This is a genomic window from Rhodanobacter sp. ANJX3 (assembly GCF_014200755.1).
Classification (GTDB): Bacteria; Pseudomonadota; Gammaproteobacteria; order Xanthomonadales; family Rhodanobacteraceae; genus Rhodanobacter.
Genome location: NZ_JACHCM010000002.1, coordinates 400,696 through 456,953, shown reverse-complemented (window position 1 = coordinate 456,953; position 56,258 = coordinate 400,696). Strand labels below are relative to the sequence as shown.

The following is a 56,258-nucleotide window of genomic DNA, read 5'->3' as shown; positions in this document are numbered from 1 at the left end:
TAAATACTGTACGCGGCGGATAAGACCGGAGCGTGCGCTGAATTTTTCGGTGATCGAGATCTATTCTGGAGTGCAGGGTTCACATGCATTCCTTCACCTGCTTGAAAAACCAAGTGTCGTCGTCCGGCATCCGCGAGTAGTACTTGGCCGTCGTGTGATCTCCCACGGGCGTGATGTCTACAAGCGCAAGAACCGGACTGCTGTCGGTCTGTCGAAGTTGCAGGCTGGTTCCGCTGACTAGCGGGACATTGGCTATTTTGAAGGGTTTCGTCGCCCACGCGCTCGATACACACGAGGCCACGTCACCAACGCTACTGGTTCCTGTGTAGGCAGCGGTAGGTGTGTCGTTGCGTAAATTGCCTGCACTGGAGCATGCGGCTAGCGAGATCGCTGCAGCAATGCTTGCGACGTACTTTTTAACGGCTATTGCCTGTCGATGATTCCGCATTGGTTGAATCCTGAGCACCGAATAGAGATGACTTTTGCGGTCTATCCTACAGCCGGAGGATGTGGCGTTCGAGGATCCCAATACTTATGGAACTGGCGCTCCCCTCTCTGCTAGTGAGCCCGCCGGGCCGTTACCGCGTAGCGGCCATTGTTGACTGCGATGAACTTCATGGTGTCCCCAAGCAATGCATACGGTTCGTGGTCCAAATGGAGGTTCTTGTCGCAAGAAATTACTTGGGGACTTCCTAAAAGTCCTATTGCCAACCCCCATGAGTGCTATCTAGATTCAAACGGCTGCAGCATGAATCAGAGGACGCAGTGAAAGACCGCGCGGTGCCTAAGGCATCGCATCCGACACTAAACCATGGAGAGATGGATTGTGAAATTACTGCCTGACAGTTCGGTTAATCGTAAAAACATAGTGCTCAAAAAATCGGTCGCAGCGCTGCTGTTCGCCAGCGCGCTGACGCTTGGTTTTGCGGCGCAGGCCACTGACACGCTGGTCGGCGCCAATCATCTGCTGAATGCGAACCTGCCAGCGGCCGTATCGTCGGGTCTGGCTGCGCATGCCGGCGTCATGGATCAGACAAAGAGCATGAAGCTCGGCCTGATTCTGCCATTGCGCAACGAAGCCGAGCTCGACAGCCTGTTGCTGCAGCTGCGCGATCCGCAAAGCCCCAATTATCACCACTATCTCTCGTCCGCCGAATTCACCGAGCGCTTCGGTGCGACCCAGAAAGATTACGATGCTGTCGTCGCATGGGCGACATCGAACGGGCTCACGGTTACCCAGACCACGCCGAATCGTCGCATAGTGGATGTGCAGGGGTCGGTGGATACCATCAATCGCGCGTTGCACGTGCAGCTGGGCAACTATCGGCACCCGACCGAAAATCGCATCTTCTTTGCACCCGATCGCGAGCCGACGCTGGATCTCGCGGTGCCGCTGCTGGACATCACCGGCCTGACTAACGTCAATCCGCCGAAGAACCATCTCGTGCATGGAAGCGACTTGCAGCACATGCAGGCGATCAAGGCCACGCATGGTTCCGGTCCGTCGGGCGAGTACCTGCCCAGCGATATGCGCGCGGCGTATTACGGTTCGGGCTCGCTTACCGGCGCCGGTCAGACCGTGGCCATTTTTTCCTATGACGGCTACAAGTCCTCCGACGTGACGCTTTATTACAGCAAGACGGGCATGAAATCCTCGGTGCCGGTCAAGAACGTGTTGGTCAACGGATACAGCGGCGTCTGTGATGCAGGCGATGGCAGCGGCACGTCCACCTGCGACGACGGCGAGCAGGTGCTGGACATCGTCAATGTCATCGGCATGGCGCCTGGTTTGCAGCAGGTGCTTTTCTATGAGGGCACCAGCGCTGGCGATATCCTCAACCAGATGGCGACGGACAATATCGCCAAGGTGATTTCCAGTTCCTGGGGCGGTGGCGATTTCGGCTCCTCGGACGACGCGATCTACAAGCAGTTCGCTGCGCAGGGGCAGACCTTCCTCAACGCCACGGGCGACGATGGCGCCTACAACTCCAGCACCTGGCTTCCACCGTCGCTCGATCCGAACATTCTGGATGTCGGCGGTACCGATCTCACCACGACCGGTCCCGGTGGTGCCTGGAGTTCGGAAACCGGCTGGAGTGGCAGCAGCGGTGGCTACTACAGCAAAGCGGGTTATTCGACGCCGACCTACCAGAAGTTGAGCGGTGTCATCACCAGCACCAACAAGGCGTCGAGCACCTACCGCAACGATCCTGACGTGGCGGCCGAAGCGAACTACGACAATCCGACGGTCAGCAACGGTTCGTTCGAAACCGGTTTCGGCGGCACCAGTTTCGCCGCCCCGCGCTGGGCCGGACTGCTGGCGCTGGCCAACCAGCAGTCCGTGGCGGCTGGCAAAGGGACGCTGGGCTTCGTCAACACCAAGATCTACAACCTTGGCGTTGGCTCCAGCTACAAGAGCCAGTTCCACGACATCACCAGCGGCAACAACAAGCCAGACGAAGGCAGCGGTTCCGGTTTCAATGCGGTGGCGGGTTTCGACTTGGTCACCGGTTGGGGCAGCCCGCAGGGCGCGGCCTTGATCAATGCGCTGACGCAGTGAGGCGATGGCAAGCGAGGTGTCACGTGAAGTGACGCAGAAAGAGGGTCGCCTTGGGCGGCCCTCTTTTTATATGGCCGTTGCAGGTGGTCATGGCAATACCGCGGTGCGGAAAAATGGAAGCCACGGCGATGATTAGGCTACTGCATACTGTCAGATCGACGAGTAGGCTTCGCAGGGACATTCTGGAGACTATTGATGCGCAAGGTATCCATCAGCACCGCAGTTGCAATCGCCGGCTTCGCCTGCGTCGCACATGCTTATAGCTCGGCGGCTACGCCGTCCGCCATTGAGGCGTTTGGCAAGGGCGTGCAGATCTATACCTGCAAATCGGCAAGCGACAGTTACGCATGGACGTTGAAAGCCCCCGATGCCAACCTGAGTGATGCTCGTGGCCAACCGATCGGAAAGCACTTCGCCGGTCCCACGTGGCAGGCTATCGACGGTAGTACGGTTGTCGGCAATCCGCTGAATGTTTCGCCGTCACCGAACGCTGGTGCGATTGCGTGGATCGTACTGCAGGCGAAGTCGCATACCGGCCATGGCCTGATGTCCAACGTCGACTACGTGGTGCGTACGCGTACCGAAGGCGGCGTGGCGCCGGCAGGTGGCTGCGATGCTGTCCATGCCGGTGCCGAAGTCCGTGTGCCGTACAGCGCCATCTATCTGTTCTTCCGCCACTGAACCACGGGCTCCGTCGCAGCGCTTGCGACAGATGGTCGCGACACTGCGGCTTCTACACACTCATGCCGCATCGGCTGCGCCATTATGGTGCCCTGATGAAACTCTCCGAAAAGCTCGCCATTCTCGCGGACGCTGCCAAGTACGACGCTTCGTGCTCGTCCAGCGGCGGGCAGAAGCGCGATTCTCTGAAAACCGGCGGCATCGGCTCGAACGAGGGCATGGGGATTTGCCATGCGTATGCGCCGGACGGCCGCTGCATCTCGCTGCTGAAGATTCTGCTGACCAACTTCTGCGTCTACGACTGCGCCTACTGCATCAATCGACGTACCAGCAACGTGCAGCGCGCACGCTTTACCGTGGCAGAAGTCGTGCAATTGACGATGGACTTCTATCGGCGCAATTACATCGAAGGTTTGTTTCTTTCCTCGGGCATCATCCAGTCGCCCGATTACACCATGGAGATGCTGGTGCAGGTGGCGCGTAGCCTGCGCGTGGATCACCGGTTTGGCGGCTACATTCATCTAAAGACCATTCCCGACGCGTCGCCCGAACTGCTCTCCGACGCCGCGCGCTGGGCCGATCGCCTCAGCATCAATGTCGAAATGCCGACCGAAGGTGGGCTGAAGGCGCTGGCGCCGGAAAAGGATCTGCGCGATATCCGCCGCGCGATGGGGCGTCTGCGCATGGGTATCGATGAGGCAAAAGCAGAAAAGAAGGCGCCACGCTTCGCGCCAGCCGGACAGAGCACACAGATGATCGTCGGCGCCGATGCTTCCAGCGATCGTGATGTGCTCACCAGCAGCACGAATCTTTATGCCAACTACAAGCTCAAGCGCGTGTATTACTCGGCCTTCAGTCCCATTCCCGACGCCTCCAAGGCCTTGCCGCTGCGTCCGCCGCCGCTGGTGCGCGAGCATCGGCTGTATCAGGCCGATTGGCTGATGCGCTTCTACGGCTTCCAAGTCGACGAGATCGCGCCAGCCAACGATAGCGGCATGCTCGATCTGGACGTCGATCCGAAGATGGCCTGGGCGCTGCGCCATCGCGAACAGTTTCCGGTCGACCTGAACCGCGCGCCGAAAGAAATGCTGCTGCGCGTGCCGGGTCTGGGCGTGCGCACGGTGCAGCGGCTGCTCGGCATGCGCGTGCATCGCAAGCTGCGTTACGACGATCTGGTGAAGCTGCGCGTGCCGGTGCGCAAGGTCGCGCCGTTCGTTGCCACGATCGATCACCGCCCGCGCGTGGACGGCGAAAGCGGCGCGCTGCGTCATCTCGACACCACGCCGCGCCAGGCTGATTTGTTCGGTCACTGATGCGCCTGGTCGTTCTGCACGATGGCAGCGATTTGGCCGAATGGCGTGGTCAGGCGCGCGCTCTGCTGGCCGAAGACGTGCTGCCGTCGGATGTGCAATGGCAGGTTGGCGAGAGGGCGGGTCTGCTGCCGGCGGAATCATCGCCAGCTCATCAGCCATTGCGTGAGGCCAAGCCAGCTGGGACGGTACCGCGTGAGTTTCTGAGCCTTGCCAGTACAGTGCTGGCGCATGCCGACGCGCGTCGCCACGCCGTTCTGTATCGCTTGCTCTGGCGCCTCACCCATGGCGAACGCCAGCTGTTGCATATCGCCAGCGATGACGACGTGGCCTGGTGCGAGCAGGCGGCCAAGGCCGTGCGGCGTGACATGCATAAGATGAAAGCCTTCGTGCGCTTTCGCGAAGTAGCGCAGCCGCAAGGCTCCGTCTTCATTGCGTGGTTCGAGCCATCACATGACATCCTTCCACGGGTGGCGCCGTTCTTTGTGCGGCGTTTTGCCGGCATGCACTGGTCGATACTCACACCGACGCGCAGCGCCCACTGGAATGGTGAAACCATCAGCTTCGGTGCCGGCGCGCAGAAAGCCGACGCGCCGAACGAGGATGCGCTGGAAGCTCTATGGCTGACGTACTTCGCGAATATCTTCAATCCGGCGCGGCTGAAAGTGCAGGCGATGAAGAACGAGATGCCGGTACGCTACTGGAAAAACATGCCCGAGGCCGCGCTGATCCCCGGTCTCATCCGCGACGCTTCTGCGCGCATGGATGCGATGGTGCAGAGGGCGCCGACCCAACCGAAAAAGCACATTCCCGCACCGTTGCCACGACAGCCGTCCGCGCTGCCGCAAGGCAGCCTCGCCGAGTTGCGCCTGCAGGCCGGGCAATGCCGGGCGTGTCCCTTGTGGGAACCGGCGACGCAGACGGTATTCGGTGAAGGCCCCGACAATGCGCATATCATGGTGATCGGCGAGCAGCCGGGCGATCAGGAGGATTTGGCCGGCCGCCCCTTTGTCGGCCCGGCCGGTCAGTTGTTCGATCAGGCGCTGGCGCAGGCCGGCGTCGAGCGCAGCCAGCTTTACGTCACCAATACCGTCAAGCACTTCAAGTTCGAGCCGCGCGGCAAACGCCGCATCCACTCGCGCGCCCACGCCTCCGAGCAGTCGGCGTGTCGACCTTGGTTGCTTGCCGAAATTCAGCGCGTTGCGCCAAAGACCATCGTCTGCCTCGGTGCGATGGCGGCGCAGGCCATCTTCGGCAAGAACTTTCGCCTGCTTGAGCAGCGCGGCCAGTGGATTACCCTCGATAACGGTATCGGGGCCTTCGCCACCGTGCATCCGTCCTATCTCCTGCGGTTGCCGGACGAACGAGAACGCGGGGAGGCTATTGCGCATTTCGTACGCGACTTGGGCATGCTGCGTTCGTTGATCTAAAACCAGCACGTTATCCCTTAAGCTGCGCCCTGGATTTCCACCAAGTTGCCTCCGTGAACAGCCAAGCCCCACCGCATCCTGCTTCGAAGGTTCAGTCGATCTCTGCAGCGCTTGTCACGAGCGCACTGGGCGTGGTGTTCGGCGATATCGCCACGAGCCCGCTGTATGCGCTGCAGGCGGCGTTTGATTCCCATGGTGTGCAGGCTAGTCACGACAATGTGTTGGGTCTGCTGTCGCTGGTGTTCTGGGCGCTGATCATCGTGGTGTCGTGCAAGTACGTGGCGTTCATCATGCGGGCGAACAATAACGGCGAAGGCGGCATCATGTCGCTGATGGCACTGACGCGCGAAGTCTGCCGCGACAAGATTCCGCGTGCTCTGCTGGCGGTCGCGCTTTCGCTGGGATTGATCGGCGCCGCGCTGTTCTTTGGCGACAGCGTGATTACGCCGGCGGTGTCGGTGCTTTCGGCCGTGGAGGGCCTGCAGCTGGCGGCGCCCGCGCTAAAAGCCTGGGTCTTGCTAATCAGCATCGTGATTCTGTTCGGGCTTTTTTTATTGCAGCGCATGGGCTCCGCACACGTGGGCAAGATCTTCGGGCCGGTGATGGCGCTGTGGCTGGTGGTCATTGCGATACTGGGCGTTTATCGCCTGATCGATCGGCCCGAGGTGCTGTGGGCCATCGATCCGATGTATGCACTGCATTATTTCGGCACCAACGGTTTCCGCGGATTTGAAACGCTGGGCGCGGTGATCCTTGTACTGACCGGTGCCGAAGCGCTGTACGCCGATATGGGCCACTTCGGCGCCGGCTCCATTCGCGTGGCGTGGTTTGCGCTGGTGCTCCCGTGCCTGCTGCTGAGCTATTTCGGCCAGGGCGCTTACCTGCTGGGTAACGCTGCCGCTGGGGAGATGCCGTTTTATCGCATGGTGCCACATGCGCTGTTGTACCCGATGATCGTGCTGGCGGCGCTGGCGACGGTGATCGCGTCGCAGGCGGTGATCGCCGGTGCGTTTTCGATGGCGCGCCAGGCGATGCTGCTGGGTTACCTGCCGCGCATGCGTGTGCAGCACACGTCGCACCATGTGGAAGGACAGGTGTATTTGCCGGGCATCAACCTGCTGCTGCTGATACTGGTCATGGCTGCGGTGCTGATCTTTCGCTCGTCCGATGCGCTGGCCTCGGCTTACGGCATTGCGGTGAGCGGCACGATGCTGGTCACGACCATTCTCGCGGTGCTGTACGCGCGCTTCGGGTGGCAGTGGCGTTATGTGGCACTGGTGCCGCTGGGTATCGTGCTTATCACCATCGACGTGGCATTTTTCGGCGCCAACATTTTGAAGATCGCATCGGGTGGCTGGTTCCCGCTGCTGCTCGGCGTGATGATGTATGTGCTGATGTCGAGCTGGCACCGCGGTCGGCAGATTCTGATCAGTCACCTGAGCCGCGACGGACTGGAGCTTAAAAGCTTCGTCACCGGCATCGCCGCGCATCCGCCGCATCGTGTCGAGGGCAGCGCGGTGTTTCTCACTGCACGCAGCAGCGGTGTGCCGGTAGCTTTGCTGCACAACCTCAAGCACAACCGCGTGCTTCATCACACCAACATCGTACTGACGCTGGAGTTCGTCAACGCGCCTTTCGTCTCGACGACGAATCGCCTGCATCATATCGAGCTCGGCGATGGCTTCCATCAGGTCAATCTGCGCTTCGGTTTTGCCGAAGATACCGATGTGCCGCAAGCGCTGAGCGCCATGGAAATCGACGGTGAGCCGGTCGATCCGAACAGGCTGACCTATTTTGCCAGCCGCGAAAACATCGTGCCTTCACGGCTGCATGGCATGTCGCTGTGGCGCGCGCATCTGTTTGCCTTGATGGCGCGCAATGCGCTGGCCGCGACCACGCATTTTCACTTGCCCGACAACCGCATGGTGGAGATCGGTACGCGCGTCGATGTGTGAGGCATCGGTTATCGGTAGGGCATTTGTTTGCGCAGGTTGGGCTGAGCGCAGCGAAGCCCGACGTAGACACCGTGAAACATGTTGGGCATCGCTGCGCTCGGCCCAACCTACGAAATCCATAACGCGGCGAGCTTATGCGCTGCGGCGTTTCGATGCGGCTGCCGAGCGCGGCTTGGTCGCCGTCGCCGGCTTGCACCCGGCCTTGCCTGTGGCGCAGCCACGGGCGGACTGACTGCAGCAGTGGTCGGTGAGGTAGCCGATCAGATCGTTCATCGCCGCGATCACGGGGGAGTAATAGATAAATCGACCTTCCTGCCGGCTCGCCACCAGGCCTGCGTGGGAAAGCTCCTTCAGATGGAAGGACAGCGTGGCATTGGCCAAACCCAGCTTCTGCGCGATGGCACTGGCCGCCAGGCCATCGGGTGCGTGTTCGATCAGCAGGCGATAGACCGCCAGACGCGACGATTGCGCCAATGCGGAAAGAATGGTGACCGCCTGTTTGCTCTGCATGACGATGGCTGTGTATCTCTTGTTCGATATTTCCATAATGATAGAATTGTTTGATCGAGGCAACCGTGGCGATGTCGCCGGTGACCACGCTGGCTTACGAACGATGGAAACACCGATGAACGATCTGCCCAATATTTCAGCCGATACGCTGGATACTCCAGATAGCGCCAAACTCGGCTTATCCCACGCTGCCGACCATCCACCGCGGATCCTGATTCTTTACGGGTCGCTGCGGTCGCAGTCGTTCAGTCGCAAGCTTGCGCTGGAGGCGGAGCGCATCCTGCGCCAGTTCGGTGCGGAAACGCGCGTGTTCGATCCGCTCGATCTTCCGATGCTGGACAGTGTGCCGGCCAGTCATCCGAAAGTGCGCGAACTGCGTGAACTGTCGCTGTGGTCGGAAGGACAAGTGTGGGTGAGTCCGGAGCGGCACGGTGCGGTGACCGGCGTGTTCAAAAACCAGATCGACTGGCTGCCTCTGGAAGAGGGCAGCGTCCGCCCGACGCAGGGACGCACGCTGGCGGTGATGCAGGTGTGCGGCGGCTCGCAGTCGTTCAACGTCGTCAATGCGCTGCGCTTGCTTGGGCGCTGGATGCGCATGGTGACCATTCCGAATCAGTCGTCGGTGCCCAAGGCTTGGGAGGAGTTCGATGACGCGGGCCGCATGAGGCCCTCGCCGTATTACGATCGCATGGTGGACGTGATGGAAGAGCTGTTCAAGTTCACCCTGATGATTCGCGATCGCAGCGATTACCTGGTCGACCGTTACAGCGAGCGCAAAGGTTCAGTCGAAGCACGCGCGCTGTCGCTGGCCGCAGGCGTTGTTTCTTCCGCTCAAATTCCAGCCAACGCAGACGAATAGATGTCCGAGATGACCGCCACTATCTATCACAACCCTGCATGCGGCACCTCGCGCAACGTGCTGGCCTTGATCCGGCATGTCGGCATCGAGCCGACCATCGTGGACTATTTGGAAAACCCGCCGGGCCGGACGCGGTTGAAGCAGTTGATCGACGATGCCGGGCTGACGCCGCGCGCGGCCTTGCGCGAAAAAGAAAAGCTCTGCGCCGAACTGGGCCTGGATGCGGCAGGCACAAGCGATGATGCGTTGCTGGATGCGATGATCGCGCATCCCATCCTGATCAATCGGCCCTTCGTGGTGACGTCGCTGGGCACGCGGCTGTGCCGGCCGTCCGAACGCGTGATGGATGTCCTGCCCCCCTTCGCCGAGCCTTTCGTCAAGGAAGACGGCGAGGTGGTGAAACCGCGCAGATAGATTCTGGAGACTCACATGCAGTGCTGTGGCGGGGCGGCAGTCATTCCGGATTCACCGTGCGATGGTGAGCATCGGTGCTCACCCTATCCTCGAGGAGGCCGACTTGATCGTTTCATTGGCTATTGCAGCATTGGCTGCCTCGTCGTCACTGCCGCCGTTGTCAACCCGCGTGTTGCCGGCTTGCGGCACATCGCAGGTATCCATCACGTTCGATGGCGAGAACGGCCATTTTTCCGGCATGTCGCACGCCGGTACGCTGATGGTCGTGCGAAACATCGGAGTGGATGCCTGTCGCGTGCCGGCGCTGCCAGAACTGCGCTTCGAAGATGCTGCGCATCGAGCGTTGTCGATCGTGCGACAGGTGCCTAAGGGCATGCATCCGGGGCCTGTCATCCTTCCGCTAGGCATCGCGCCAGGCGCCGAAGCGACAGCCGAACTTCGCTGGGTATCGGGCGATGTCTACGACGGCCACCATTGCGTCATCACGGCGACAGCGATCGTACAGATCGGAACCGATACCTACAAGCAAGCGTTTTCCGGCCAGTTTTGTTCCGCCGCGAATACGCCGGCGACGTTTACTCAAACGTGGCTAAAAACCGATGCACATCTCTAGCAGGCATCGGTGGCGATAAAAAAGTATCCAGCGCCGTCGTGCCTGCTCTGGCAGAATCGAACAGCCTGCACTGTCGGAACATCCTGGAATGAGCCAAGCACCTACCGCGCCCGCCAATTCGCCCAGTCGCATCCTGTTTGCCAGCCTGATCGGTACGACGATTGAGTTTTTCGATTTCTATATCTACGCCACGGCCGCGGTGCTGGTTTTTCCCAAGCTGTTTTTTCCATCCGCCGATCCGGCCTCGGCGGCGCTGCAGTCGTTTGCCACGTTTGCGCTGGCATTTTTTGCACGGCCGATCGGTTCGGCCGTATTCGGGCATTTCGGCGATCGGGTCGGGCGCAAGGCGACGCTGGTGGCTGCGCTCCTGACGATGGGTATTTCCACGGTAGCCATTGGCCTCTTGCCGACGTACGCGAGTATCGGCGTGGTGGCGCCGCTGCTGCTGGCGCTGTGCCGTTTCGGCCAGGGGCTGGGTCTGGGCGGCGAGTGGGGCGGTGCGGTGCTGCTGGCGATCGAAAACGCGCCACCGGGCAAGCGCGCGTGGTACGGCATGTTTCCGCAGCTGGGTGCGCCGATCGGCTTTTTCTTTTCCAGCGGGCTGTTTCTATGGCTGACGCAGGGCATCGGCGACCAGGCCTTTTTCGCATGGGGCTGGCGCGTGCCGTTTCTGGCCAGCGCGGTGCTGGTGCTGATCGGCCTGTGGATGCGGCTGAAGCTGCAAGAGACACCCGCCTTTGCCAAGGCCATGGCGCACCACGAGCGCGTCAAGCTGCCGATGCTCACGGTGATCACCAAATACCCGAGGCCTCTGCTGGCGGGCACCTTCGCCGCGCTGGCGACGTTTGTGCTGTTCTATCTGATGACAGTGTTTGCGCTGAGCTGGGCGACCACCAAGCTGGGCTATTCGCGCGAGCAGTTCCTGATACTGCAGATGGTCGGCGTGCTTTTCTTCGGCGCGACCATTCCGTTGTCGGCGATGCTGGCCGATCGCCGCGGCAGCCGCTTCACCATGATTCTTTCCACGCTGCTGATCATCGTGTTCGGCATCGGCTTTGCACCACTGTTCGCCGCGGGAAGCAGCGGCAGCGTGCTGTTGTTTCTGGCGCTGGGGCTGGGTGTGATGGGTCTGACCTACGGACCGCTGGGCACGATCCTGGCGCAAATGTTTCCCACTGCCGTGCGCTACACGGGCGCATCGCTGGCGTTCAATATGGCAGGGATCTTCGGCGCATCGTTGGCGCCGTATATCGCTACCTCGCTGGCCAGGAGCTACGGTCTTGCCTATGTGGGTTATTACCTTGCGGCAGCGGCAGTGCTGACGCTGCTGGCTCTGCTGGCGACACCCGAGTCAGCGGATTGATGCGGTGCATGCGGTGGGTCTGCGACGCTCATAGGTCTGAATGGGAGTGTGGCGGCCGGTGGAAATGGTCGGGATAGTCCCCATGTTTCCAGACGTAGACTTCATGCCGGAGCGATCAGGCTCTCCAGGCATCGGCTGGACAGGAGACTCTTATGGCAACCGGTTGGGCCGGCGACGGCGCCGTACAGGATCAGATCGATGCCACCGTCAACGATGCGGTGACGCGGGCGCGCCGCCAGCTGCGGCAGGGTCCGGGCTTGACTCATTGCGAGGAATGCGACGCGGCCATTCCCGAGGCACGCCGCAAGGCCGTGCCCGGTGTGCGCCTATGCGTGACCTGCCAGGAAACGCATGATGAGGAGCAGGCGGCCGGCATCTACAACCGGCGCGGCAGCAAGGACAGCCAGCTGCGCTGAACTGCAAATAGTCTGTCGTCAGAATTACCAGGACTGCGATTGGGATTGCGACTGCCCGGATTCGGCGATGGATACTTCTACTTCAAGCGACTCGGCGATGCCGCCCAGACGCACGCCGCGCACCGGCGCGGCATCGCGATAGTCGCGCCCGCAGGCGATGCGCACGTAGCGCTCGTCCGGCGACTGGCGATTGGCCGCATCGAAGCCCAGCCAACCCAGATCGGCAACGAAGATCTCCGCCCAGGCGTGACTGGCCGCTGCGGTGCCCTCGACAGGACAGAGGTAGCCGCTGACGTATCGGGCGGGAAAGCCCAGCGAACGGGCCGCGGCGATCAGCACATGGGCGTGGTCCTGGCACACGCCGGCCTGCGCGGCGAACGCCTCCACCGCCGTGGTTTCCGCGTCGGTCTGGTAGGGCAGGTAGTCGATGCGATCGCGCACGCCGTTGGTCAACCGATGCAGCCGCTCCAGATCCTTGCCGTCGCCGGCGGATGATTTCGCCAGCTCATCGATTTCCGCGTTGCTTTCCGTCAGTGGCGTCGACGACAGATAGAACATCGGCGGCAGCAGCTCTTTCCGATCGCCATGCACGCCATGCATATCGCGCGTGTTGACCGAGCCGCGCACCGACAGGCGCAGGGTTTCCACGCTGCGGTCGACGGTGTGGGTGGCGACGGGGTTGCCGAAACCGTCGCTACAAGTGGGATGCAGCCGCCGGCCGTCGACGTCCACCTGCCAGCTGCCGATCGTCTGGCCGGCGCTCGGCGCAGGCCACATGCGCAGCGCCTGGATGATCATGCTGGCAGCCTGACCGTAGCGGTAAACGGTGTCGTGAACGATGGTCAGCTGCATGGTTAAAAAAGATGTCCTTCGGAGATCTGTGCGCCCAGTGTTTCGGTGCGAACGATCAGGTCGGTGAGATATTCGTGCAGGCCGTTGTTGATGATGTAGTCGATGCGGCCGTAACGAAGATTGGTGTAGATCGCGTGCGCCTGCCGCTTGGCTTCGGCGGCGCGCTGCGGATCCTGATCCTCGATCAGGTCCAGGTGCTGGGTGATCTGGTTGTAGCAAAACGCCAGCGAGCGCGGAAATTCGCCGCGCATGATCAGCAGCTCGGCCACGTGGGCCGGCTCGACCTGCCCCTTGAACATGACGCGGTAGGCGCGGCGTGCACCGACCACCCGAAGAATCGCCAGCCACTGGTAATAATCGACCACGCCGCCGACGTCGTTTACCGAGGGAAGCTTCACGTGATACTTCACGTCGAGCAGGCGCGCGGTGTTGTCGGCGCGTTCGAGATACTGGCCGACGCGCACGAAATGAAAGCCGTCGCGGCGCAGCATCGCGTTGGAGCACACGCCGTGAAACAGTCCGACGCGCGACTTCACCCATTCGAGGAATTCGGACAGCAGGTCCTCGGTCATCGGCGTGTTGCGGTAGGTGGAAAGCTCCTGCCAGGTGGTGTTGACCGCCTCCCACATATCGGCCGTCAGCGCGGTACGCACGGCGCGCGCATTGCGGCGCGCGACCTCGATGCAGTTGACGATGGAGGAGGGGTTGTCGGCGTCGAAGGCGAGAAACTGGATGACCGACGGTTCGTCGGCGGTCTCGTGGCGTGCGTAGTAGCTCTCGCTGCCGCCGGCGGCGACGATCGCGGACTCCCACTCGCTATTGCGTTCGCTGTCCACGCGAACGGCGTTCATCTGGCCGGCCACCTGCAGCAGGCGAGCGACATAGTCGGCGCGTTCCATGTAACGCGAGAGCCAGAACAGGTTTTCTGCGGTGCGTGCCAGCATCAGCTTTCCAGTACCCAGGTGTCTTTGGTGCCACCGCCCTGTGAGGAGTTCACCACGAGCGAGCCCTCTTTCAATGCCACGCGGGTGAGGCCGCCGGGCACCACACGAATGCGATCGGCGCCACACAGCACGAACGGCCGCAGATCGACATGGCGCGGCGCGATGCCGGCGTCGACGAAGGTCGGCACCGTCGACAGCGCCAGCGTGGGCTGTGCGATGTAGTCGTTCGGACGCGTTTTCAGCAAGGCGCGGAAATCGTCCAGCTCGGTGCGGCTGGCGTGCGGTCCGACCAGCATGCCGTAGCCGCCGGAGCCGTGGACCGCCTTGACCACCAGTTCGTCGAGATGCTCCAGCACGTAGCGCAATTCGTCCGGCTTGCTGCAGTCGTGGGTGGGCACGTTGCGCAACAGCGGCTCTTCGCCGAGATAGAAGCGGATCATCTCCGGCACGTGGATGTATACCGCCTTGTCGTCGGCGATGCCGGCACCGATGGCGTTGGTCAGCGTGAGGTTGCCCGCGCGGTTGGCAAAATGCAGCCCAGGCACGCCGAGCATCGAATTCGGTTTGAAGATCAGCGGATCGAGGTAGTCGTCGTCGATCCGCCGGTAAATCACGTCGACGCGCGACAGGCCGGCCGTCGTGCGTTGGTAGCAGACGTCCTTGTCGACGACCAGGTCGGCGCCTTCGACCAGGTCGATGCCCATCTCGTCGGCCAGAAACGCATGCTCGTAGTAGGCGCTGTTGTGGATGCCGGGGGTCAGCAGTACCACCGTCGGCTCGCCGGGACAGTTGGGCGGCGCCAGCGAACGCAGTGTGGCGAGCAGCTCGTCGGGATAGTGCGCCACCGGGGCCACGCGGTTGCGCCGGAACAGGTCCGGAAACAGCCGCTGCATCACCTCGCGGTTCTCGACCATGTAGGAGACGCCCGAGGGCGTGCGGCAGTTGTCTTCCAGCACGTAATAGTCGTCGGGGCCGGTACGCACCATGTCGATGCCGGCGATATGCGAATACATCTGGCCCGGCAGATCGAGCCCGGCCATTTCCGGCCGGAACTCGCTGTTGTGCAGGATTAGCTTTTCCGGAATGCGGCCTGCGCGCACGATGTCGCGGTCGTGGTACACGTCGTGGATAAACGCGTTCAAGGCCTTGGCGCGCTGCTCCAAACCCTGGCGCAAACGCAGCCATTCCGCCTGTGCCATCACGCGCGGAATGAAGTCGAACGGGATCAGCCGCTCCGGGTCCCCGCCCTCGGTGTACACCGCAAAGGTGATGCCGATACGGCGAAACAGCACCTCCGCCTCGCGGCGCTTGAGCGCCAGCTGCTCGGCGGGCATCGATTTCAGCCAGGAATCGATCAGCGCATACGGCGCGCGAACGTTCTCCGGCCAGCCCATCTCGTCGAATACAGGGGTTGCGTCGGCCATCAAAACTCCTGGTTGGGCAGCCACGGCAGCGATGGTTCGCCGTAGTGGAAAACGGTAGATGCTGAATTCGGCGTCGACCACTCGACATTACCGCGGGTGACCGATCGATGTCTAAATGTTTCGTCGTGACGTTGTCGACGGCTCGACAACGGCCTGGAATGATCTGGCAAGATCGCAGGGCGGGCGTGCAATTTCCGTGCAGTCGCGCTGCCGACATGGCGAAAGCATGGGCGCTTGTCGGCTAAAACGCGTGCGATCGGCTGTCTGTGTTCGGCGCGCTCCGGGCCAGGCCGCGCGAAGTGCTGGGTCTGTTTGCCTGCCTTTCTATGTCACCACTCGGTCGTGGGCGGACGTCCATTCCCTCGTTCTTTCTCGACCTTCGCGCCAGCAACTCGCGGCGCAGGCCACGTGAAGATATAGAGCCGGCTCTCAGTGCGGACACCGGCGATGCCGCGTCGACAATGCGTATGAAGCATCCTGGCTGTTGAACGCGCGCTCGTATTCGACGGAGTCCGCCTGCCGGTGGCGCCGGACGCTTTGCCGCGGCATCGCGATGACGCGAGTTAGATAACGTTGTCATCTATTGTCGCAATCCACTTTCTCTTGTTCGCCGATATCGGTAAAGGACGCTCACGGTTCCGACGATCCACGGTGCGTCACCCGCGATGCGTGTTCCGACCGCCTTGTCTTCGACATTTTTTCAGCAGATGCCCGCGTCGACTAGGCAGCTAAAAATCGCGAGCCATTCCGATGGCGACTCATCACTGTTGCAGCGCGATACGTCGGCAAACGAGCGGCGCCGCGACGTGGCGTTACGACATATCGCACCAGCAGCAAAATAAAAAGCGCACGGCACAACGACAGCGCTGCGCTGGTGCTTCGCAGCAATTCACATGCGCGGTCACAGATGGGATTTTTTCCAATAGACAACGTTGTCATTTAGGCCTATCACAGGACATATTCCACGCATAACAAGCGGTAGCGTGCATGGATGCAATGAGGCGCCTATCCCCCATGGCCGATCGGATCGCGGCCGTGAACTGCCTCGGTAATTCACTTGAATTGATGCAGGCCCATCCGGAGAGCACGACATGTCACTCAAACCCCCGTCACCTTTTGTAAAACAGCCCGCCAAGTGTTTACGCATGGCATTAGGAGCATTCGGCAGCGTTGCTGCTACCGGTCTGTCCATGGCGCTGCTGGCCGCGGCACCGGTGCAGTCGGTGCACGCCGCGAGCGCGACCAGCTGCGCCGCAGCTTGGAGTGCGTCGCAGGTTTATACCGGCGGCAACACCGCCAGCGAGAACGGCGTCAACTACGTCGCCAACTGGTGGACGCAAGGCAATGACCCGGCGACCAACAGCGGCGGCGCAGGCTCTGGTCAGCCGTGGACCTCGCAGGGTTCCTGCAGCGGTGGCGCGCCGGCACCGGCGCCTGCACCTGCACCTGCACCTGCACCGTCGCCCGCGCCGGCGCCGGCCCCTGCGCCGGGCAGCTTGCTGTTCAGCCCATACAAGGACGTGACCATCAATCTCAACTGGAATACCAACGTCATGCAGACAGCGGTGACCGGTACGGCGATTCCCGTCGTGGGCAGCGGCAGCCTGGTATCGACCGCCGAACCCAACCTCGGTGCGATTACCTTGGCTTTCGCGTCGGGTGAATGCGGCAGCGAAAACTGGGGCGGCATTCCGGCGGCAAGCTTTGCCAGCGCGAACGTACAGGCGCTGGCCAACGCCGGGCTCAACTATGTGGTTTCCACCGGCGGCCAGGCGGGTACGTTCACCTGCTCCACGCCAGCGGGGATGGCGAAGTTCCTGTCGACCTACAACTCATCGCATCTGGTGGGCGTCGATTTCGATATCGAGGGTGGCCAGACGCAGGCGCAGATCACCAGTCTTGTCACCGAGGTAGCGTACGCGCACACGCTGTATCCGAACCTGCGCTTCTCCTTCACGTTGGCGACGCTGGCGGCATCGGACGGTAGCTACGGCGGGCTCAACTCACTGGGCGACATGGTGGTCAAGTCGATCAAGAGCGCCAACCTCAGCAATTACACGATCAACCTGATGGTGATGGATTTCGGCGGCCCCAGCGCCGGCGTGTGTGTGGTGGCCAACGGTGTCTGCAATATGGGCCAGTCGGCCATCCAGGCAGTGCAGAACCTGCAGCACACGTACGGTATCCCTGCCAGTCAGATCGAGCTGACGCCGATGGTGGGTGTCAACGACGTCTCCAGCGAAGTGTTCTCGCTGACCGATGTCGACACGCTGACCTCTTATGCGGTGAGCAACAAGCTGGCCGGTATTCATTTCTGGTCGCTCGATCGCGATACGCCGTGCTCGAGCAATTCCGGCTATGCCTCGCCGACCTGCAACTCGGTCAGCGGCAGCACCGCGCTGCAGTACACCAATCGGTTCCTGCAGGATCTCGGTCGCTAGTCGCGGTTGCCCCATCGATAGCCACGCGCAAGGCGCGGCTATCGATGGGGAAAATAGGATGAAATCACAACGCCCGATGCAGGAGATTGTCATTCTCCTGCATCGGGCGTTCTTGTTGAGCGTCGTTCTCTGGGTGAAATGAAGGCGGATCATTCGAGTCCGGACACGCCGGTAAGCAGGTCCGGCTTCGCTTGTGCGTCAGAAGGACGCATTCACGTTTGCTCACGGCATTCGCCATTACGATCCGACGCATGCCCGCGCCGCCGTTTTTCTCGATCATCATGCCGACCTACAACCGCGCCGCGCTGCTCGGGCGCGCGCTGGCGTCTGTGCTTGCCCAGGTCGAGTCGCAGTGGGAGCTGCTGGTGGCCGACGACGGCTCGACCGACGACACCTGGCCGCTGCTGTGCGATTGGCAGGCAAGCGATCCGCGCGTGCGCTGCTGGCGGCATGAAAACGGCGGCCAGTCGGTGGCGCGCAATCGCCTTTTGGCCGAGGCCAGCGCACCATGGGTCGCGTTTCTGGACAGCGACGACGAGTTCGAGCCTTCGCATTTGGCGCGTCGCCGGGAGGCGATCGAGTCCGATCCGTCGGTCGATATGTGGATGTCGCCAATGCGCGTCGTGGGCGATCCACTGGTGCCCTGCCGGCACCATCCTGGCCAGATGATTCATGTCGACCGCTGCCTGGGGGTGGGCATGATCGTGGTCCGGCGTGAAGCCATTGTGGCGGTCGGCGGCTTTCCCGAAATCCGCTATGCCGAAGACTCGGCGCTGGTGAAAAAGCTGGTCGTCGTCGGCGTTCGCAGCCGCAAGCTGCGCGATCGTTCGTACGTTTATCATCGCGACCACGCGGATACGATCACGCAAAACAGGCTGCGGGATGTGAGCGCGCCGAAAAACGATAGGCCGCTTTTTTAGCCGTTGCATGGACGTCTATACGTCCCAATCCAAGTATGGCCGCTCTAGTTCATCGACCGTCTGTCATACGTATCGAGGTATCGGGCCTGTCTGTGGCGTCTGGTCGGGCAGGTCGACCAGGGTGTCGTCCACGAAGCACCAGCCCCAGCCCTCTGGCGGATCGTAGCCTTCGATGATCGGATGCTTGGTGGCGTGAAAGTGCGCGGTGCTGTGGCGACCCGGCGATTGATCGCAGCAGCCGACGTGGCCGCAGGTTCGGCACAGTCGAAGATGCACCCAGGTCGATCCGTTTTTCAGGCACTCCTCGCAGCCCAGCGTCTGCGGCGTGACCTCGGCAATATCGGCGATATGTTTGCAGTAATCGCTCATGTGGCAGACTCCGACTGTTTGGCGGGCGTGGCGGCAAGCACTTGATGCAGGGCGGCCAGGACCTGGGCACCTTCGCCGACAGCCGCCGCGACGCGCTTGGTGGAACCGGCGCGCACGTCGCCGATGGCGAATATACCGGGCATGCTGGTTTCCAGCGCCAGCGGTTCACGCCCGACGGTCGACCACAATCGGCCGTTACCGGGCTGGCCGGTGCAGATAAAGCCCTTCGCATCCACGTCGACGTTGCAGCCTTCCAGCCAGGCTGCGTTGGGATCCGCACCTACGAATAAAAACAAGTGTCGCAGTGGGCTGGTCCATTCGGCGCCGGTGTCGCGATGGCGAAAGCTGGCGCCAGTCAAGCCGCTGCTCACCTCGCCCTGCAGCGCGATGACTTCGGTGCGCGTATGCAGGGTGACGTTGGGTAGCGCGGTGATACGTTCGATCAGATAACGCGACATCGACGCCTCCAGCGATTCACCGCGTATCACCAGGTGCAGGTGTTTGACCCGGGGCGCCATAAAAACCACCGCCTGTCCCGCCGAGTTGCCGGCGCCGACCAGGGCGATGTCCTCGCCCTCGCACAATTTGGCTTCCACCGGCGACGCCCAGTACGACACGCCGGCGCCTTCGAACAGGCTCAGGTTCTCGATGTCGATGCGCCGGTAGCGCGCGCCCGATGCCACCACCACGCTGCGCGCCTGCACGCCGAGGCCGCTTTCCAGCCGCAGCGTAAATGGATCGCCTGGCTGGCGCTGGTCGCCGCCGCATTCCAATGCGCTTACGGTGACCGGAATAGCGATTTCGGCGCCGAACTTCTGCGCCTGGGTAAATGCGCGCGCGGCCAGCGCATGGCCGGAGATGCCGCTGGGAAAACCCAGATAGTTCTCGATGCGGGCCGACGCGCCGGCCTGTCCGCCGAACGAGCGGGTATCCAGCACCAGCACGGACAGGCCTTCCGACGCTGCATAAACCGCTGTCGCCAGTCCGGCCGGGCCGGCACCCACCACGGCCACGTCGTAGATGCGGTCGGGGTCGAGCTCCGGTGTCATGCCGAGGCAGGCGGCCAGATCGACTTCGCTGGGATGCCTCAGCAGCGAGCCATTGGGGCAAAGTACGATCGGCAGGTCGTCATCGTGTACGCCGAACCGTTCGGCCAGCGCCTGGCCTTCGCCGCCGTCCGTCACGTCCAGCAACGAATAGGGGTGGCCGTTGCGGGTGAGAAAACCCTGCAGCCGCACCAGCGCCGGCTCACCGGGTCGACCGGCGAGCAGCGTGTTGGCTCCTTCGGCGATCAGCGCCGTACGGCGCAGCAGGAAGGCGCGCATGATGATTTCGCCAATTTCCGCCGAACCGACGATCAGCGCGCGCAGCTGGTGGGTATCGAAGCGCAATGCCTCGCAGCCGTTCGCACCCGCGCGCGCCTCGGCCAGCGCCGAACGGCCGCCGAGCTGGCTGACTTCGCCGGTGATGCCGCCGATCGGCAAGGTGGCGATCAGCTGATCCTCACCGCTGCTATGGCCGCGGTTGACCAGGACCTCGCCGGTGGTGACGATGAATACCGGCGCATGGCGCTCGCCAAGCGCGTAGAGCGTCTCGCCCGGCTCGAATTTCTGCGGCGGCGCCGTCGCAAAGCGCTGTGCCACCGCGATCTGCACGGCGCATAGCGCAGGGAACAGCTGATCACGCCGGGTTTCGGCCAGACTCATGTATTGCCCAAAGGCTGAGGGGTATCGGCAGTCTCGCCCGAGCACCTCAGGCTGGCAAGCATGGAAGCGAGCCGCGGCGGGTGGCTGCGTGCACGGAGCGGCGCGCTTCCTCGACACTGCAGCGCTGAAAAATCCAGCGCCCTGTAGAAATGGATTAGCGCGTACTATAGGGGCGCAAAGCACGCGCTATCGCGTGTTCTACGGGCTACCGATGCCGAATGACGTACACGGTATCCAAGCCATGCTTGCCAGACGAGTAGGGGAAGCTGCGGATGCGGCAAGCGTCGCCGCCGAGGCACTTCTGATTTGGAAGGACGTCGACGTGGCGCTGGCGCCGATCATCGGCCAGTCCGGCGTTGCGGCCCTTTACAAGCGCAGCCTGTATCTCACGTTGATCGATCATCCCTGTCTCGTGACCGCATACGAGGGTTCGCTGCGCCCCGGCGAATTCGAGGGTCTGAAAACCGCCTTGTCTCAACAGACGCCGGTGGAGGCCTTGGCGGCAACGATCTCGCTGCTACACACTTTCCACGATCTTCTTATCCACCTGATCGGCGGCTCGCTGTTCGAGCGTCTGCTGCGTTCGGTGTGGGACAAGTCATCCAGCGGCGATGCCGCGAAGGACAATGCTCCATGATCAAGGTCAAAGCCATCATCAATCGCCTTGCCACGGGAGTACCTGGACTGGACGAAGTGTTCGGCGGCGGTCTGCCGGAGTTTTCCTTCAACCTTATCGCCGGGCCCCCGGGGTCGGGCAAGACCACGCTGGCGCATCAGATCATGTTTGCGCTGGCCACGCCTACGCGGCCAGCGCTGTATTTCACCGTGCTCGGCGAGCCGCCGCTGAAGATGTTCCGCTATCAACAGCAGTTCGACTTTTTCGATACGGAAAAAGTCAGCCAGTCGGTCCATTTCATCAATCTGGCCGAAGAAACCGCCACTGGCGATCTGACCAAGGTGCTGGCGCGGGTGGTTGCCGAGGTCGAGGCGCACGGCCCCTCGCTGGTGTTTGTGGACTCCTTCCGCTCGGTCATCCTCGCTGGGGAGGGCGATCGCAATCCATTCATCAGCCTGCAGCAATTCGTACAGCAGCTGGGCATGCTGATGACGAGCTGGCAGGCCACCACGTTCCTGCTTGGCGAATACTTCAGCGATGACGATCCCAGCCCGGTATTCACGGTGGCCGACGGACTGATCTGGCTGCGCCAGAGCGTGCAGAGCAATTCGATGGTACGCAAGATGGAGGTCATGAAGATGCGCGGGCAACCGTCGCTGCCTGGTCTGCACACGTTTCGCATCACGGAGAACGGCATTCAGGTATTCGCGCCGCCGGCGCTGGCAACGCTGAATGATCCGCAGCCCGCGTTGGAACCGGATCGGCGCGCGAAAATGGGTGTGCCCAAACTCGATACGATGATGGGTGGCGGCCTGCCGCGCGGATACTCGCTGCTGGTTGCCGGGCCATCGGGTTCGGGCAAGAGCATTCTGGCATCGGCATTTCTGACCGAGGGCGCGCGGGCGGGTGAAACAGGGGTCATCGCGGCCTTCGAACAGCGTCCCAAGCAATCGCGTGGTCGGGTGCTGGCGGATCTGATCGAGAGCGATCGGATCGGCGTCATCGATACCCGTTCGCTGGCGCTGTCAGTGGACGAAATTGCGATGCAGCTGATCACGGAGATCCAGCGGCTCAAGGCAACTCGCGTGGTGATCGATTCGCTGTCGGGATTCGAACTGGCACTGGCGCCGACGTTTCGCGAGGATTTTCGTGAGTCGCTATCCCGGCTGGTTTCGGCGCTTACCAATATCGGCGTCACCGTACTGATGACCTCCGAACTCGAAGATCGCTATAACGAACTGCGCTTCAGCCCCTACGGCACGGCGTTTCTCACCGACGCCATCGTCGTGCAGCGCTATATCGAACTGGAGGGTCGATTGGAGCGGGTGATGGCGGTGGTAAAAATTCGCGCCAGTGCGCATTCCAATGCGCTGCATCTTTTTCATATCGATGATGACGGCATCCAGATCGACGAGATGCTGGCCGGTTACGAGGGTTTGCTGGGCGGTCGGCCTACGCGCAGCCGCAGCGGCTTGAACGGACCGACATCCGGCGCCGACGATGGATAAGTACAGCATCATGCCGTCGACGTCGTGACCGACCGAAACGATCCGCATACCGTTGCTGGAGCCACGCAGGTAGTGGCGTTACTCAACGGGCAGGCTGACGACCTGCGGGCGGATCTGGTCAAACTGCGCCAGGAACTGGTGGACGTGCGCGTGGAGATCGGCGGCAATCGCGTCACGCAACTGCTCGAAGCCAACGGTCGATTGGTTCTGGCCGCACTCAATGCCGAATCCATCGCGGAAACCGCGGTGGCCAATCTCACCGAGCTGACCTATTCCAGCCAGCGCGATGCGCTGACGCAGACGGCCAACCGTGCGCTGATGTTCGATCGCCTGACCCTGGCGATGACCAGCGCCAGTCAGCGGAACAGCCGCCTGGCGGTGCTCTTTCTCGATCTGGATCATTTCAGAACCATCGACAACACGCTCGGCCATGCCGGTGGCGACGCCGTGCTGCAGGTGGTCGCCAGTCGCCTGGAGTCGGTGCTGCACGATGGCGACACCGTCAGTCGGCACGGCGGTGACGAGTTCCTCGTGTTGCTGACCCAGGTTGCTCAGGCTTCCGAAGCGGCGCGTATCGCCGAGATGCTGCTGGCGGCCATTGCGCTGCCCAGTTCGGTCGGTGAGGTGCGCCTGCAGCTGTCCGCCAGCATCGGCATCGCCATGTATCCGGAAGACGGACTGGACATGGTCACCCTGATCGATCGTGCCGATGTGGCCATGTATCGTTCCAAGGAAAGAGGGCCCGGCGGATATCAGTTCCATGGTGATGCGCCAACGAGCGAGCCTGGACCGCGCTCGGCACTGATGCCGCTGATCTGTCGCGAATCGCTGCCGGTCGAGGAAGCCGATCGCCTGGCCGATCTCCGCGATGCCAACGAAAAGTTGTTGATGGCTGCACTCACGGCGCAGGAGCTGGAGCTGCACGCGCGCGAGGCACACCGCCAGCAGATCCAATTCATGGCGATGGTGGCGCACGAGCTGCGCAATCCACTGACGCCGATACGTCTGGCGGCGAGTCTGCTGATCGATCGGCAGACCGACGACGCGCTGTCGCTGGCGCGTCTGCAGGTGATCATCGACGATCAGGTGACGCATATGTCGCGACTGATCGGCGATCTGCTCGATGGTTCGCGCATCAGCACGGGCAAGCTGCGGCTGGAGCGCAGCAACGTGGAAATGATCGACGTGCTGCGTCTGGCGATCGACTCCTGCCGTCCCGCAATGGAAGCAAGAGGGCAGCAGATGAGGAGCGAGTTACCGGCTGCGCCGCTGCATTTTTACGGAGACCGCGTCAGGTTGACGCAGATATTCAACAATCTTTTGGACAACGCATCGAAATACACGCCGGAAGGTGGCAAGGTTTCGCTGGTGCTGGTGGTGCGAGAGCAGGCGATGGCGATCACCGTGTCCGATAACGGCATCGGCATTTCACCCGACGCGTTGCCGCATGTCTTCGACCTGTTCGTGCAGGATGCGCGCGCGCTCGATCGTTCCAGCGGTGGACTCGGCATTGGGCTGGCCGTGGTGCGCGAGTTGGTGGAGGCGCACCGCGGCACGGTCACGGGACACAGCGCCGGACGCAATCTCGGCAGCGAATTCACCGTGACCCTGCCGATAGATAGTTTCCCCGCAGCCGCATAGCTCTTGTCAACGCCGATGGCATCGCCATTTGTCGTCGTGCGCAGGGTGCATGCACGATATCCACGCGATGCCTCTCCAGGCGGCTCGGCTACAGGACCGACGCGAGCGTATTAGAGTATCGAGCGTCATTGTCCTCTGGACCGGCACGAACGCCGTGGCTGCCGCTTAAAGCGACGGCCAAAACCACGTGCCGTCTGTTTCAGATGTTTCAGGCAGCCAACGTCGAGTGTGAGATCACTTGCGCCGCGAAACGTTCCATTTCTTCCAGCTGCGGGCTCATCTGCAGCAGGAGCAGATCGAGGCCAATCGCGGAGAATTCGTCGATGCGCGCACGCACCTGCTCGGGCGTGCCGATCAGACCCGGACGCAGGCCACGATTGGAGACCGAGTATTCCTTGATCTTCATCTCGCGCTCCAGCTGGGTGCCGGAGAGCCACTGCTCGAAGTTGGCGAAGCCGGCGGCTTCCGGGTCCAGCGCGGTAATGCGTTCGACCTCGGCCAGCGCTTCGGCCTCGGTATCGCGCACGATGGCGTAAGCCGCCATGCCGTAGATCATCGGCGGCAGGCCTGCACGCTCGCGGCGAGCACGCATGTCGGCGATTTTTTCGCCGATGAAGGCCGGTTCGTCGCCGTGCATGACGTAAGCGTCACAGCGCTGGGCGATCATCGTCTTGGCCGCTTCGGATTCGCCGCCGGCGTAGATGGTTGGACGCGGCGAAGAGATCGGCTTGGGCTCGCAGATCGCGTCCTTCAGCTGGTAGCGCTCGCCGCTGAAATTGAACGGCGTCTGTGTCCATAGGCCGTCGACCACCTGCAGCCATTCGTTGGTGCGACCGTAGCGGTCGTCGTGCTGATCGAACTGCAGGCCGTATTGCGTTGCTTCGTCGGCCCACCAGGACGACACCACGTTGAGCGCGAGTCGGCCGCCGGAGATGCGGTCGATATTCGCGGCCTGCTTGGCGAACAGCGCGGGCTGATGAAAATTCGGCCGCACGGCGACCATGATCTCCAGTTTTTTCGTCACTGCGGCCAGCGCGGCGGCACTGGACCAGGCGTCGAGCGCCGGTTCGTTGACGCCCTTGATGTCGTTGAGATTGAGTTCGGCGACCAGGGTGAGGTCGTAGCCAATCTGCTCGGCGCGAAGGCACAGCTTGCTGAGATAGTCCCAGCTTGCTTCCATGTTTTCGTCGCGGATATTGCGCAGCCAACCGCCGAATACCGGGGCCCAGAATCCGTACTTCATGCTGCCTTCTCCCGCTTGGACGCGATCACGTTGATCAGATAGTCGACCAGCTTTTCGTGCGGGTCCCAGCCCAGCACGTGGAGCGGATCGGCGACGAAATTGGATAGCCCGTTGATATCGTAGAAACGGCGCGCACCGTCGCGTTCGTCGATCATGAATTCGATGCCGCCGATGTCCAGCCCCGACGCTCGCGCAATGGCTTCGGCCGCCTTGATCGCCTGCGCATCGGGCTTGAATTCCTGCACGGTGACGGTGGGCTTGTCGATCAGGCAGACGTCGGCAGGGCAAAGGTCGAACGTGCCGCCGTCGGTGTTGAGCGAGATCGCATAAATAAACTTGCCGTCCAGCGTTTCCATGCGGACCATGTGCTTGTCTTTCGCCGGCACGTATTCCTGCACCAGCAGCACGCTGTCGATGCCTTTGGGCGTGCGGTCGTCGGCCACGGCCTGCTTCAATTCGTCGACGCTGTCATAGCGCGATACGCCTGCGCCCGAGCCGCCGATGTTCACCTTCACGATGACCGGAAAGCGCAGGCCTTCGGTTGCCGCCACGACATCCGCCTGCCGGTGCACTACACGGGTGGCGGGAATATCCAACCCCAGCGACTGGATCACCGACAGCTGCCGTGCTTTGTTCGCATCGATCGCCAGTGCCTTGCTGCCGTTGATCACGTGCGCGCCGTTCAACTCCCAGTGCGCATACAACGCCTGCGCGTAGAAAATCGGATGCTCGTCCTGGCGCAGAAATGAACTCATCGCCAAGCGGCTGAACACCACCGGCGCCGGTGCGTGCCGCTGGGCAAGATCGAATTGATGGCTCTCGAAGGGAAAAGCCCGATAGTCGACGCCGCGGCGATCCAGCGCAGCGAACAGCGGCTTGAACCACTCGGGGTGCTCGTAGACGATCGCCAGGGCAGGCTGCTTGGACATGGGAATGTTTTCTTGAGATAGATAGACGCGCATGGTCGGCATGAGCGCGGCGGATTGTCAACCGAGGGCGGCATTTGGACGGCCATATGCCGCGGCACGAATGTGTTTCGTCAGACAGAACAACAGTGGCCTGGCGACGAAGTCATTCGGTGAGCAGTCTTTTCGCCACGGCGGCGGCCATTGCCGCGCCGCTTTGATAGGCGCACTCCACGCGTGCGCCAAGGCACCAGTCGCCGCCTGCGAATAGGCTCTTATCCGCGCTGGCGAGAAAGGGCTGGCCCAGCGGCTGCGTCGTCATGGCGTAGCGCCAGCGGTGCGCCTGGACGAAGCTGGCTTGTGGCAGCGCCATGCCAATGGCGCGAGACAGTTCCTGCTGCATAAGGCTTGCGACCTGCTCGGGCGTCAGTTCCAGATGCTCGGCGCTCCACTCAGCCCCCGCGTGCACTACCCAACCCTGCTGATTTCCGCCGTGCTGCGGGCGCGATGCCTGTCGTGCCATCCAGGAGACGGCACCTTCGTCGAAGCGGCGTGCGTCGAAGTCCACATCGATTGGCGCGGTAAAGGTGGCCATCAGCGTCCAGCACGGCGCCATGCTTATCGCATCGAGCGATGCTTGCATCGCCGGGTCGACCGCGAAAAGCGCGCGCGTCTGCACGGGCGGCGCAGTGCTGATCACCACGTCGTAGGATTCGGACAGCGTGCCGTCGGCAGTCCGCAGCTGCCAGCCATTCCCGCTTCGCTCCAGCGCGCTGACTGTCGTGTTGAGGTGGATGTCGAGATCCTGCGTCAGCGGTTTCAGCAGCGCGCTCATGCCGGGCGTACCGACGAACCATGCGTGATGCGCCGACGCGTCGGTGCTCAAGCGTGGCTGCCATTCCGCTGCGGCGCCGGCTTGCCGAAGCCTGTCGACAAAAGCACTGAAATCGGCCGAGCGCGTGGTGATGTACTGCGCGCCATGATCGAAGCTGTCGCCGCCATCGGTGCGTCGCGTGGCGAGGCGGCCGCCGATGCCGCGGCTCTTATCGAACAGCGTGACGGCGAGATCGTACCGCTGGAGCGCGTCCGCACAGCTGATGCCGGCCATGCCGGCTCCGATGATCGCGATACGCGGCGAGTGAGTTTTGCGGGCGTGCTGCATGCGTTGGGCCTCGATGCGAATAGCCGATGGTCGCATGCCCGACGTGCCGGTTTCGTCGTGCGGCGGGCCTGCGACATCAGCGCGCGTTACGCCTACTGCCGCGCCTGAAGCCGAAGCCCGCGCGGCGTCAGCCAGCGTTCGATGCCTTCGAACACGCCTTGCGCCAGCAGTGCCAGAATGGCCGCGGGAATCGCACCCTCGAGAATCAGGCCGATGTTGTCCAGCCGGATACCGGTGAGAATCGGCTGGCCGTAGCCGCCGGCGCCAATCAGCGCGGCCAGCGTGGCCGTGCCCACGTTGATCACCGCCGCGGTCTTGATGCCGGCGAGGATCGAGCGCGTGGCCAGGGGCAGTTCGATCCATCGCAACCGGACGCCGCGCGGCAGGCCCATGGCCGCGGCCGATTCGCGCAGTTCCGGCGCAATGCCGACCAGCCCCGCGTGCGTGTTGCGCACGATCGGCAGCAGGCTGTAAAGGAACAGCGCGGCGATGGCCGGCCAGGTGCCGATGCCGAACACTGGGATCATGAAAACGAACATCGCCAGCGACGGCACGGTCTGCAGAATGCCGGTCAGCCCGATCACCACTTGCCCCAGGCGTTTGAGCCGCGCCGCCAGAATGCCCAGCGGAATCGCCAGCAGCACGGCCAGTCCCAGCGACAGCATGACCAACTTGATGTGTTCGATGCTCGTCTGCAGCAGTCGCGCGGCGAGTCCCTTGTCGGCGCGGGTATCGGCGCGGATGCCGAGAAACGCCGCGACCACGACGTCTTCCTTCATACCATGCAGCTTCACTTTGGCGTTCATCTGCCGCATGGTGTTTTCGTCGATGCGGCCGGCGAGCTTTTGCAGCGCGGTGACGAACTGCGGCGCGCTTTGCGCAAGCGCCAGCCGATACAGATACACCGCCTCGTAGCGCGGAAAATAATGGCGGTCGTCGTCCAGCGTGCGCAGATGGTAGTAGGGAATTTCCGCGTCGGTGCTGTAGAGGTCGATCGCATCGACCGCGCCGCTGGCCACGGCGCGATACGACAGCGCGTGGTCGAGTCCGCGCACCTGCGTCTGCGGCAGAGCGTAGCGCTGGCGAATGCCGGGCCAACCGTCCACGCGATCGATGAACTCGTTGGAAAAGCCGAAGCGCAGTTCGGGATGCGCAGCCAGATCGGACAGGCGGCTGATATGCCGCTGCGCGGCTTTATCCGCCAGCATGCCCACGGCATAGGTGTTGTTGAAGCCCAGCGAATCGGTGATGCCGATGCCGAGCGGCTGCAGCCGCGCGCGCAAGGTAGGGATGTCGGCGTCGGGCGCCACGTTTTTCAGCAGCTCGTGGGTGATGGTGCCGGTGTATTCGGAATAGACGTCGATATCGCCTTGCTGCAGCGCTTTCCACAGCACGCTGGTGCCACCGAGCTCGCGCTGGTGCACGGCATCGACGCCGGCCTGCTGCGCGGTGGCCTTGGCCAGTTCGCCCAGGATCACCGATTCGGTAAACACCTTCGAGCCGATGCGCACCGGCGTCGATTGCGCAAATACGGGCACGAGCAGCAGCACCAGCAGCATCAGGCACCGACCCATCGTGCGACTCACGAACGCACCTCGGGCAGGCGACGCTGCGCTTCGACAAAGCGGGTCACGAAAGGCTCGGCGGGGCGATCCAGCAGATCCTGCAGCGTGCCGTCCTGCACGATGGCGCCGTCGCGCATCAGCACCAGCCGATCGGCGAACCAGGCCGCTTCGGCCAGGTCGTGCGTGACGATGATCACCGTCTTGCCGATCTGCGCGAAAATGCGCTTGAGCTCGTCCTGCAGCTCGTGCCGCACGATGGGGTCGAGCGCGCCCAGCGGTTCGTCCAGCAGTAGCGCGTCGGGATCGACCATCAGCGCGCGCATCAGCGCCACGCGCTGGCGCTGTCCGCCGGAGAGTTCGGCGGGATAGCGATCGAGCACATCGAGCGGCAGATGGGTGAGCGCCGCGAGTTCCTCGGCGCGCTGCTGCACGTGTTGCGCACGCCAGCCGAGATAGCGCGGCAGCAGCGCCAAATTGCCGGATAAGGTGAGGTGTGGAAACAGTCCGCCCTCCTGGATCACATAGCCGACGCGTCGTCGCAGTTCGAGTACCTTGGAGGGGCCGAGCGGCTGGCCGTCGACGCGAACCGTACCCTCATCCGGATAGTCCAGCCCCAGCAGCAACCGCAGCACGGTCGACTTGCCCGAGCCGCTGCTACCGATCAGAGCGGTGGTGCTGCCCGCGGAAAAATCGATATCGACGTGATTGAGCGCGACCACCGCGCCGTAGCGCTTGCTGGCGCGCTCGAGCGCGAAGCCGAAGCGGCGCGCCTCAGCGATGGCCACGGGAATACTCGCAGAGCGTTGGGGCAACCTTGCAAATCGCGCGTCGGCTCATGCGTCGTCCGACGCGGGCGGTTCCGCTGCCGACGGGATCGGCAGCGCCTTGAAGCGCGCCACGAAATCGGCCGCCGGCTCGGGTCGCCCCAGGTGATAGCCCTGGGCGTAGTCGCAGCCCATCTCGGCCAGCAGCTTCTGCGTGGCCTGATCTTCCACACCCTCGGCGACGACAGTCAGGTCCATGTGATGGGACATGTTGACGATGGCGCGAACCAGCTTGGCCGTCTGCATGTCGTCGCGCATGTCGGCGATCAGCGACTGGTCGATCTTCAGCTCGGTCGCGGGGAATTTACGCAGATAGGCGATCGAGGCGTAGCCGGTGCCGAAGTCGTCGATGGCGATGCCGACGCCGCGATCGCGCAGGCGAGCGAGCACCCGCAGGCTCAGTTCCAGATCGTTGACCAGCGCGGTCTCCGTCACTTCGGCGATGACGCTGGTCGGTGCCACGCCCCAGATGTCCAGCGCGTCCATCAGCTGCTCGACGATGCCGGGCTTGGAGAATACGCGCGGCGAAAAATTGATCGCAAAGGTCAGCTCGTGTGCGCCGCGCAGCGGCGCCGCGTGGCGCAGGGTGGCGTTGATGCTCCAGCGGGTCAGCGCCGAGATCAGATCGCTCTGCTCGGCGAAGGGTACGAAGTTGGCCGGCGATACCTCGCCGTGCTGCTCGCTGGTCCAGCGGGCCAGCGATTCGACGCCGGCCACGCGATGACGCTGCAGATCCCATACGGGCTGAAAATACGCGCGCAGGCGATTGGTGTCGATCGCATCGCGCAGTTCTTCGTGGACGATCTCCACCTGCTTGTCCTGCGGCTGGTAGAACGCGTACTGGTCGCCGCGGCGTAGCGCGTCGTCCAGCGCCATCTCTGCATGCCGGCAAAGCGCGTCGGCGTCGATCCCATCGTGTGGATACAGCGCAATGCCCATCAGGGCGTGGCCGTGCCAGGGCGTGGTGCCGGCATTCATCGGCAGCTCGAACGCACGGATCAGCCGCGTCGCGGCAAGCAGTGTATGGTTTTGGTGACGCATCTGCGGCAGTACCAGCGCGAAGCTGTCGTCGCCGGCGCGAAACACCTGATCCATCGGCCGCATGGATTGCTCGATCAGAACACGTGCCCGATCTTCCGCCAGCTCACCTTGGGCATAGCCGAAGCGTAGCGCGATGTCGCGCAATCCACGCACCCGTAGGATGATGACGGCGAAGCTGCCGGCTTCGGCCGCGGCCCATTCCACCTGCGTCTGGATCGCGGCAAAGAGGGCTTCCCGATTCATCATCGCCCGGGAATCCTCGTCAATGCAGAAACAGTTCGGCGGCGTTGATGCCATAGTCGCCGGAGGCAAGGCTGCGCACGATGTCGATCATGCGCGTGACGGTGCGGGCGACGTTTTTCTTGTCCTTGGATGATTTCACAGGCTCATCCTGATTCATCAGGTCGAGCTGGCGAAAATCGTTTACCGGCTGCTTGTCCGCGTCGGTGAGGATGACCACCTTCGGCCGCAGGCGCCGGACCTGATTCTGCGCCATGACTACCGCGACCTCGCCAGTGCTCAACTCGACCAGCGAGCCGGTGGGATACACGCCGAGGCATACCTGAAACTGCTCGACCAGTTCGGTCTGGAACAGCGTGTCGCGCCCGGCGTAGATCTGGCGCAGCGCCTGGTGGCGTGAGATGGCGGCGCGGTAGGGGCGCGGGCTGATCATGGCATCGTACGCGTCGATGATCGCAAGCATGCGTCCGGTGATCGGGGTGAGGTCGCCGGTCAGGCCGTCCGGGTAGCCGCTGCCATCCATGCGCTCGTGATGCGTGCGTACGATGTCGAGCACATCCTGATCGGTGATGCCCGACTGCTCGACGATTTTCATGCCGCGCGCCACATGCGACTGCAGCTTTTTCGATTGGGCCGAGGTCAGCTTGCCGGTGCCCTGCAGCAGGGACTGCGGCAGTTGGGTCTTGCCGATATCCATCAGCAGGCCGCCGGCGGCCAGGCTGATGATGGTGTCTTCGGCAAAACCCATGTGGCGGCCGAACGCCGCGGCCAGCGCGCTGCAGCCGATGGCATGGCTGTAGGAATAGCTGTCGTGACCTTTCAGACCTTCGATCCAGAAAAACGCGTCCGCACTGCGCAGTACGCTGGCGACCAGCGGACGCACGGCGTTTTCCACGTGTTCCACCGACAACTCGCGGCCGCTGGTGACGTCCTCGAAAATGCGGTCGACCATCGCGGTGGCGTTGTTGAACGCTTCGCGCGCACGGGGTGCTTCCTCGTCGACCGGCGCCGTGTCCGCGTATTTGATCGTTCCGTCGAAGCGCGATTCGTCCAGCCGCGTGCGGGTGAGCGTCGTGGGTCGTTCCATCGATATCTGCCGGTGCGCGTCGATATAGACGTATTCGCACAGCTCACGGATGGTGCCGAGATCCTCCTCGGTCAACAGTTCCACACCCTGCAACGGGTACGAGGTTTCTTCCCAGGGTCGGTCCAGCCGGCACACGAACATGCCAATGTCCAAATCGGCGACGGCCATGCGCCGCTCTTCAATCTCAGAGGCCACGCGTTGCACCATCCCCATCAAGTCTGCTGCGCGTATTAATAGCGTATTTCGCCGACCTATGGAGTGAAGACGGCTACACGTACGCGATGTGTGCCGTCGATGCGCTGTCGATCGGCAGGCCGGCACGGTGTCATGGACGAAATGCTCAGCCGCTGGCAACGCTCAGGGGCGTTCCGACCGTTTTTTCAACATCAGCGTCAATGCCACCGCGACCACGGCCGCCAGCGCGGCGAAACCGTAGACGCGGCTGAAGCCCATGCCCGACGCGATCCATCCACCGAGCGGTCCGACGGCGACCATGGCGACATCGAGAAAGACCGAGAACACGCCGATCGCCGCGCCGCGGCTGTTTTCCGGCACGCGGTTGACGGCCTCGACGCCAAGGGCCGGGAATACCAGCGAAAACCCCAGCCCCGCCACGGCGGCACCGGCGGCGGCCAGGCCCATATCGCTGGCCAGCCACAGCATCGCCAGGCCGACGGCTTCGACGGCGAACGACACCATTGCCACGCGGTAGCCGCCGACGCGGCCGATCATCGTGCCGAACACGAAGCGCGTGCCGACAAACATCACGCCGAAGATGCTCAGCGTCAGCGCGGCGCCGGTCCAGCCGTGTGCGAGGTAGAGCAGGGTAATGAAGGTCGCGATGCAGCCGAAGCCGAGCGAGCCCAGCGCCAGGCCGATGCCGTGCGGCAACACACGTGCGGCTACGCTGCGGATCGACGCGCGTTCGCCAGCGGCGACCGCGGTGGCCCGCTTGCGTCGGGCCAGCGGAAAAGCGATCACCATCATGCTCAGCGACACCGCACCGATGGCGGCGAAGCCGAAACTGTGCGCGATCAGCACGCCGAGCGGCGCACCGGCGGCGATGGCGCCGTAGGTTGCCACGCCGTTCCAGGAAATCACCCGCGCCGTATGCTGGTGCCCGACCTGGCCCATGCCCCAGGCGATGGCGCCCGTGCCCACGCAGCTTTCGGCGCAGCCCAGGGCCAGTCGCGCGATAAGAATCAGGCCAAGGCTCAGCGCCGGCACCGCTACCGCCAGCGCACCGAGCATCAGCAGCAGTCCGCTGACGCCGCACATCACCAGCCCGGTAAGTACCGTGCGTTTCGGACCGAGGGTGTCGGCCATATGCCCGGCGCGGGCGCGGCTGATCAAGGTGGCGACGTACTGCATGCTGATCGATAGCCCGGCCACCACCGCGCCGAAACCGAGCGTGCTGTGCACGAACCCGGGCAGTACCGCCAGCGACAGGCCGATGGTGAGATAGGTGAAGAAGGTGAACGCCACCGTGCTGAGAATCGGACCGATCACGCTGAAACGGCGCGGCTGGGCGCTCGCATGGGAAACGGAGGGGGCGTAGGAGGCGTCTGGCATGTCGCACGGAGGAGTGATGGCCCTGCGTTGCGCAGGTGGTTGAAGTTTACGCTTCTATGACGCAACGCAACATGAAAGAAAAGTCATCCGTGCCCGTAGCCCTTGCTTCCCGCGGCGGGCGAACGCATGGTGATATGACGGATTAGAGATGGCGTGTTTGCTTGTCCTTCGCCAGCAAGTTTGGATCTCTCCGTTTCCGTCCCCCCAGCAAAAAGGAACCCCCATGGATTACAGACAACTCGGCCGCTCCGGCTTTCGCGTGCCGGCACTCAGCTTCGGCACCGGCACCTTCGGCGGCAAGGGCGAATTTTTCCAGGCCTGGGGCAATACCCAGGTCGAAGACGCCAAGCGGCTGATCGACATCTGCCTCGAAGCGGGCATTACGCTGTTCGACAGCGCCGACATCTACTCCGGCGGCGCGTCGGAAGAAGTGCTTGGCGCCGCACTGAAGGGGCGCCGCCATGAGGCGCTGATTTCGACCAAGGCCACGTTCCGTTCCGGCGACGGCCCCAACGACGTCGGCTCCTCGCGCTTTCATCTGATCGAAGCGGTGGACGGCGCGCTGCGCCGGCTGCAGACAGATCATATCGATCTGTTCCAGCTGCACGGCTTCGACGCCATGACGCCGGTGGAAGAGACGCTGTCCGCGCTGGACGATCTGATCCGTGCGGGCAAGATTCGCTATATCGGCTGCTCCAACTTCTCCGGCTGGCATCTGATGAAGTCGCTTGCCGCGGCCGATCGCCACAACCTGCCGCGTTATATCGCCCATCAGGCCTATTACTCGCTGATCGGCCGCGACTACGAGTGGGAGCTGATGCCGCTGGGCGTGGACCAGGGCGTCGGCGCCGTGGTGTGGAGTCCGCTCGGCTGGGGCAGGCTTACCGGCAAGATCCGTCGCGGCGAGCCGCTGCCGGCGAATAGCCGCCTGCACAAGACCAGCGAGGCCGGCCCGCCGGTCGACGATGAATATCTCTACACGGTGGTGGATGCGCTAGAAGCCGTGGCGAAGGAAACGGGCAAGACGGTGGCCCAGGTGGCACTAAACTGGCTACTGCAGCGTCCGACTGTGGCCACCGTGGTGATCGGTGCCCGCGACGAGGCGCAGCTGAGGCAGAATCTTGGCGCCGTCGGCTGGAACCTCACCGCCGAGCAGGTTGCCACGCTCGATGCCGCGAGCAAGCCGGTCAAGGCCTATCCGTATTGGCATCAAACCCAGTTCGGCGAGCGCAATCCGTCGCCGGTTGCCGAATAGTCTGGACGGCTAGACGTCTATCCAACAAGGCGCGGTATCGATGCCGCGCCTTGCTGGTCATTTCACTCCTTGGCATAGCCATCCGAGCATGAAGAAAAGCGAGCTGCCCCGCAAAATCTGTCCGGTCTGTCGGCGGGAGTTTGCATGGCGCAAAAAATGGTCGCGCGACTGGGATCAGGTGATCTATTGCTCGGATGCCTGCCGCAAGGGCACGCCGCGCGGCAAGATTCTGTCGATCGACTTCTGAGCGTCGGCGTCGCCGGACAAACCGCATTGAGCCTAGTTGTGCGCGTGCGTCGGAGGCGTTTCGGCGTCGCGCGAGGCATCCTGCAGCAACTGTGGCGCAGCCACTTTCCACGTCTGCCAGTTGTGCCCGCCCGGGACCATCAGCACATGAGAGCTGCGCAGGGTCGGGGACATCAGTTCGATCTCCTTGCGCAGGCGGTCGTGGTCGCCATAGCCCAGCCAGACATGGCGGCCCCTGGCCGGATCCACCGACCAGGTTTTCAGATAGCGCCATAGCTCTCGCTGCCAGGTGTTCGGCCCCAGCGTTTCGGCGGGTCCGGGGTTCCATGGTTCCAGGCCGCCCGCGGCGGCGATCTCTTTCGGCACGGTGCTGTCGCCCAGATAGGGCGCCAGCAGAATCATGCCGTAGATCTCGCCCGGATAATCGCGGTCGTAGGTCAGCGTGCCCATGCCGCCCAGCGAGGTGCCGGCCAGCCAGATTTGTTCGTAGCCATGTTTGAGCGCGGGCAGCATCACTTCGTTATGCAGTCGCAGTGTGGCGTGACCGTCGAGGTAGTACGCCATGGTGACGGCGGCAAGCTCGACGTCGGCATCGGGCCATTCGCGCTGGATGATCTGCGCGATACCGCTTTTCTTCAGCCCGTCCAGATCGTCGCCGCGGCCGGGCAGAAACACCACCAGCCGATGCGCAGTTTGCGGTGCGGGCACGAAGGCGGTAGGAATCGGTCGGGTAGCGTTGCCGATGGGGTAGCACCCGCTCAGCAAGACCAGTGCGAACAGCAGCGCCCAATGGCGAACGCCGAGCCAAAAAATGCGTGTTTTCATCAGAAGTAGTATTTCCGCACGGTTGTCGGCTTTCGCCGTTCGCGCAGCGGGTATGCCGAGAAAGTCGCGATTGCCCAGGTGCGGGCGTCGATCAAACCGCATGGCGCTGTGCCAGCCACAGCGCGATGGCGAGCACCAGCAGCGTGGTCTCCAGCGCGCCGGTACCCAGGGTCAAGCTCTGCACGGGCCAGTATCGGGCCACGCTGATCCAGCGAAAGATCACCAGCGGTGCGTACAGCGCCAGTGCGAGAACGATGCCGGTACGATGCAACTCCGGCCGCCATGCCAGCCACGCGAAGATGATGCCGAGGCCCAGCTCCATGCCACCGTAGACGGTGACATATTCGGCCATGCCGCCGTTGTTGAGCGAAAGAAAGCCGATCGACTTCGACGTCGCGCTGGCCTTGACCGTACAAAGAATCGCGAAGATGCCGTAAATCGCAGCGTTCACCCACAGATAAATCGCATTCATGGCATTCCTCAGGAGTCCGTAGAAAAAATATCGGGTGTGGCGGCCGCTCGCTCAGCGATCCAAACGATCAAATGAGAACAGCGCCGCCAGCGGATGTTTGCGGCGCTCGATCAAGGCCCGGATCAGCCCCGCCCCCAGCATGCTGTAAGTGATGCCATTGCCGCCATAGGCCATGGCAAACTGTGCTCGCGGACCGTGCTGCGCATGCGCGCCGAAAAACGGCAGGCCGTCCTCGGTTTCGGCAAAGGTGCCGGCCCAGGCGAAGGCGGGTTTCAGCTCGAGGCCGGGAATCGAGCGTGCGACTTTCTGTACCAGTCGCTGTGCTTTCTTTTGCACGCGCGCGTCGCGGCGCGAGGGAATATCGACCGCGTCGTCCTCGCCGCCGACCAGCAGCCGGCCATCGCCGGTGCTGCGCAGATAGAGATATGGCCGCGCCGATTCCCACACCATCGTTTCGCCCAGCGCACCCAGCGTATCGGCATCGAGCGGATCGGTGATGAAGGCATAACTGCTGCGGTTGTCGGCTACGTGCTGATCCAGCCAGTGCTGGCTGGCGTAGCCAGCGGCGAAAACGACGTGACCTGCACGAATCTGCGCGCCCTGGGCCGTGTGCAGGGTGACGCCGCGGGCATGCGTTTCCAGGCGTTCGATGCGCGTGCGGTCGAACACGCCGGTTCCGCGTTTTTCCAGCCGCGCCAGCAGGCGATAGGCCATGCGATACGGATCGATCCGCGCCGCCAGCTGGCTGAGAATCGCTCCCGGCGCGCGGATGCCGTAATCCGCCATCAGCGCCTCGGGCTCCAGCCAGCTCACCTCGAATCCGTGTTTCTTGCGCAGCGCCATTTCGTCGCGGACGTCCGGCACGTGGTGACGTCGGCTGGCATAGTAGACGCTGTGCATGCGGGCGAAATCGACGTCGCGGATATCGCCCGCAAGCGACTGCAGCTGATGGATCGCGTCGGCGCAGGCGCGATAGGCGAGGGCGGCATCGTCTTCGCCATAGCGTTTGGCCAGATCGATCATCGGCGTGTCGATTTCATATTGCAGCAATGCGGTGCTGGCAGCGGAGCTGCCCCAGCCGACGTCACGTTCTTCCACGACCACCACGTCGTGACCGTGGGCAGCCAGTTCGTCGGCGATCAATGCGCCGCTGATGCCGCCGCCAATCACCGCCACGTCGCAGCGCACGTCCTCCTGCAACTGCGGAAAGGCGTGCATCAAGCCGTTCTTGATCGCCCAGAAGGGATAGCCGCTTTTCAGATCCATGCGCTTCGCTCGCTGTGGCCGCAACGAAAGCGTTGCAGTGACCGGCGAGCTTACGACGACACCATGTATCGGCGCGGTGATCGCACGACGGGCCGTGACGATGAGACGACATCGAGCTGTCGCATCATGGATCAGCCATCGTCATCGGCATCGTCCGCAGCGGCCTTCCAGTAGCCTTTGGCTTTTACCCATTCCTTCGGCACGTGGCGTTTCTCGCTGAGCCAGATTCGCATGGCGCGGGCGCGGCGCGATTCGGTGGCGATCCAGTAAAAGGTGTCGCCCGATGGCGTGGGCAGCCGGCGCAACGCCTGTTCCAGCAATTCGCTGCGATCGGCCGGCTCACCGTTGCGCTCCAGCCAGACGATGTTGACCTGGGCGGACGATGGCAGCAGCTGGCGATCGTGCGCGTCGGGGATTTCCACCAGTACATCGGCGCGCATGGTGGCTGGCATTTCACCCAGCCAGCGCCCGATGGCGGGTAGTGCGGTTTCATCGCCGATCAGCACGTAGTGGTCGAAGTCGCTGGCGACCAGGAACGAGCCACGCGGGCCGCCGGCGCCGATGCGCTGACCCGGCGCGGCTTGCGCCGCCCACAGCGAGGCCGGGCCGTCGCCGTGCAGTACGAAGTCGATCGCCAGTTCGTTGCGCGACGCATCGTGGCGACGCGGGGTGTAATCGCGCATGGGCGAGTATTCGCGACCCGGCGGATATTCCGGCCCGTTGTCGCCCATCACCGGTGTCACGATCTCGCCGGCGCTGTTCGGGAAAAACAGTTTCACGTGATCGTCCGGCGACGCGCTGACGAAACCGTCGAGCTCATCGCTGACGAAAACTACGCGCTGCATATGCGGCGTCAGTCGCTCGACGCGCTGTACCTGCAGCGTGCGAAATTTGACCGGGTGGCGCAGCATTTGATGGGTATGAGTAGTCATCGGCAAAATCCCGTTGTTGAAAAGAAAGGGTGCCGGCTGGGCTCTGGATCATCCCGCATGTCTGGATGACCAAGCGTTGGCGATGGCAAGATGTGTGAGTTGAGCGGCCCTGAATCGATGCCGATCAGGCGATACGGTAACCGACGTGTTCGGCGAGGGATCGCAGCACCTCGAAGGTGGTGACTGACGATGGACGAGCGGTGACGGTGTTCGCCGTTGCCGTCGGCTCAGCGCGTGCTTCTGTAAGGCCGAGCTTCGCCAGATCGTGCAAGAAGCTCTGCACCTGCTGCGCCATGGCGAGCGCGTCGCCGTGCGTTTCAGTCACGGCGCTCCCCGCTGGCGATGTCGCTGGCCGCGCGGTCGAGTATCTCGGCGATGCGCTGCGCCTCGGCCTTGCTCCAGTCGCTGCCGCGCATCAGCAGGGCGTGCTTCAGCGCATGCATGGCTTTGCGTACCGCCATCGGCGCGGCCATCTTGGCGGCCATGCGGGCGCTGTGTTCGGTGCGCGCGGTGACGGCGTCCACCGCCTCGCGGTTTTCGTCGAGATAGACGCGGCCCGCCGCGGTGATGGCGTAAAGCTTGCGGCCGCCCTGTTCGTTGGTGACCTCGGCGTAGCCCAGTTCTTCCAGCATGGTCAGGGTGGGATAAATCGCGCCGGGGCTGGGCGAATACTGGCCGTGGAACATGTCCTCGATAATGCGGATCAGCTCGTAACCGTGGCGCGGTTGCTGCTCGATCAGCGCCAGCAGCAGCAGCTTGAGATCGCCGTGACCGAACATCCGGCCGCCACCGCGCCGGCCGCCGCCGCGCGCTTCGCTGAAGTCCGCAAAGAAGTCGCCGCCGCCGCGGCCACCGAAACCGCGGCCGGCGTGCCGCTGATGCCGATCCCCCTCGTCGCGGCCCGGTTCAAAGCCGAAGGCGTGATGCAGGTGGTCGTGCTGGTGATGACGGGAATGAAGTGCATGGAAAAGAATATGGCGCATGCGCATAAAGGGTTCCGATATATCGTTAGAGTGCATCTAAGATATATCGCAAGTGTATCTAAAGCAATACGCAGGCATGTGGCTCCAGCTGCGGTCAATCGGCGCGAGGGTAAGGCCGACCGTCCTTGTGCGAGTAGTCGTCCCGATCGGCACGCAGATCGATATCCGGATAGATGCAGACATCGCTGGCCGAGCGACTGCCGATGTCGAGGCATATCGCCATCTCGCTGCCGCGGTTGACCATATGGTGGCCATTGGGAATATTTTTCGGAAAGGCTGCGCAGTCGCCGGCTCGCAGCAGCTGTTCACCGGCATCGGTGACCAGGGTCAGTTCGCCGGATATCACATAGACGAACTCGTCTTCCTCGCTATGCCAGTGGCGATGGCTGGACCACGCGCCCGGCGGTAGCTTCGTCAGGTTGACCCCAAAGTCGGTCAGGCCACCGGCGCTCGCCAGCGCCTGGCGGGTACGGCCAGCGATTCGTTCGGCAAACGGCGCCGGATAGTCCGAGCCGCTGCGTATCGGGATGATGGACAAATCCAGTTTGGGCATGAGCTGCAGTTCCGAGGCAGAAGTCTTGAACGATTTTTGAAGAAACGACGTTACCGCCGGCGCGCTCCGGTCGGCGTCAAAGCATGTGCGCGATAAACAGAATCGACGCGGGCTTCCCGGTGTTGGGATGCATCGGTTCGCGGATTTCTTCCAGATGCCATCCGTTCGCCGTAAAAAGCCGAACCCAGCTTTCCAGTGTGCGGAAATACCACGGCGCCGGTCTGACGAAGTCCCCGCTGAAGCCAGCCCAGGAGCCGGGCCGCCAGCCGTCGACATAGGGTTGATTACCGCAGGCGATCAGCGGGTGCAGCGTTTGCACGACCAGCGTGCCGCCGGGATGCAGCAGCGATTTCACCGCGACGAAGAGGTCATCGACAGATTCGTTGCCGATCAGCGAGAAATTGCACACGACGAGATCGACAAGAACGTGGAGTTTCCTCGACGACAGTTCTTCATACGCCGCCACGCGAAACTCGCCACCGCCAGCTTTTTGTGCCTGCTCGATCAACGCAGGCACAACGTCAACGCCGATCACCGAAATGCCTCTGGCCGACAAGGCGCGGGCCAGCCATCCCTCGCCGCAGCCAACGTCCAGCACCGAGCGAGGCGTGTTCGAAACGATGGCATCGACAACGGCGCGGTCGGTAACCAGGCGACGGCTCTCGATATCGCCATCGCGCACCGCTTTCGTCCACGGCGCGGCATTGGCGTGCCATGCCTCAATGATTTCCGCGTCGCTAAGCAGTTCGCGATTCATGCCGCCCTTGGTCCGCTATGCCGAAAGTGGAGACGAAGCCGATGGTTCCACACCGTCGCCCGAGTGTCATCAAGACCTGCTGCAATCATCCCGCTGCAATCATTTTTTCAACGACGGAGGCAGTGACGCATGATGATCAAACTGAAACGCCTGATCGGTACACTCGCCGTCGCCATGCTGCTGGGCACGGGCGCACAGGCCGCCACGTCGCGGCCCAGCTTTGTCGTCAACGACATCTACAACTACAACCACCCGTACGCGGCCACGGACAGCGGCGATCTGGCGACCAAGATGCAGCTGATGAGCAGCAGCGCGTTCTCCTTTTATCGCGGTACCGCCGATATTTTCTATCGCGATACCGCGACGCTTCCGGCATCGAGCTTTACCTCCAGTGCTACCGGATTCACCTGGATCGGTGGCGACGCGCATCTTTCCAACGTCGGCGCACAGCGCGACAGCAGCGGCATGGCGGCGTTTTCAACTGATGATTTCGATGAAGGCTATCTTGGCCAGTACGTGTGGGATCTGCGCCGCGCGGCGGTGAGCATGGTGCTGGCCGGTCGCGAGAACGGCTTGTCCGACAGCCAGATCACCACCGGTATCAATGCGTTTGTAGCGGCTTACGTGACCCAGATCAACAGTTTCGCCAAAGGCAACGGCGAGGCGTCCTTCCAACTCACCACCGGCAACACCAGCAGCGTTGTGAAAGACACCATCTCCGATGCCGACGATGGCTCGCGTTCGGATCTGCTGTCCAAATACACGACCAGCAAGAACGGGGTACGCACTTTTCAAAATGCCGCCGATCTCGTGGCGGTAAGCAGCGCGACTTATACCGCCATCAGCAACGCTATTGGCAGCTACATCCAGACCATCTCTTCCTCCAAGCGCTACGCGGCCGGTTATTACGCCATCAAAGATATTCACCAGAAGCTCGGATCGGGCACGGGTAGCCTCGGGCGCCTGCGTTACTACGTGCTTATCGAGGGGCCGTCGACATCGACGTCGGACGATGTGATTCTGGAAATGAAGCAGGAAGCGTCGAGTGATGTTGCGCTGGCTGCGCCCGGTCAGCTGCCGGCTTCCGTGTACGGTTCCAACGAAGGCGAACGTGTGGCGCTGACCAATAAGGCGCAGCTGCTCAATACCGATGTGCTGGTCGGTTACACCACGATCGACGGCGCGCCGTACTACGTCCACGAGAAGTCGCCGTACGAAGAAGACTTCGATTACACCCAGCTCACCAGCAGTTCCAAGTTCACTACCGCGATGACCTACATCGGTCGGGCGCTGGCCAGTGCTCACGCGCTGGCGGACAAGGATTACAACCCGGCGATCGTGCCGTACGACATCGATGCGCAGATCAGCGCCGTAGCCGACAGCAGCGGGCTGCAGACCGAGATATCGAGCTTCGCCTTCAGCTATGCCGATCAGGTGAATCTGGACTGGCAGGCCTTTGTGTCGGCGTACAAAGCCGGTACGCCGCTGTACTGATCGCTTCTTGCAGGAAGCTTTTGGCCGCGGCGGTCTACTTCGCTTCTTCCTTCGTGATGGTTTCCCACTCGTGCAGGCAGATGCGGCACTGGTTGTAGTGGCGTACCGTAGCCGTGCGTTCGCGACCGGGTTCGGTCAGGCTCAGAAAACCGGCGCTAGCGCGCGAGCGCCGACCAAGTCGGCGGGAGGCAGGCTCCGATGTTTCGCTGGTGAGCTGGCGCCGATCGATCTCGACTCGAGCAAACCAGTGATGACAGCTGGGGCACTTGCCGCAGACGTTGGTGAGCATCTGCCATAACAGGATCGACGCAAACAGCACGCCGCCCAGAAACCACAGTGTGTTCCAGTGCGGCGTCGGGCCGATCGGCGACGCCGGGCCTGCCGCACGCTCCAGCCGTTCGCCGGCGCTGGCCGTTTCCTCCGGCGGCGCGGCTGCGATGGTGGCGGATGGGCTCAGCAGTTGTGCCGGTGCGTGCCTGAGGAAAAGATGTTTGACCGGTGCGGCGGAGGCGGTTGTGGTGGCCGAGGGTTTGGCGATGACCGGTAGCCTGGCAAGGTAGGCGTCGCGTTCGCGATAGGCCGTCGTGAGGCACGCCAGGTTGCCATTGCAGCGGTCGCGGACGCGGGTCCATTCCAGCTGACTCTGCTTTACGCCCAGACCATCGGCGACGCGCGGGTAACGCTTGTCGATGCTGGCGGCGAGTTCACGCAAAGGCTCCGATGCGCACACGGCGCGTTCGGAATGGTTCAATGCGTTGCTGGCGCAGTCGATCGCCTGGGCTGAGGCCACGCCGGACATTCCCCCAAAAAACAGTGCAAGAAACGCAAGTCGCCAAAACGCCATAGTTCACCCCGATGGTCGGCTTGGCGTATCCCCATATCGCCGGGCCGATGGCAGAATCTACCGGCTTTTCGACCCGAGTGGTTGAAATGGGCGCACGAATGATCGGAATCCGTTGCCGGCGGCGCGTTTGCCCGCCACCGGCAACGATCGGAGGCGGCCATCGGAGGCCGCTGTCATCGTCGAGTCGCGGTCGTCGTCAAAAAGCGGTGTCGGCAAAGCCTGACGTTGTCGAAGATGGGTCGGTGCAGCGGCCCGAAAATAATGGCATCGTTGCCACTCCGGTTTTTTCGCAAAGGTTTTATGTCGACGAATCATCGTTTTCTCAAGCTCTCCCGTACGGTTCATTTGTATCTAGGCGTATTCATGGTGCCGGCGCTGCTGTTTTTTGCCATCACGGGTGGATTGCAGACTTTCAGCCTGCATGAAACCACGCGCGGCAGTAGCTATACGCCGCCGGCGTGGCTGGCTACGTTGGCGCTGCTGCACAAAAAGCAGACGACCGTAGCGCCGGTACGCAAACCGCGTCCGCAGGAAACCGCAGCACCTGCTGCAGCGTCTGCCGTCGCTGCGTCGAGCGCAGCGTCATCGACGAATGGTGTCCCGGAAACCCGCCTGGCAGGTCCCTCGGTTGGGCCATCCGATCGCGACAGCGGCCGGCCGAAGAAAAACCTGCTGCCGATGAAACTATTTTTCGCGCTGGTTGCCGTCAGCCTGTGTCTGTCCACGCTGACCGGGCTTTACATGGCCTATCGCTACAGCCGCAAGCCGGTGCTGGTTACAGGCATTCTCGTAGCGGGCATCGTGGTGCCACTGCTGCTTTTGCTGTTTTGACTGAAAAAGGCGGCGCCATGGAGGCGCCGCCTTTTTGACGATTCAAGTCATCGTCGTCGGTGCTTCGAAGGGCATCCGAACGGCGGCGGTACGCACCAACGCGCGCAGGTGATCAGTCGATCCACGTGGACGTCGACGACAAGGATAGTTCCGGTGTTGATCTCTTCTTGAAACGCACGGCCAATGTCAGCCCGAGCGGTGGAACGGCGACGGCCGTTGGGCCGAGCGGCAAGTGTCGGTGCCGCGGCCAAGGCCTACGCCAGAAACGGCAGCCAGGAGTCGTTGCGCGTGCGGGCGAGAGCCTGCTGACGGCCGACAGGCGTATCAGTTCCCCGCCTGCTCGATCAACCGCACCAGCTCACGCTCGATATCGAACACGTGCGGATCCTCGGCATCCATCTGCCGCAAGGCATCGGCCAGCTGCAGCAGGTAGTCCCGATTCGGGCCGCTGGGCCCGGTGGAACGGGCGATATGTTCGGCGATATCGCGTTCGGACGCGGCGCCCAGGAAGGCGGCATTTTCTTCGGTGGCGATATACACCAACCCTTCGAGCTCGCGGCCATCGTCCAGGCTCAGCGTGGTGACGAAGCGCAGATAGCCGTTTTTTTCGCGCACGTCCAAATGCTCGAGCGCGTCGGGGGTGATCAGGTAAGCCATGCCGACGCAGAGGGCGTCACGCTGGGGTATCAGCGTGACCACGCGACCGGGCGAATCGGGCGTGCCGCGGTGATCGTGCGAGCCCTGCCAGAATCGGCGTACCCAGTGGTGGATCGAGGCGGGCCGTCGTTCGAGATAGGGAAAATCGGCCTTGTAGATCAGCGAGCCGTAGCCGAACAGCCATACCGCGTCGTGACCGTCGAAGTGGTTCATTTGCTGGTTGATGGCGACGGTATCGATGATCACGTTCGGACTCGTTCGGCGATGCTCCGATTATGCCGGCTCGCGAATGCGACGGTCGCGGCACAATGAAGAAAGGCCGGTCGAAACGGACCGGCCTTCTGCCTCGGGAGCTGTAGCGAACGATTTTCCGGCGCGATCAGTCGAGTGCGGGGTAGTCGGTGTAGCCGCGCGCATCGCCGCCGTAAAAAGTGCTCTGGTCCGGCTTGTTCAGCGGCGCATCTTCGCGCAGGCGCCGCGGCAGGTCGGGGTTGGCAAGGAACTTGACGCCGAACGCGATCATATCGGCCCGGCCGCTGGCCACGGCATCGATCGCCATTGCACGGTCGTAGCCGTTGTTGCTGATCCACACGCCCTTGTACGGCTTGCGCATCGCGGCGTAGTCGAACGGCTGCGGTTCGCGATCGCCGCCGGTTTCGCCCTCGATCACGTGGATGTAGGCGAGATTCAGCGGGGCGATGCGTTCGACCGCACGGTTGAAGAGCGCCTGCGGATCGCTGTCGGACACGTCGCCAAACGAGGTCAGCGGCGACAGGCGCACGCCGGTCCGGTCGGCGCCGACTTCCTTGGCCACGGCTTCGCACACTTCGAACAGCAGCCGCGTGCGGTTCTCGATGCTGCCACCGTAGGCGTCGGTGCGTTTGTTGCTCTTGTCGCGCAGGAACTGGTCGATCAAGTAACCGTTGGCCGAGTGCACTTCCACTCCGTCGAAGCCGGCTTCGATCGCATTGGCGGCTGCCTTGCGATAAGTCTCGACGAGTGCCGGAATCTCGCTGAGTTCCAGCGCGCGGGGCATCGATACATCGACAAAACCGTCGGCGACGAAGGTCTTCGCCTTGGCCTGGATGGCCGAAGGCGCTACCGGTGCGGCACCATTGGGCTGCAATGAGGTATGCGAGATGCGTCCGACATGCCACAGCTGCAGCACGATGCGGCCACCCTTGGCGTGCACTGCCTCGGTGACCCGCTTCCAGCCTGCGATCTGCTCGGGCGAATGGATGCCCGGTGTGGCGATGTAACCCTGGCCCTCGGGACAGATCTGCGTGGCCTCGGCAATGATCAGGCCCGCACTTGCGCGCTGCGCGTAGTAGGTAGCATTGAGCTCGGTCGGCACATTGCCTTTGCCGGCGCGATTGCGGGTCAGTGGCGACATGACGATACGGTTGGGTGCTTCGATGCTGCCGACGCGAATCGGCTGAAACAGCGCGTCGACAGTCGCGTCTTGGGAAGCGGTATGAGCGTTCATGGAATCTCCGAGGGAAATGACAGGCCATCGTGGGCGATGGCAGCGAAAGCGCGATGGTACGCCGGTGCGCCGTTCACACCGCGTAAAACTCCGCAGCTGCTCGGCCCAGCGTCGCTGTGCCGGGCGGCACCATGGCGAAGAACTGTCGCGGCATCGATCCACCGCTCAAAATAAACGCACGACCGGCTTCAGTTGCAGGTCCTCGCGCAGGCCGCGAGCGGCTCGCTACGATGCCGACGATTTTTTCCTTAACGCCGACATCCATTCAATTAAGGTGATATAAGGATTTCGCAAGACCAAGGACGGTGGTGGTCAGCTGTGTCACGGATATGACGCCATGGGAGCGGATTGCTTGAGCGAGCACGCCATGATCGCCTCTGATGTTTTCAGGTTTCAATTATTCGTCGCCGGCGATGCGTTTCATTCGTCGCAGGCGATCGCCAACTTGACGGCATTGTGCGTCGACTACTTGCCTGATCGGCACGACATAGAAATCGTCGACGTGTTTCGCCACCCTGATCACGCCAGCTCAGCGCGGGTCACGCTGACCCCGACGCTGCTGAAGCTGTTTCCGTTGCCGGTCATCGCCATCGTAGGAACCTTGAGCGACACCGGCGCCGTGCTCGAAGCGCTCGGCCTGGATGCCTCATGACAAAGCGGCCAGTCCGTGGCGCGGTGGATGCCGATGCGGCGGAAGAGCTGGTCCGACTGGCGAGCGTGCTGTGCCAGACCGACACCCGTCTCGACGAACTGACCAGCCACGAGATCGATTCGGTTCTCGACGAGCATGGGCACGTCTTTCTGCTTCGCCATGCGCAGACCCACTTGCGTAAAAACGAGGCGGCGAAGCAGGCCGCCATCATCAATGCGTTGCCTGCGCATATTGCCCTGCTCGACGCGCAGGGCCTTATCGTGTCGGTCAACGAGGGCTGGCGACGCTTCGCCGGTGCCAGCATGCTGCACAACCCGGGCTGGGGCGTGGGCTTGGACTATCTGCGCATCTGCGACGAGGCCAGCGTCGCCGATGCGCCGGCGGGCCACGCTATCGGCGCCGGTATACGGGCGGTCCTCAGCGGTAAGGAGAAACTATTTTCCATCGAATATGCGTGCCTGAGCGGGCGCGAGCAGCGCTGGTTTCTGCTTACCGTCACTCCGCTCGTCTTGGATCGGCCGCTCGGTGCCGTGGTGATGCATATCGACATCACCGGCCGGCGGGTCAGCCAGCAGAATCTGTTCGACAGCGAGTCGCGATTTCGTCAGATGGCCGAGACCATCGACGATGTTTTTTTTCTCTCCGACGCCAGCGGCACGCTGATGATCTATGTCAGCCCGGCGTTTGAGCGCGTCTGGGGAAGAACTCGCGAAAGCCTCTATGCCGACCCGCAATCCTGGATCCGATCGGCGCATCCCGAAGACCGCCCCGACGTCGCCCGGCGCTGGGGCGACGTCGGCCACGCCGGCTTCGATCATGAATTTCGCATCGTGCGCGCTGACGATCAGGTGCGTTGGATCCATCTACGTGCCTACCCCCTGCTCAACGAAAAAGGCGTGGCCTACCGTATCGCCGCTGTCGCCACCGACATCACGCCGCGTAAAGTGGCGACGCGCAAGCTGCGCGAGAGCGAGCGCCGTTTCAGCGATCTTTTGCGCGATGTGCATCTGGCTTCGGTCATGCTCGATGTGCATGGAACCATTACCTTCTGCAACGACTATTTTCTGCGATTGACCGGCTGGGAGGCCGGGCAGGTCATCGGTCAGAACTGGTTCGAGCGCTTCATTCCGTGGCAGTACAACGGCGATAAAAACGCTTTCTCGCGGCACCTGGCCAAACAACTGGAAAGCTGGCAGCGAGAGAACCAGATCGTCACCCGGTCCGGCGAGCGCAGGCGCATGCGCTGGAGCAATTCGCTGTTGCGCTCCGAAGAGGGTGAACTGATCGGGTCGGCGAGCATCGGTGAAGACATCACCGATCAGCACGCGGCGGAGTTGAAGATCAGGCATCTGAACCGCGTGTATGCGGTGTCCAGCGGCATTGGCGGCTTGATTCTGCGCGGGCTCGATCGAGACGAGCTGTTTCGGGAGGCATGCCGCGTGGCGGTGGAGGCGGGCGGCTTTCGGATGGCATGGATCGGCATGATCGACGCCGAAGGCACTCGCATCGTACCGGTCGCGTCGGCCGCCATGAGCGAGGAGCATCTGCAGGAGATCACTATGCGCCTGCGCAAGGCTGAAGGTCTGTGGCTGGGAGAAACGCCTGCTGCGCGAGCGATCCGCGAGAGGAGGCCGATTGTCACGAACGATCTGCAGTCGAACACGACGACTACATCGGGACACCGCTACCGCCGTTATGGCATCGGATCGGTAGCGACGTTTCCGATCATCGTGGATGACGCAGCGATCGGCATGTTGTCCTTTTACGCCGACGAAACCGATTATTTCCATGAGGAGGAGATGAAGCTGCTCGGGGATCTTAGCGCCGAGATAGCCTTCGCGGTCGACCACATCGGCAAGGCGCAAAAGCTCAATTACCTGGCCTATTACGACAGCCTGACCGGCCTGGCCAACCGCGCTCTCTTTCTCGAACGAGTGGCCCAGTATGTGCGCAGCGCGATCGATAGCGGCCATCGACTGGCGGTGTGGCTGATCGACATAGAAAGGTTCAAGAACGTCAATGACATGCTTGGCCAAGCGGCCGGTGACGCGCTGTTGCGGCAGGTCGGCAAATGGCTGACGCGCAGCGCTGGCGACGTTCACCTGTTGGCGCGGGTAGGTCCGGATCTTTTTGCAGTGGTGTTGCCGGTGATCAGGGAGTCCGGCGATCTCGATCGACTGATCGAGAAAAACCTCGACGATTTCACCGGGCATTCCTTCCAGATCAATAACAGCGTACTGCGCCTAGCGGCCAAGGTCGGCTGCTCGAAATTTCCAGACGACGGGGTAGATGCCAACGTTTTGCTGCGGCATGCCGAGGTAGCACTGAAGAAAGCCAAGATACGTGGCGAGCGTTATCTCTGGTATCGGCCGCAGATGAGCGAAAAGTTATCGGCTCACCTGATGCTCGAAAGCCAGCTCCGTCTTGCGCTGGAGCGGAATGAGTTCGTGCTGCACTACCAGCCTAAAGTCGATTTGTCGCATCGCATGCTGACCGGAGCGGAGGCGCTGATTCGATGGAACCATCCGCGCCGCGGTCTGGTCGCGCCGTCGGAGTTCATTCCTGTACTCGAGGAAACCGGGTTGATCCATCAGGTGGGCGCTTGGGCGCTCCAGCGTGCGATGAAAGACTTTCGGCGCTGGCGCGACAGTGGGCTCAGGGCCGTGCCCATCTCGGTCAACGTCTCGTTCATCCAGCTGCGCAGGCGCAGTTTCGTCGAGGAGGTCGCGCAGCTTGTCGGCAGCGGACTGAATGCCGCCGACGGACTGGAGCTGGAAATCACCGAAAGCGTGATGATGTCCAGCGTCATGCAGACCATCGATACCTTGCGGGCGGTGAGAGGGCTGGGCGTAAAAATCGCCATTGACGATTTTGGCACCGGTTTTTCGTCCCTCAATTATCTGTCGCGACTGCCCGTGGACATCCTGAAAATCGACCGTTCGTTCGTCAACGACATGACTACCGGGCCGCAGGGCATTGCCGTGGTGACCACGATTATCGCCCTGGCAAAATCGCTTCGATTGAAGCTGGTCGCCGAAGGTGTGGAAACCGAAGAGCAGGCGCGCCTGCTGACCGAGCACGGCTGCGATGAGATGCAGGGGTTTCTCTTCAGCCGCGATTTGCCGGTGGATCTTTTCGAGGCGAAATTCCTGTGTGATGAAGCGCCAGCCTGAGTTGGCAAGTTGCCCCGCCACTCGCGCGCCGATTCAGGCGTACTGCATCTTCACCGTCATGCCGCCATCGACGACAAAGTGCTGTCCGGTGATGAAGCCCGCCTGCGCCGATAGAAGATAGACGGCCATATCGCCGATATCCTTCGGCGTGCCGACGCGACCGGCCGGATGTTGGGCGTGATCCTGCTTGCTCAGCTTGGGCGCGCGACGCGAGGCTGGCTTGCGCCAGTCGTCGGTGGCGATCCAGCCAGGGAGGATCGCGTTGACTCTAACTGCAGGACCCGCACTCACCGCCATCGCATGGGTCAGGGCGACCAGCCCACCCTTGGTCGCCGCGTAGGCTTCGGTATGCGGCTCGGACTGTAGCGCACGGGTGGAGGCGATATGCACGATCGCGCCATGGCTTTCCTGCAAAGATGCCAGCGCATGCTTGCTGCAGAGAAAGGCGCCAGTGAGGTTGGTAGCGAGGTATTCGTTCCAGCGCGCCAGAGTCAACTCGGTCAAATTGCCGATGTCCGGATCGGCGATGCCGGCGTTGTTGACCAGGCCGTCGATCCGGCCGAATGTTTTAAGAGCTGCTTGGATCCATCCCTGGACGCTGCTTTCGCTGGAGACGTCCAGACGTCTGAATACAGCGCGCTGCCCCACTTTCCATTCGTCGATACAGGCGCGGCCGGCTTCGGTGTCGAGATCGCCGATCAGCACCGATCCGCCCGCGCCGAGAACGGACTGCGCGATACCGCGGCCAATGCCTTGCGCGCCGCCGCTGATCAACACCACACGATCGCGCATGGGCTGGGCATCGAAGTCGGCGATGGCGGGTGTGAGTGTCATATGGGAAGGCTCATATGTTCAACAGGATATCGTTCAATGACATACGTCGATCCTGCGGTAGTGGCTGTCTGGATCGCGTGCACGGAGGCGCAGCGACCGTGTGCCTCGCGCCTGCCGGCAAGAGGCGCTGCTCAGTCCAGCGGTGCGGCCATCACCAAATTGTCGACCGGGTATCCGCGCTGCCGAGCGCGCTCCTTGATCTGGTCGAACAGCACGCGACTCATACTCGGCTTGCGCGACAGGACCCACAGGTATTTGCGGCTGGGGCCGCCCACTACCGCCCACTGATAATTTGCATCCAGATCGACCACCCAGTAGTCGGCCCACACCACTGGCAGCCACGACAGCCATGCCGGCGCAAAGCGAACCTGGAGGGCCGCGGGCCTTCCCTCGACTTTCCGGGCGACGCCGTCGACCGCATCCATCGAGCCGTCTCTGACACGACAGGCATTGTGGACGCCGATGGTGCCGTCGGCGTTCGCTGTATAGGTCGCCGTGATCATGTCCACGCATTTGCGCTGAAAAAACATCGGCAGGTGGCCGATTTCGTGCCACTGGCCTACGTAGCGCGTCAGATCCAGGGTGGTGACCGGCTGATTCGGCAGCGCCGCCGCAGTGGCGGGTACGGCGACGGTCATCAAGGTGGTGGCAAGAAATGAGCGAAACACGACGATCTCCGATATCAACATTCGATGACGCAGAATAGGGCGCGTGCCAGCGCCGGTATCCATCCATGGTGCAAGCCAGCATAAAATACGCGCACACGTGTTTCGCTGTCGTGTGTCTGAACGACGCAAGTGCGTCAATACGTTGCGCACGGCAATGTCACGGTCTCTCCACGATATCGCGCCTAGAACGTAATGGCCTGCACACCGCAGGCTTCTTAACGGGAGTATCGACGTGGACAAGAATCGCACTGAAGGCACCAAGCATGAGGTCAAGGGCGCAGTGAAAGAGGCCGTTGGCAAGGTCACCGGCAACAAGACCAAGGAAGTGGCGGGCAACGTGGAAAAGAACGCCGGCAAGGCGCAGAAAGAGGTGGGCAAGGCGGCCGATGCAGCGCGCGACGCGGCCAAGAAGTAACCGGGCGATCGCCAGTGGTGCATGTCGGACGTGCGGCGTCAGCCTCGCGTCCGATGCTTTTAGGAAACGCAGACGTTCTCACCGGCCGAATACGTGAGTGTCTACAGTGCTAGCTTGCCGTTGGCGGATTGGCCGCGCCGATAACTCAACAGCCGGCCACGGAAGGGTGGGATGTCGTCCTTGTTGAAACGGCTACGCTGTTCGGTCACAGCAAAACCTTGGATGGCCAGTGCGCGCGTGAAGAACGTACTGTTGCCGCGACCTGGATCGGTAATGAGAATCTCGGCGTCCGGCGTCGCATGGCGAAGTATCGTGGCCGCCAGCTGATCCGCGTGACCCGACTCGTAAAGCACATCGCTGCCGATGATCAGATCGAACACCCCCAAGGTGAGATCGGGCACTTCCCAGCGCAGATCGCGATAGACGATCGCCAGCATCTTGTTCAGGGTCGCGTTGTGACGCAAAAAAAGCTCCGCCAGCGGATGGTGATCGCTGGCGGTGATATCTGCGCGGCGATGCTGCAGTACCAGGCTGGATAGCCCCAGCCCGCAGCCGAGTTCAAGAATGCGTTTGCCGCCGATGTCGTGGGTCGACATCGCCTCGGCCATTACCTTGCCCGACGGCCACACTTGCCCGAAAAGGCTCCACAGTGCGGAGGAGATACCGATACGTTCGGCGAGATGATGCGGGTCGGCAAACTGCTGCAGATCGCTCAAGGCGCGAATCCGATAGTCGCGGCCGCCAAGGCAGACCACAAGCTCGCGGGTGGTATAGCCCGGCATGGGCAGCTCCCGTGAGGGCTTCCTTTCGCGGGTTGCGAAACGGAGCATGAGAAAGGGAGCGAAACGGCGGATGGCGCCAGGACGCGCTGATGGAACAGCTGCCGCCCCACTGTACGCCATTCGCTTCACGGCGCTCGATTTTCCTCTGCCAGGTCCGGCCGTCAGCCTCTGTTGGATCCAGGAGCGCGTAAAACCCCCTATTGGCGCTCGTTATCGGCGTGTGTGATGTTGAGAACAGAGAATTTTGGACACTGTCATTCTTTGTACGCTAGCATCGTGTTGCGAGCGGTTCTACGTGAAGCGGATTGGGGACAAAGTCGAATGAATGCATCCGGGTCTTCCGGCAGTCTGGTATGCGTGGGCCTGGGCATGACGCTGGGTTCGCATATCAGCCCGCTGTCGCGCAGCCATATCGAGCAGTCGGATGTGGTTTTTGCCGGCCTGTCCGACAGCATCGTCGAAATGTGGCTGGCGCGGATGCATCCGGATGTACGCAGCCTGCAGCCGTTCTATCGAGAGGGCAAGTCGCGCCTGCAGACGTACCGGCAGATGGTCGACGCGATTCTTGCCGAAGTGCGCGCGGGCAAAAAGGTCTGCGGCGTGTTTTACGGCCATCCCGGCGTATTCGCCTGGGCGCCGCACAAGTCGATCGAAATCGCGCGCAGCGAAGGCTATCGCGCGCATATGGAGCCGGGCATTTCGGCGGAAGACTGTCTCTACGCCGACCTCGGCATCGATCCGGGTGCCTATGGCTGCCAGCATTTCGAGGCCGGCCAGCTGCTGTTCTACAAGCGACGGATCGATCCCAGTGCTTATCTTGTGCTGTGGCAGGTGGGCCTGGCGGGCGACAAGTCGCTGACGCGTTTTTCCACCGGCGCAGCGTATCGGCAGGTGCTGGTGGATGTGCTGGCGCGCGATTATCCGCTCGAGCATGAGGTCATCATCTATCGGGCCGCCACGCTGCCGATCCAGCCACCGCGGATCGAGAAGGTCGCGTTGCGTACGTTGCCGCAGGCCGATATCGATGTGCCCGATACCATCGTCATTCCGCCGTGCCTGGCCATGCAGCCGGATATGGGCATTCGCGCGCGGCTGGCCGCGCTCGATCAGGCCGAGGCGCAGGTTTCGGCGGCTTGATGTGGAAACAGATAAGTTCACGGGGTGGCGTGCGAAGCGTTTGAGACATCGATGAAAAGGACTTTTGCCGTGTCATTCGTTTCGGCGAGTCGAGCAGATTTTCGACGCTGGGAGGGCGGGAAAACGGTGGCTCGTCGGCGAAGAAGCAGGTGAAGCCTGAATCCGAGGTAGAGTGCCGCCTTGCCGATGCGGCTTTCGGAAAGGCCAATGATGCAAGCGATGAGGCGAAACGGCATTGCGCTGTTTCAAGCCATCATGCGGTGAATAATGGTGGCGCAAGGCTCCGGCCTTACGTTCGACGTAGCGGGGAAAGCGGTCTTAACGGTGCGTCTGGTCGTGGCTTAGATCGGGGTGCCATATCGAAGCAACCAACTTGTCAGGGGGTGATGTAATGACGGACGTGATCGATTTTCTGGAAAAGATGGGGCAGGACGCACAGTGGCGTCACGCCTCGCAGGGCGAGGTAGAACAGGCGTTGACTGGCGCGGAAATCGCTCCGGCGTTGCAGAGGGCGATCCTCGCCAAGGATAAGGCGCAGCTGGAAAAGCTGCTAGGTTTGGTTCCGCTATGTGCTCCTTATTTGCCAGGCAATGAGGATCAAGGGGAAGGCGACGAGGACGAAGAGACTCCATTGAGGGAGCCGGATGAGAAACCCGAACACAGCGGGCGTCAGGCCGAAATCTCCGCGGCCTAATCGATGTTTCTCTTTGGCAGACAGCGCCGGGCATGTCTTGCCGGCGCGCTATGGCTCGTGGCTTTGCAGATAGGCGCGGCCGCGGCGGCCGTGCCCACGATGGGAGATCCTGCGCCGCTGCTGCAGCAGGCGGACAGCCTCAAGACGTCGAACCATGCAGAGTTTCTGCAGCTTATGCAGCGGCTCGGCGCGGAGGCGACGAGATTGTCTTCGCAGCAGCAGCAGTATCTGCGTTACCTGCACGCCTGGGAGGTGGGTTATCGGGGCGACTACGAAACCGCTACGCCGCTGCTAAATGCGATCATTGAGCAATCCACCGATGCCACGCTGCGATTTCGTGCAGGTACGACCTTGGCGAATAACCTTGTTATCGGCTCCCGCTATGAGGAGGCGTTTGCGCGGATAAACCAGCTGCTGGATCAGTTGCCGCAGATTGCCGACAAGGATGCCCGCATACAGGCCTTGGGCGTCGCTTCGATGCTCTACAACGAGGCGGGTCAATACGATCTCGGCTTGACCTATGCGAACCAGATGTTGCGGGAAAACCCGGTCGGTGATGGTGACTGTAAGGGCAGGCTCTTCCAGATTCAGTCGCTGTATGAGAGCGGCAAGTTTTCGACATTCGAGCAACAGTCACGCGAGGCGATAGATGCATGCAATAAAGCAGCAGAATTTCTCTTCGCCAATTTTGTACGTTTCCATGTAGCAAGTTTTGATATTCAACACGGTCAAGCGTCGGCGGCGATCGAGCTTTTGCATAAGCATTACGCCGAGGTCCACCGCATCGGTTACCCGGAGCTGACCTCAGACTTCGATGCGTTGCTCGCGCAGGCGTACTGGAACGAGGGCAAGGTCGCGCTGGCGCAGCAGTATGCGCAGTTCGCCATCGACGGTGGGGTCAAGCACGAATTCACCAAGTCGTTGACCAGCGCCTATCAGCTGCTTTATCTGGTCAACAAAAAACAGGGTGATCTGGATGCGGCCCTGAGCTACCACGAAAAATATATGGCGGCCGACAAGGGCTATTTGAACGAGGTGAGCGCGAAAGCGCTGGCCTATCAGACTGTCACGCAACAGGTGCTCGCGAAAAAACTGCAAATCGACACGTTGAACAAGCAGAATCAGATACTG

At 62.3% G+C, this 56,258-nt stretch carries 54 protein-coding genes (1 of these 54 running past the window's edge); 25 read left to right on the top strand and 29 right to left on the bottom strand.

Annotation, left to right across the window (positions count from 1 at the left end):
- Positions 1 to 79 precede the first annotated feature (79 nt).
- A complete protein-coding gene (locus HDE76_RS06805) occupies positions 80 to 448 on the bottom strand; it encodes a hypothetical protein (protein ID WP_184506229.1) in 369 nt (122 codons plus the stop codon).
- A gap of 378 nt (positions 449 to 826) precedes the next feature.
- On the opposite strand from HDE76_RS06805, the gene HDE76_RS06800 reads away from it, so the two are divergent.
- The 5 genes from HDE76_RS06800 to HDE76_RS06780 all read left to right on the top strand — a co-directional run bounded on the left by HDE76_RS06800 (position 827) and on the right by HDE76_RS06780 (position 7,936).
- Entirely contained in the window at positions 827 to 2,560 is a 1,734-nt protein-coding gene (locus tag HDE76_RS06800) for a S53 family serine peptidase (protein ID WP_184506227.1), read from the top strand.
- Positions 2,561 to 2,755: 195 nt separating this feature from the next.
- On the top strand, positions 2,756 to 3,241 hold the full coding sequence (locus HDE76_RS06795) for a DUF3455 domain-containing protein (RefSeq protein WP_184506225.1): 486 nt from the start codon (positions 2,756 to 2,758) through the stop codon (positions 3,239 to 3,241).
- A 95-nt stretch (positions 3,242 to 3,336) separates the two neighbouring features.
- Entirely contained in the window at positions 3,337 to 4,554 is a 1,218-nt protein-coding gene (locus HDE76_RS06790) for a putative DNA modification/repair radical SAM protein (RefSeq protein ID WP_184506223.1), read from the top strand.
- Positions 4,554 to 5,981: a UdgX family uracil-DNA binding protein gene (locus HDE76_RS06785; RefSeq protein ID WP_184506221.1), complete on the top strand. Its 1,428-nt coding sequence runs from the start codon at positions 4,554 to 4,556 to the stop codon at positions 5,979 to 5,981. Before HDE76_RS06790 ends, HDE76_RS06785 begins: the two co-directional genes overlap by 1 nt.
- A gap of 53 nt (positions 5,982 to 6,034) precedes the next feature.
- On the top strand, positions 6,035 to 7,936 hold the full coding sequence (locus HDE76_RS06780; RefSeq protein WP_184506219.1) for a potassium transporter Kup: 1,902 nt from the start codon (positions 6,035 to 6,037) through the stop codon (positions 7,934 to 7,936).
- Between the two features lie 132 nt (positions 7,937 to 8,068).
- Here the strand turns inward: HDE76_RS06780 and HDE76_RS06775 are convergent, their stop codons facing one another.
- Positions 8,069 to 8,446 carry a metalloregulator ArsR/SmtB family transcription factor gene (locus HDE76_RS06775; RefSeq protein WP_179480342.1) on the bottom strand — a complete coding sequence of 126 codons (378 nt, stop codon included), beginning with the start codon at positions 8,444 to 8,446 and terminating at the stop codon, positions 8,069 to 8,071.
- 115 nt (positions 8,447 to 8,561) lie between these two features.
- On the opposite strand from HDE76_RS06775, the gene arsH reads away from it, so the two are divergent.
- From arsH to HDE76_RS06750, 5 genes are all read left to right on the top strand, one after another.
- A complete protein-coding gene (gene arsH, locus HDE76_RS06770) occupies positions 8,562 to 9,305 on the top strand; it encodes an arsenical resistance protein ArsH (RefSeq protein WP_184506217.1) in 744 nt (247 codons plus the stop codon).
- Between the two features lie 9 nt (positions 9,306 to 9,314).
- Positions 9,315 to 9,719 carry an arsenate reductase (glutaredoxin) gene (gene arsC / locus HDE76_RS06765; protein ID WP_184506681.1) on the top strand — a complete coding sequence of 135 codons (405 nt, stop codon included), beginning with the start codon at positions 9,315 to 9,317 and terminating at the stop codon, positions 9,717 to 9,719.
- Positions 9,720 to 9,744: 25 nt separating this feature from the next.
- Positions 9,745 to 10,332: a DUF4232 domain-containing protein gene (locus HDE76_RS06760; RefSeq protein WP_184506215.1), complete on the top strand. Its 588-nt coding sequence runs from the start codon at positions 9,745 to 9,747 to the stop codon at positions 10,330 to 10,332.
- An 88-nt stretch (positions 10,333 to 10,420) separates the two neighbouring features.
- Positions 10,421 to 11,695 carry an MFS transporter gene (locus HDE76_RS06755; protein WP_179479865.1) on the top strand — a complete coding sequence of 425 codons (1,275 nt, stop codon included), beginning with the start codon at positions 10,421 to 10,423 and terminating at the stop codon, positions 11,693 to 11,695.
- Between the two features lie 152 nt (positions 11,696 to 11,847).
- Positions 11,848 to 12,111, top strand: coding sequence for a DksA/TraR family C4-type zinc finger protein (locus HDE76_RS06750; protein WP_179479867.1), 264 nt, complete (start codon positions 11,848 to 11,850; stop codon positions 12,109 to 12,111).
- A 24-nt stretch (positions 12,112 to 12,135) separates the two neighbouring features.
- On the opposite strand, the gene HDE76_RS06745 is transcribed toward HDE76_RS06750, so the two are convergent.
- From HDE76_RS06745 to HDE76_RS06735, 3 genes are read right to left on the bottom strand one after another with little or no spacing between them, the layout of a single operon-like run.
- On the bottom strand, positions 12,136 to 12,963 hold the full coding sequence (locus tag HDE76_RS06745) for a transglutaminase family protein (protein WP_179479869.1): 828 nt from the start codon (positions 12,961 to 12,963) through the stop codon (positions 12,136 to 12,138).
- A 2-nt stretch (positions 12,964 to 12,965) separates the two neighbouring features.
- Positions 12,966 to 13,907, bottom strand: coding sequence for an alpha-E domain-containing protein (locus HDE76_RS06740; protein ID WP_179479871.1), 942 nt, complete (start codon positions 13,905 to 13,907; stop codon positions 12,966 to 12,968).
- Positions 13,907 to 15,241, bottom strand: a complete 1,335-nt coding sequence (locus HDE76_RS06735) for a circularly permuted type 2 ATP-grasp protein (protein ID WP_304624923.1) — start codon at positions 15,239 to 15,241, stop codon at positions 13,907 to 13,909. The genes HDE76_RS06740 and HDE76_RS06735 overlap by 1 nt, the downstream gene beginning before the upstream one ends.
- Positions 15,242 to 16,476: 1,235 nt before the next feature.
- Here HDE76_RS06735 and HDE76_RS06730 point away from each other — a divergent pair.
- Positions 16,477 to 17,772, top strand: a complete 1,296-nt coding sequence (locus HDE76_RS06730) for a carbohydrate-binding protein (RefSeq protein ID WP_184506211.1) — start codon at positions 16,477 to 16,479, stop codon at positions 17,770 to 17,772.
- Between the two features lie 251 nt (positions 17,773 to 18,023).
- On the top strand, positions 18,024 to 18,692 hold the full coding sequence (locus HDE76_RS06725; protein WP_184506209.1) for a glycosyltransferase family A protein: 669 nt from the start codon (positions 18,024 to 18,026) through the stop codon (positions 18,690 to 18,692).
- A 63-nt stretch (positions 18,693 to 18,755) separates the two neighbouring features.
- Here the strand turns inward: HDE76_RS06725 and HDE76_RS06720 are convergent, their stop codons facing one another.
- Positions 18,756 to 19,061, bottom strand: coding sequence for a UBP-type zinc finger domain-containing protein (locus HDE76_RS06720; protein WP_179479879.1), 306 nt, complete (start codon positions 19,059 to 19,061; stop codon positions 18,756 to 18,758).
- Positions 19,058 to 20,767 carry an FAD-dependent oxidoreductase gene (locus HDE76_RS06715; RefSeq protein ID WP_179479881.1) on the bottom strand — a complete coding sequence of 570 codons (1,710 nt, stop codon included), beginning with the start codon at positions 20,765 to 20,767 and terminating at the stop codon, positions 19,058 to 19,060. The genes HDE76_RS06720 and HDE76_RS06715 overlap by 4 nt, the downstream gene beginning before the upstream one ends.
- A gap of 241 nt (positions 20,768 to 21,008) precedes the next feature.
- Between HDE76_RS06715 and HDE76_RS06710 the strand changes: the two genes are divergently transcribed.
- The 3 genes from HDE76_RS06710 to HDE76_RS06700 are packed head-to-tail and all read left to right on the top strand — an operon-like array spanning position 21,009 to position 24,532.
- Positions 21,009 to 21,404, top strand: coding sequence for a hypothetical protein (locus HDE76_RS06710; protein ID WP_184506207.1), 396 nt, complete (start codon positions 21,009 to 21,011; stop codon positions 21,402 to 21,404).
- On the top strand, positions 21,401 to 22,891 hold the full coding sequence (locus tag HDE76_RS06705; protein ID WP_184506205.1) for an ATPase domain-containing protein: 1,491 nt from the start codon (positions 21,401 to 21,403) through the stop codon (positions 22,889 to 22,891). Before HDE76_RS06710 ends, HDE76_RS06705 begins: the two co-directional genes overlap by 4 nt.
- A gap of 24 nt (positions 22,892 to 22,915) precedes the next feature.
- Positions 22,916 to 24,532 carry a diguanylate cyclase gene (locus HDE76_RS06700; RefSeq protein ID WP_184506203.1) on the top strand — a complete coding sequence of 539 codons (1,617 nt, stop codon included), beginning with the start codon at positions 22,916 to 22,918 and terminating at the stop codon, positions 24,530 to 24,532.
- Between the two features lie 208 nt (positions 24,533 to 24,740).
- On the opposite strand, the gene HDE76_RS06695 is transcribed toward HDE76_RS06700, so the two are convergent.
- The 8 genes from HDE76_RS06695 to HDE76_RS06660 all read right to left on the bottom strand — a co-directional run bounded on the left by HDE76_RS06695 (position 24,741) and on the right by HDE76_RS06660 (position 34,171).
- A complete protein-coding gene (locus HDE76_RS06695; RefSeq protein ID WP_184506201.1) occupies positions 24,741 to 25,775 on the bottom strand; it encodes an LLM class flavin-dependent oxidoreductase in 1,035 nt (344 codons plus the stop codon).
- Positions 25,772 to 26,704: an alpha-L-glutamate ligase gene (locus HDE76_RS06690; RefSeq protein WP_184506199.1), complete on the bottom strand. Its 933-nt coding sequence runs from the start codon at positions 26,702 to 26,704 to the stop codon at positions 25,772 to 25,774. Before HDE76_RS06690 ends, HDE76_RS06695 begins: the two co-directional genes overlap by 4 nt.
- A 142-nt stretch (positions 26,705 to 26,846) precedes the next feature.
- Entirely contained in the window at positions 26,847 to 27,878 is a 1,032-nt protein-coding gene (locus HDE76_RS06685) for an FAD-dependent oxidoreductase (protein ID WP_184506197.1), read from the bottom strand.
- A 56-nt stretch (positions 27,879 to 27,934) separates the two neighbouring features.
- The gene (locus HDE76_RS06680; protein WP_255481496.1) at positions 27,935 to 29,401 is read right to left on the bottom strand and encodes a glycine betaine ABC transporter substrate-binding protein; all 1,467 of its coding nucleotides are present in this window, start codon (positions 29,399 to 29,401) and stop codon (positions 27,935 to 27,937) included.
- Between the two features lie 23 nt (positions 29,402 to 29,424).
- On the bottom strand, positions 29,425 to 30,192 hold the full coding sequence (locus HDE76_RS06675) for an ATP-binding cassette domain-containing protein (RefSeq protein ID WP_184506195.1): 768 nt from the start codon (positions 30,190 to 30,192) through the stop codon (positions 29,425 to 29,427).
- Positions 30,193 to 30,240: 48 nt separating this feature from the next.
- Positions 30,241 to 31,518, bottom strand: a complete 1,278-nt coding sequence (locus tag HDE76_RS06670) for a phosphodiesterase (protein ID WP_184506193.1) — start codon at positions 31,516 to 31,518, stop codon at positions 30,241 to 30,243.
- 16 nt (positions 31,519 to 31,534) lie between these two features.
- Positions 31,535 to 32,794: an HD-GYP domain-containing protein gene (locus HDE76_RS06665; protein ID WP_343205673.1), complete on the bottom strand. Its 1,260-nt coding sequence runs from the start codon at positions 32,792 to 32,794 to the stop codon at positions 31,535 to 31,537.
- A 162-nt stretch (positions 32,795 to 32,956) separates the two neighbouring features.
- Complete coding sequence (locus HDE76_RS06660) at positions 32,957 to 34,171, bottom strand: MFS transporter (RefSeq protein WP_184506191.1); 1,215 nt, start codon at positions 34,169 to 34,171, stop codon at positions 32,957 to 32,959.
- 223 nt (positions 34,172 to 34,394) lie between these two features.
- Between HDE76_RS06660 and HDE76_RS06655 the strand changes: the two genes are divergently transcribed.
- Positions 34,395 to 35,426 (top strand): aldo/keto reductase, encoded by a 1,032-nt coding sequence (locus HDE76_RS06655; RefSeq protein ID WP_184506189.1) that lies wholly within the window; start codon positions 34,395 to 34,397, stop codon positions 35,424 to 35,426.
- 40 nt (positions 35,427 to 35,466) lie between these two features.
- Positions 35,467 to 35,673 carry a DUF2256 domain-containing protein gene (locus tag HDE76_RS06650; protein WP_221262319.1) on the top strand — a complete coding sequence of 69 codons (207 nt, stop codon included), beginning with the start codon at positions 35,467 to 35,469 and terminating at the stop codon, positions 35,671 to 35,673.
- A gap of 32 nt (positions 35,674 to 35,705) precedes the next feature.
- Here the strand turns inward: HDE76_RS06650 and HDE76_RS06645 are convergent, their stop codons facing one another.
- From HDE76_RS06645 to HDE76_RS06610, 8 genes are all read right to left on the bottom strand, one after another.
- Positions 35,706 to 36,497, bottom strand: coding sequence for an alpha/beta hydrolase-fold protein (locus HDE76_RS06645; protein ID WP_184506187.1), 792 nt, complete (start codon positions 36,495 to 36,497; stop codon positions 35,706 to 35,708).
- Positions 36,498 to 36,588: 91 nt separating this feature from the next.
- Complete coding sequence (locus HDE76_RS06640; protein WP_184506185.1) at positions 36,589 to 36,969, bottom strand: DUF4345 domain-containing protein; 381 nt, start codon at positions 36,967 to 36,969, stop codon at positions 36,589 to 36,591.
- 51 nt (positions 36,970 to 37,020) lie between these two features.
- Complete coding sequence (locus HDE76_RS06635) at positions 37,021 to 38,235, bottom strand: FAD-binding oxidoreductase (RefSeq protein WP_184506183.1); 1,215 nt, start codon at positions 38,233 to 38,235, stop codon at positions 37,021 to 37,023.
- Between the two features lie 131 nt (positions 38,236 to 38,366).
- Positions 38,367 to 39,167, bottom strand: coding sequence for a siderophore-interacting protein (locus HDE76_RS06630; protein ID WP_184506181.1), 801 nt, complete (start codon positions 39,165 to 39,167; stop codon positions 38,367 to 38,369).
- Between the two features lie 124 nt (positions 39,168 to 39,291).
- The gene (locus HDE76_RS06625) at positions 39,292 to 39,492 is read right to left on the bottom strand and encodes a hypothetical protein (protein WP_184506179.1); all 201 of its coding nucleotides are present in this window, start codon (positions 39,490 to 39,492) and stop codon (positions 39,292 to 39,294) included.
- On the bottom strand, positions 39,485 to 40,156 hold the full coding sequence (locus HDE76_RS06620) for a PadR family transcriptional regulator (protein ID WP_184506177.1): 672 nt from the start codon (positions 40,154 to 40,156) through the stop codon (positions 39,485 to 39,487). The genes HDE76_RS06625 and HDE76_RS06620 overlap by 8 nt, the downstream gene beginning before the upstream one ends.
- An 88-nt stretch (positions 40,157 to 40,244) precedes the next feature.
- Positions 40,245 to 40,703 carry a cupin domain-containing protein gene (locus tag HDE76_RS06615; protein WP_184506175.1) on the bottom strand — a complete coding sequence of 153 codons (459 nt, stop codon included), beginning with the start codon at positions 40,701 to 40,703 and terminating at the stop codon, positions 40,245 to 40,247.
- Between the two features lie 76 nt (positions 40,704 to 40,779).
- The gene (locus HDE76_RS06610; protein WP_184506173.1) at positions 40,780 to 41,460 is read right to left on the bottom strand and encodes a class I SAM-dependent methyltransferase; all 681 of its coding nucleotides are present in this window, start codon (positions 41,458 to 41,460) and stop codon (positions 40,780 to 40,782) included.
- Between the two features lie 129 nt (positions 41,461 to 41,589).
- Here HDE76_RS06610 and HDE76_RS06605 point away from each other — a divergent pair, with 129 nt between their 5' ends.
- Positions 41,590 to 42,954 carry a DUF2252 family protein gene (locus tag HDE76_RS06605; RefSeq protein ID WP_184506170.1) on the top strand — a complete coding sequence of 455 codons (1,365 nt, stop codon included), beginning with the start codon at positions 41,590 to 41,592 and terminating at the stop codon, positions 42,952 to 42,954.
- 34 nt (positions 42,955 to 42,988) lie between these two features.
- Here HDE76_RS06605 and HDE76_RS06600 read toward each other — a convergent pair whose 3' ends face one another.
- A complete protein-coding gene (locus tag HDE76_RS06600) occupies positions 42,989 to 43,744 on the bottom strand; it encodes a hypothetical protein (RefSeq protein ID WP_184506168.1) in 756 nt (251 codons plus the stop codon).
- A gap of 354 nt (positions 43,745 to 44,098) precedes the next feature.
- On the opposite strand from HDE76_RS06600, the gene HDE76_RS06595 reads away from it, so the two are divergent.
- On the top strand, positions 44,099 to 44,629 hold the full coding sequence (locus HDE76_RS06595; RefSeq protein WP_184506166.1) for a PepSY domain-containing protein: 531 nt from the start codon (positions 44,099 to 44,101) through the stop codon (positions 44,627 to 44,629).
- Between the two features lie 324 nt (positions 44,630 to 44,953).
- On the opposite strand, the gene HDE76_RS06590 is transcribed toward HDE76_RS06595, so the two are convergent.
- Positions 44,954 to 45,532, bottom strand: coding sequence for a gamma-glutamylcyclotransferase (locus tag HDE76_RS06590; RefSeq protein WP_179479930.1), 579 nt, complete (start codon positions 45,530 to 45,532; stop codon positions 44,954 to 44,956).
- A 133-nt stretch (positions 45,533 to 45,665) separates the two neighbouring features.
- Positions 45,666 to 46,772 (bottom strand): alkene reductase, encoded by a 1,107-nt coding sequence (locus HDE76_RS06585; protein ID WP_184506164.1) that lies wholly within the window; start codon positions 46,770 to 46,772, stop codon positions 45,666 to 45,668.
- A 367-nt stretch (positions 46,773 to 47,139) separates the two neighbouring features.
- On the opposite strand from HDE76_RS06585, the gene HDE76_RS06580 reads away from it, so the two are divergent.
- Both HDE76_RS06580 and HDE76_RS06575 read left to right on the top strand, forming a co-directional pair.
- Complete coding sequence (locus HDE76_RS06580) at positions 47,140 to 47,424, top strand: circadian clock KaiB family protein (RefSeq protein ID WP_184506161.1); 285 nt, start codon at positions 47,140 to 47,142, stop codon at positions 47,422 to 47,424.
- Complete coding sequence (locus HDE76_RS06575) at positions 47,421 to 50,597, top strand: EAL domain-containing protein (RefSeq protein WP_184506159.1); 3,177 nt, start codon at positions 47,421 to 47,423, stop codon at positions 50,595 to 50,597. Before HDE76_RS06580 ends, HDE76_RS06575 begins: the two co-directional genes overlap by 4 nt.
- 33 nt (positions 50,598 to 50,630) lie before the next feature.
- Here HDE76_RS06575 and HDE76_RS06570 read toward each other — a convergent pair whose 3' ends face one another.
- Positions 50,631 to 51,431, bottom strand: a complete 801-nt coding sequence (locus HDE76_RS06570) for an SDR family oxidoreductase (protein ID WP_184506157.1) — start codon at positions 51,429 to 51,431, stop codon at positions 50,631 to 50,633.
- A gap of 131 nt (positions 51,432 to 51,562) precedes the next feature.
- A complete protein-coding gene (locus HDE76_RS06565; protein ID WP_184506155.1) occupies positions 51,563 to 52,120 on the bottom strand; it encodes a lipocalin family protein in 558 nt (185 codons plus the stop codon).
- A 211-nt stretch (positions 52,121 to 52,331) separates the two neighbouring features.
- On the opposite strand from HDE76_RS06565, the gene HDE76_RS06560 reads away from it, so the two are divergent.
- Positions 52,332 to 52,514: a CsbD family protein gene (locus HDE76_RS06560; RefSeq protein WP_184506153.1), complete on the top strand. Its 183-nt coding sequence runs from the start codon at positions 52,332 to 52,334 to the stop codon at positions 52,512 to 52,514.
- 101 nt (positions 52,515 to 52,615) lie between these two features.
- On the opposite strand, the gene HDE76_RS06555 is transcribed toward HDE76_RS06560, so the two are convergent.
- Complete coding sequence (locus HDE76_RS06555) at positions 52,616 to 53,296, bottom strand: methyltransferase domain-containing protein (RefSeq protein WP_184506151.1); 681 nt, start codon at positions 53,294 to 53,296, stop codon at positions 52,616 to 52,618.
- Positions 53,297 to 53,617: 321 nt separating this feature from the next.
- Between HDE76_RS06555 and HDE76_RS06550 the strand changes: the two genes are divergently transcribed.
- The 3 genes from HDE76_RS06550 to HDE76_RS06540 form a co-directional block, all read left to right on the top strand.
- Complete coding sequence (locus HDE76_RS06550) at positions 53,618 to 54,433, top strand: SAM-dependent methyltransferase (RefSeq protein WP_184506149.1); 816 nt, start codon at positions 53,618 to 53,620, stop codon at positions 54,431 to 54,433.
- 391 nt (positions 54,434 to 54,824) lie between these two features.
- Positions 54,825 to 55,127, top strand: coding sequence for a hypothetical protein (locus HDE76_RS06545; RefSeq protein WP_184506147.1), 303 nt, complete (start codon positions 54,825 to 54,827; stop codon positions 55,125 to 55,127).
- A gap of 57 nt (positions 55,128 to 55,184) precedes the next feature.
- A protein-coding gene (locus HDE76_RS06540; protein ID WP_343205672.1) for a GGDEF domain-containing protein crosses the window boundary here: on the top strand, positions 55,185 to 56,258 show its 5' portion. Its footprint extends 675 nt past the window's final position; 1,074 of the gene's 1,749 nt are visible here — the first part of the coding sequence; the start codon lies at positions 55,185 to 55,187; its stop codon lies beyond the right edge, outside the window.

What these genes read in the sequence shown, in the direction of transcription:
- HDE76_RS06805 (WP_184506229.1), bottom strand. Translation starts at nt 448, where the DNA reads ATGCGGAATCATCGACAGGCAATAGCCGTTAAAAAGTACGTCGCAAGC.
- HDE76_RS06795 (WP_184506225.1), top strand. Translation starts at nt 2,756, where the DNA reads ATGCGCAAGGTATCCATCAGCACCGCAGTTGCAATCGCCGGCTTCGCC.
- HDE76_RS06790 (WP_184506223.1), top strand. Translation starts at nt 3,337, where the DNA reads ATGAAACTCTCCGAAAAGCTCGCCATTCTCGCGGACGCTGCCAAGTAC.
- HDE76_RS06785 (WP_184506221.1), top strand. Translation starts at nt 4,554, where the DNA reads ATGCGCCTGGTCGTTCTGCACGATGGCAGCGATTTGGCCGAATGGCGT.
- HDE76_RS06775 (WP_179480342.1), bottom strand. Translation starts at nt 8,446, where the DNA reads ATGCAGAGCAAACAGGCGGTCACCATTCTTTCCGCATTGGCGCAATCG.
- arsH (WP_184506217.1), top strand. Translation starts at nt 8,562, where the DNA reads ATGAACGATCTGCCCAATATTTCAGCCGATACGCTGGATACTCCAGAT.
- arsC (WP_184506681.1), top strand. Translation starts at nt 9,315, where the DNA reads ATGACCGCCACTATCTATCACAACCCTGCATGCGGCACCTCGCGCAAC.
- HDE76_RS06755 (WP_179479865.1), top strand. Translation starts at nt 10,421, where the DNA reads ATGAGCCAAGCACCTACCGCGCCCGCCAATTCGCCCAGTCGCATCCTG.
- HDE76_RS06750 (WP_179479867.1), top strand. Translation starts at nt 11,848, where the DNA reads ATGGCAACCGGTTGGGCCGGCGACGGCGCCGTACAGGATCAGATCGAT.
- HDE76_RS06745 (WP_179479869.1), bottom strand. Translation starts at nt 12,963, where the DNA reads ATGCAGCTGACCATCGTTCACGACACCGTTTACCGCTACGGTCAGGCT.
- HDE76_RS06740 (WP_179479871.1), bottom strand. Translation starts at nt 13,907, where the DNA reads ATGCTGGCACGCACCGCAGAAAACCTGTTCTGGCTCTCGCGTTACATG.
- HDE76_RS06735 (WP_304624923.1), bottom strand. Translation starts at nt 15,241, where the DNA reads ATGCCCGCCGAGCAGCTGGCGCTCAAGCGCCGCGAGGCGGAGGTGCTG.
- HDE76_RS06730 (WP_184506211.1), top strand. Translation starts at nt 16,477, where the DNA reads ATGGCATTAGGAGCATTCGGCAGCGTTGCTGCTACCGGTCTGTCCATG.
- HDE76_RS06725 (WP_184506209.1), top strand. Translation starts at nt 18,024, where the DNA reads ATGCCCGCGCCGCCGTTTTTCTCGATCATCATGCCGACCTACAACCGC.
- HDE76_RS06720 (WP_179479879.1), bottom strand. Translation starts at nt 19,061, where the DNA reads ATGAGCGATTACTGCAAACATATCGCCGATATTGCCGAGGTCACGCCG.
- HDE76_RS06715 (WP_179479881.1), bottom strand. Translation starts at nt 20,767, where the DNA reads ATGAGTCTGGCCGAAACCCGGCGTGATCAGCTGTTCCCTGCGCTATGC.
- HDE76_RS06710 (WP_184506207.1), top strand. Translation starts at nt 21,009, where the DNA reads ATGCTTGCCAGACGAGTAGGGGAAGCTGCGGATGCGGCAAGCGTCGCC.
- HDE76_RS06705 (WP_184506205.1), top strand. Translation starts at nt 21,401, where the DNA reads ATGATCAAGGTCAAAGCCATCATCAATCGCCTTGCCACGGGAGTACCT.
- HDE76_RS06695 (WP_184506201.1), bottom strand. Translation starts at nt 25,775, where the DNA reads ATGAAGTACGGATTCTGGGCCCCGGTATTCGGCGGTTGGCTGCGCAAT.
- HDE76_RS06690 (WP_184506199.1), bottom strand. Translation starts at nt 26,704, where the DNA reads ATGTCCAAGCAGCCTGCCCTGGCGATCGTCTACGAGCACCCCGAGTGG.
- HDE76_RS06685 (WP_184506197.1), bottom strand. Translation starts at nt 27,878, where the DNA reads ATGCGACCATCGGCTATTCGCATCGAGGCCCAACGCATGCAGCACGCC.
- HDE76_RS06680 (WP_255481496.1), bottom strand. Translation starts at nt 29,401, where the DNA reads ATGCTGCTGGTGCTGCTGCTCGTGCCCGTATTTGCGCAATCGACGCCG.
- HDE76_RS06670 (WP_184506193.1), bottom strand. Translation starts at nt 31,518, where the DNA reads ATGATGAATCGGGAAGCCCTCTTTGCCGCGATCCAGACGCAGGTGGAA.
- HDE76_RS06660 (WP_184506191.1), bottom strand. Translation starts at nt 34,171, where the DNA reads ATGCCAGACGCCTCCTACGCCCCCTCCGTTTCCCATGCGAGCGCCCAG.
- HDE76_RS06655 (WP_184506189.1), top strand. Translation starts at nt 34,395, where the DNA reads ATGGATTACAGACAACTCGGCCGCTCCGGCTTTCGCGTGCCGGCACTC.
- HDE76_RS06650 (WP_221262319.1), top strand. Translation starts at nt 35,467, where the DNA reads ATGCCGCGCCTTGCTGGTCATTTCACTCCTTGGCATAGCCATCCGAGC.
- HDE76_RS06645 (WP_184506187.1), bottom strand. Translation starts at nt 36,497, where the DNA reads ATGAAAACACGCATTTTTTGGCTCGGCGTTCGCCATTGGGCGCTGCTG.
- HDE76_RS06640 (WP_184506185.1), bottom strand. Translation starts at nt 36,969, where the DNA reads ATGAATGCGATTTATCTGTGGGTGAACGCTGCGATTTACGGCATCTTC.
- HDE76_RS06635 (WP_184506183.1), bottom strand. Translation starts at nt 38,235, where the DNA reads ATGGATCTGAAAAGCGGCTATCCCTTCTGGGCGATCAAGAACGGCTTG.
- HDE76_RS06630 (WP_184506181.1), bottom strand. Translation starts at nt 39,167, where the DNA reads ATGACTACTCATACCCATCAAATGCTGCGCCACCCGGTCAAATTTCGC.
- HDE76_RS06620 (WP_184506177.1), bottom strand. Translation starts at nt 40,156, where the DNA reads ATGCGCATGCGCCATATTCTTTTCCATGCACTTCATTCCCGTCATCAC.
- HDE76_RS06615 (WP_184506175.1), bottom strand. Translation starts at nt 40,703, where the DNA reads ATGCCCAAACTGGATTTGTCCATCATCCCGATACGCAGCGGCTCGGAC.
- HDE76_RS06610 (WP_184506173.1), bottom strand. Translation starts at nt 41,460, where the DNA reads ATGAATCGCGAACTGCTTAGCGACGCGGAAATCATTGAGGCATGGCAC.
- HDE76_RS06605 (WP_184506170.1), top strand. Translation starts at nt 41,590, where the DNA reads ATGATGATCAAACTGAAACGCCTGATCGGTACACTCGCCGTCGCCATG.
- HDE76_RS06595 (WP_184506166.1), top strand. Translation starts at nt 44,099, where the DNA reads ATGTCGACGAATCATCGTTTTCTCAAGCTCTCCCGTACGGTTCATTTG.
- HDE76_RS06585 (WP_184506164.1), bottom strand. Translation starts at nt 46,772, where the DNA reads ATGAACGCTCATACCGCTTCCCAAGACGCGACTGTCGACGCGCTGTTT.
- HDE76_RS06580 (WP_184506161.1), top strand. Translation starts at nt 47,140, where the DNA reads ATGATCGCCTCTGATGTTTTCAGGTTTCAATTATTCGTCGCCGGCGAT.
- HDE76_RS06575 (WP_184506159.1), top strand. Translation starts at nt 47,421, where the DNA reads ATGACAAAGCGGCCAGTCCGTGGCGCGGTGGATGCCGATGCGGCGGAA.
- HDE76_RS06570 (WP_184506157.1), bottom strand. Translation starts at nt 51,431, where the DNA reads ATGACACTCACACCCGCCATCGCCGACTTCGATGCCCAGCCCATGCGC.
- HDE76_RS06565 (WP_184506155.1), bottom strand. Translation starts at nt 52,120, where the DNA reads ATGTTGATATCGGAGATCGTCGTGTTTCGCTCATTTCTTGCCACCACC.
- HDE76_RS06555 (WP_184506151.1), bottom strand. Translation starts at nt 53,296, where the DNA reads ATGCCGGGCTATACCACCCGCGAGCTTGTGGTCTGCCTTGGCGGCCGC.
- HDE76_RS06550 (WP_184506149.1), top strand. Translation starts at nt 53,618, where the DNA reads ATGAATGCATCCGGGTCTTCCGGCAGTCTGGTATGCGTGGGCCTGGGC.
- HDE76_RS06545 (WP_184506147.1), top strand. Translation starts at nt 54,825, where the DNA reads ATGACGGACGTGATCGATTTTCTGGAAAAGATGGGGCAGGACGCACAG.